Annotated in this window: 53 protein-coding genes (1 of these 53 only partly in view); 52 read left to right on the forward strand and 1 reads right to left on the reverse strand. The window is 31.8% G+C overall.

Annotated elements, in window-relative coordinates; translation table 11 throughout:
• The 31 genes from AC4FRF_RS07970 to AC4FRF_RS08120 form a co-directional block, all read left to right on the forward strand.
• Positions 1 to 182, forward strand: partial view of a glycosyltransferase family 2 protein gene (locus AC4FRF_RS07970; RefSeq protein ID WP_491158953.1) — the 3' end only. 736 nt of this gene lie to the left of the window's left edge; the window shows 182 of its 918 coding nt (coding positions 737-918); its start codon lies beyond the left edge, outside the window; its stop codon occupies positions 180 to 182.
• Positions 183 to 254: 72 nt separating this feature from the next.
• Positions 255 to 1,172, forward strand: coding sequence for a polysaccharide pyruvyl transferase family protein (locus AC4FRF_RS07975; RefSeq protein WP_491158954.1), 918 nt, complete (start codon positions 255 to 257; stop codon positions 1,170 to 1,172).
• A complete protein-coding gene (locus AC4FRF_RS07980) occupies positions 1,169 to 2,080 on the forward strand; it encodes a GT-D fold domain-containing glycosyltransferase (protein ID WP_491158955.1) in 912 nt (303 codons plus the stop codon). The genes AC4FRF_RS07975 and AC4FRF_RS07980 overlap by 4 nt, the downstream gene beginning before the upstream one ends.
• Complete coding sequence (locus AC4FRF_RS07985) at positions 2,077 to 3,078, forward strand: glycosyltransferase family 2 protein (protein ID WP_491158956.1); 1,002 nt, start codon at positions 2,077 to 2,079, stop codon at positions 3,076 to 3,078. Before AC4FRF_RS07980 ends, AC4FRF_RS07985 begins: the two co-directional genes overlap by 4 nt.
• A complete protein-coding gene (locus AC4FRF_RS07990; protein ID WP_491158957.1) occupies positions 3,075 to 4,085 on the forward strand; it encodes a glycosyltransferase family 2 protein in 1,011 nt (336 codons plus the stop codon). The genes AC4FRF_RS07985 and AC4FRF_RS07990 overlap by 4 nt, the downstream gene beginning before the upstream one ends.
• On the forward strand, positions 4,082 to 4,954 hold the full coding sequence (locus AC4FRF_RS07995) for a glycosyltransferase family 2 protein (protein WP_491158958.1): 873 nt from the start codon (positions 4,082 to 4,084) through the stop codon (positions 4,952 to 4,954). Before AC4FRF_RS07990 ends, AC4FRF_RS07995 begins: the two co-directional genes overlap by 4 nt.
• Positions 4,951 to 6,105 (forward strand): polysaccharide pyruvyl transferase family protein, encoded by a 1,155-nt coding sequence (locus AC4FRF_RS08000; protein ID WP_491158959.1) that lies wholly within the window; start codon positions 4,951 to 4,953, stop codon positions 6,103 to 6,105. Before AC4FRF_RS07995 ends, AC4FRF_RS08000 begins: the two co-directional genes overlap by 4 nt.
• Positions 6,106 to 6,111: 6 nt before the next feature.
• Positions 6,112 to 7,308: a glycosyltransferase gene (locus AC4FRF_RS08005; protein ID WP_491158960.1), complete on the forward strand. Its 1,197-nt coding sequence runs from the start codon at positions 6,112 to 6,114 to the stop codon at positions 7,306 to 7,308.
• Between the two features lie 18 nt (positions 7,309 to 7,326).
• Entirely contained in the window at positions 7,327 to 8,478 is a 1,152-nt protein-coding gene (locus AC4FRF_RS08010; protein ID WP_491158961.1) for a glycosyltransferase, read from the forward strand.
• A 44-nt stretch (positions 8,479 to 8,522) separates the two neighbouring features.
• On the forward strand, positions 8,523 to 9,485 hold the full coding sequence (locus AC4FRF_RS08015) for a glycosyltransferase family 2 protein (protein WP_491158962.1): 963 nt from the start codon (positions 8,523 to 8,525) through the stop codon (positions 9,483 to 9,485).
• A complete protein-coding gene (locus tag AC4FRF_RS08020; protein ID WP_491158963.1) occupies positions 9,486 to 10,379 on the forward strand; it encodes a glycosyltransferase family 2 protein in 894 nt (297 codons plus the stop codon).
• Between the two features lies 1 nt (position 10,380).
• Positions 10,381 to 10,941, forward strand: coding sequence for an acyltransferase (locus tag AC4FRF_RS08025; protein WP_491158964.1), 561 nt, complete (start codon positions 10,381 to 10,383; stop codon positions 10,939 to 10,941).
• A complete protein-coding gene (locus AC4FRF_RS08030; protein ID WP_491158965.1) occupies positions 10,931 to 12,103 on the forward strand; it encodes a glycoside hydrolase family 88 protein in 1,173 nt (390 codons plus the stop codon). The genes AC4FRF_RS08025 and AC4FRF_RS08030 overlap by 11 nt, the downstream gene beginning before the upstream one ends.
• 61 nt (positions 12,104 to 12,164) lie before the next feature.
• A complete protein-coding gene (locus AC4FRF_RS08035; protein ID WP_491158966.1) occupies positions 12,165 to 12,656 on the forward strand; it encodes an acyltransferase in 492 nt (163 codons plus the stop codon).
• Positions 12,657 to 13,751, forward strand: coding sequence for a glycosyltransferase family 4 protein (locus AC4FRF_RS08040; RefSeq protein ID WP_491158967.1), 1,095 nt, complete (start codon positions 12,657 to 12,659; stop codon positions 13,749 to 13,751).
• A complete protein-coding gene (locus AC4FRF_RS08045) occupies positions 13,751 to 14,869 on the forward strand; it encodes a glycosyltransferase family 4 protein (RefSeq protein WP_491158968.1) in 1,119 nt (372 codons plus the stop codon). The genes AC4FRF_RS08040 and AC4FRF_RS08045 overlap by 1 nt, the downstream gene beginning before the upstream one ends.
• Positions 14,866 to 15,957 carry an EpsG family protein gene (locus tag AC4FRF_RS08050; RefSeq protein ID WP_491158969.1) on the forward strand — a complete coding sequence of 364 codons (1,092 nt, stop codon included), beginning with the start codon at positions 14,866 to 14,868 and terminating at the stop codon, positions 15,955 to 15,957. The genes AC4FRF_RS08045 and AC4FRF_RS08050 overlap by 4 nt, the downstream gene beginning before the upstream one ends.
• A 5-nt stretch (positions 15,958 to 15,962) precedes the next feature.
• Positions 15,963 to 17,015, forward strand: a complete 1,053-nt coding sequence (locus AC4FRF_RS08055) for a glycosyltransferase family 2 protein (protein WP_491158970.1) — start codon at positions 15,963 to 15,965, stop codon at positions 17,013 to 17,015.
• A 3-nt stretch (positions 17,016 to 17,018) separates the two neighbouring features.
• Positions 17,019 to 18,131: a glycosyltransferase family 1 protein gene (locus tag AC4FRF_RS08060; RefSeq protein WP_491158971.1), complete on the forward strand. Its 1,113-nt coding sequence runs from the start codon at positions 17,019 to 17,021 to the stop codon at positions 18,129 to 18,131.
• A complete protein-coding gene (locus AC4FRF_RS08065; RefSeq protein WP_491158972.1) occupies positions 18,131 to 19,006 on the forward strand; it encodes a glycosyltransferase family 2 protein in 876 nt (291 codons plus the stop codon). Before AC4FRF_RS08060 ends, AC4FRF_RS08065 begins: the two co-directional genes overlap by 1 nt.
• Positions 19,007 to 19,041: 35 nt before the next feature.
• A complete protein-coding gene (locus AC4FRF_RS08070; RefSeq protein ID WP_491159141.1) occupies positions 19,042 to 20,259 on the forward strand; it encodes a glycosyltransferase family 4 protein in 1,218 nt (405 codons plus the stop codon).
• Positions 20,260 to 20,387: 128 nt separating this feature from the next.
• Positions 20,388 to 20,990, forward strand: coding sequence for a sugar transferase (locus tag AC4FRF_RS08075; protein ID WP_491158973.1), 603 nt, complete (start codon positions 20,388 to 20,390; stop codon positions 20,988 to 20,990).
• The gene (locus tag AC4FRF_RS08080; protein ID WP_491158974.1) at positions 20,980 to 21,597 is read left to right on the forward strand and encodes an acetyltransferase; all 618 of its coding nucleotides are present in this window, start codon (positions 20,980 to 20,982) and stop codon (positions 21,595 to 21,597) included. Before AC4FRF_RS08075 ends, AC4FRF_RS08080 begins: the two co-directional genes overlap by 11 nt.
• Positions 21,598 to 21,885: 288 nt before the next feature.
• Entirely contained in the window at positions 21,886 to 23,025 is a 1,140-nt protein-coding gene (locus AC4FRF_RS08085; RefSeq protein ID WP_491158975.1) for a DegT/DnrJ/EryC1/StrS family aminotransferase, read from the forward strand.
• 542 nt (positions 23,026 to 23,567) lie between these two features.
• Entirely contained in the window at positions 23,568 to 24,347 is a 780-nt protein-coding gene (locus AC4FRF_RS08090) for a polysaccharide biosynthesis/export family protein (protein ID WP_491158976.1), read from the forward strand.
• Positions 24,348 to 24,350: 3 nt separating this feature from the next.
• Complete coding sequence (locus AC4FRF_RS08095) at positions 24,351 to 26,696, forward strand: GumC family protein (RefSeq protein ID WP_491158977.1); 2,346 nt, start codon at positions 24,351 to 24,353, stop codon at positions 26,694 to 26,696.
• Between the two features lie 91 nt (positions 26,697 to 26,787).
• Positions 26,788 to 27,336 (forward strand): dTDP-4-dehydrorhamnose 3,5-epimerase, encoded by a 549-nt coding sequence (rfbC, locus tag AC4FRF_RS08100; protein WP_491158978.1) that lies wholly within the window; start codon positions 26,788 to 26,790, stop codon positions 27,334 to 27,336.
• Positions 27,337 to 27,736: 400 nt separating this feature from the next.
• Positions 27,737 to 28,600 (forward strand): dTDP-4-dehydrorhamnose reductase, encoded by an 864-nt coding sequence (gene rfbD, locus AC4FRF_RS08105; protein ID WP_491158979.1) that lies wholly within the window; start codon positions 27,737 to 27,739, stop codon positions 28,598 to 28,600.
• 139 nt (positions 28,601 to 28,739) lie between these two features.
• Positions 28,740 to 29,786 carry a dTDP-glucose 4,6-dehydratase gene (gene rfbB / locus AC4FRF_RS08110; RefSeq protein ID WP_491158980.1) on the forward strand — a complete coding sequence of 349 codons (1,047 nt, stop codon included), beginning with the start codon at positions 28,740 to 28,742 and terminating at the stop codon, positions 29,784 to 29,786.
• Between the two features lie 69 nt (positions 29,787 to 29,855).
• A complete protein-coding gene (gene rfbA, locus AC4FRF_RS08115) occupies positions 29,856 to 30,725 on the forward strand; it encodes a glucose-1-phosphate thymidylyltransferase RfbA (protein WP_491158981.1) in 870 nt (289 codons plus the stop codon).
• 144 nt (positions 30,726 to 30,869) lie between these two features.
• On the forward strand, positions 30,870 to 32,825 hold the full coding sequence (locus tag AC4FRF_RS08120; protein WP_491159142.1) for a polysaccharide biosynthesis protein: 1,956 nt from the start codon (positions 30,870 to 30,872) through the stop codon (positions 32,823 to 32,825).
• 524 nt (positions 32,826 to 33,349) lie between these two features.
• On the opposite strand, the gene AC4FRF_RS08125 is transcribed toward AC4FRF_RS08120, so the two are convergent.
• Complete coding sequence (locus AC4FRF_RS08125) at positions 33,350 to 34,090, reverse strand: tyrosine-protein phosphatase (RefSeq protein ID WP_491158982.1); 741 nt, start codon at positions 34,088 to 34,090, stop codon at positions 33,350 to 33,352.
• A 1,359-nt stretch (positions 34,091 to 35,449) separates the two neighbouring features.
• Here AC4FRF_RS08125 and AC4FRF_RS08130 point away from each other — a divergent pair.
• From AC4FRF_RS08130 to AC4FRF_RS08230, 21 genes are all read left to right on the forward strand, one after another.
• Entirely contained in the window at positions 35,450 to 36,286 is an 837-nt protein-coding gene (locus AC4FRF_RS08130) for an ABC transporter permease (RefSeq protein WP_491158983.1), read from the forward strand.
• Positions 36,286 to 37,497, forward strand: coding sequence for an ABC transporter ATP-binding protein (locus AC4FRF_RS08135; RefSeq protein WP_491158984.1), 1,212 nt, complete (start codon positions 36,286 to 36,288; stop codon positions 37,495 to 37,497). Before AC4FRF_RS08130 ends, AC4FRF_RS08135 begins: the two co-directional genes overlap by 1 nt.
• Before the next feature lie 2 nt (positions 37,498 to 37,499).
• On the forward strand, positions 37,500 to 38,228 hold the full coding sequence (locus AC4FRF_RS08140) for a class I SAM-dependent methyltransferase (RefSeq protein WP_491158985.1): 729 nt from the start codon (positions 37,500 to 37,502) through the stop codon (positions 38,226 to 38,228).
• Positions 38,229 to 38,234: 6 nt separating this feature from the next.
• Positions 38,235 to 38,828 (forward strand): sulfotransferase family 2 domain-containing protein, encoded by a 594-nt coding sequence (locus tag AC4FRF_RS08145; protein WP_491158986.1) that lies wholly within the window; start codon positions 38,235 to 38,237, stop codon positions 38,826 to 38,828.
• The gene (locus tag AC4FRF_RS08150; protein WP_491158987.1) at positions 38,829 to 39,662 is read left to right on the forward strand and encodes a glycosyltransferase family 2 protein; all 834 of its coding nucleotides are present in this window, start codon (positions 38,829 to 38,831) and stop codon (positions 39,660 to 39,662) included. It abuts the gene before it with no gap.
• On the forward strand, positions 39,659 to 40,798 hold the full coding sequence (locus tag AC4FRF_RS08155; RefSeq protein ID WP_491158988.1) for a glycosyltransferase family 4 protein: 1,140 nt from the start codon (positions 39,659 to 39,661) through the stop codon (positions 40,796 to 40,798). The genes AC4FRF_RS08150 and AC4FRF_RS08155 overlap by 4 nt, the downstream gene beginning before the upstream one ends.
• Before the next feature lie 2 nt (positions 40,799 to 40,800).
• A complete protein-coding gene (locus AC4FRF_RS08160) occupies positions 40,801 to 41,787 on the forward strand; it encodes a glycosyltransferase (RefSeq protein ID WP_491158989.1) in 987 nt (328 codons plus the stop codon).
• Positions 41,788 to 41,848: 61 nt separating this feature from the next.
• Positions 41,849 to 42,742, forward strand: coding sequence for a glycosyltransferase (locus AC4FRF_RS08165; protein WP_491158990.1), 894 nt, complete (start codon positions 41,849 to 41,851; stop codon positions 42,740 to 42,742).
• A complete protein-coding gene (locus tag AC4FRF_RS08170; protein WP_491158991.1) occupies positions 42,739 to 43,653 on the forward strand; it encodes a glycosyltransferase family 2 protein in 915 nt (304 codons plus the stop codon). Before AC4FRF_RS08165 ends, AC4FRF_RS08170 begins: the two co-directional genes overlap by 4 nt.
• Positions 43,654 to 43,709: 56 nt before the next feature.
• Positions 43,710 to 44,873, forward strand: a complete 1,164-nt coding sequence (locus AC4FRF_RS08175; protein WP_491158992.1) for a glycosyltransferase — start codon at positions 43,710 to 43,712, stop codon at positions 44,871 to 44,873.
• Positions 44,874 to 44,882: 9 nt separating this feature from the next.
• The gene (locus tag AC4FRF_RS08180; protein ID WP_491158993.1) at positions 44,883 to 45,293 is read left to right on the forward strand and encodes a hypothetical protein; all 411 of its coding nucleotides are present in this window, start codon (positions 44,883 to 44,885) and stop codon (positions 45,291 to 45,293) included.
• A complete protein-coding gene (locus AC4FRF_RS08185; RefSeq protein WP_491158994.1) occupies positions 45,280 to 46,308 on the forward strand; it encodes a glycosyltransferase in 1,029 nt (342 codons plus the stop codon). Before AC4FRF_RS08180 ends, AC4FRF_RS08185 begins: the two co-directional genes overlap by 14 nt.
• Positions 46,305 to 47,396 carry a glycosyltransferase family 2 protein gene (locus AC4FRF_RS08190; RefSeq protein ID WP_491158995.1) on the forward strand — a complete coding sequence of 364 codons (1,092 nt, stop codon included), beginning with the start codon at positions 46,305 to 46,307 and terminating at the stop codon, positions 47,394 to 47,396. The genes AC4FRF_RS08185 and AC4FRF_RS08190 overlap by 4 nt, the downstream gene beginning before the upstream one ends.
• A gap of 260 nt (positions 47,397 to 47,656) precedes the next feature.
• Entirely contained in the window at positions 47,657 to 48,793 is a 1,137-nt protein-coding gene (locus AC4FRF_RS08195) for a glycosyltransferase (RefSeq protein ID WP_491158996.1), read from the forward strand.
• A complete protein-coding gene (locus AC4FRF_RS08200; RefSeq protein WP_491158997.1) occupies positions 48,783 to 50,240 on the forward strand; it encodes a hypothetical protein in 1,458 nt (485 codons plus the stop codon). Before AC4FRF_RS08195 ends, AC4FRF_RS08200 begins: the two co-directional genes overlap by 11 nt.
• Before the next feature lie 13 nt (positions 50,241 to 50,253).
• Positions 50,254 to 51,294, forward strand: a complete 1,041-nt coding sequence (locus AC4FRF_RS08205; RefSeq protein ID WP_491158998.1) for an acyltransferase — start codon at positions 50,254 to 50,256, stop codon at positions 51,292 to 51,294.
• A 121-nt stretch (positions 51,295 to 51,415) separates the two neighbouring features.
• On the forward strand, positions 51,416 to 52,237 hold the full coding sequence (locus tag AC4FRF_RS08210; RefSeq protein WP_491158999.1) for a polysaccharide pyruvyl transferase family protein: 822 nt from the start codon (positions 51,416 to 51,418) through the stop codon (positions 52,235 to 52,237).
• 264 nt (positions 52,238 to 52,501) lie between these two features.
• On the forward strand, positions 52,502 to 53,659 hold the full coding sequence (locus AC4FRF_RS08215) for a cytidylyltransferase domain-containing protein (protein WP_491159000.1): 1,158 nt from the start codon (positions 52,502 to 52,504) through the stop codon (positions 53,657 to 53,659).
• Between the two features lie 456 nt (positions 53,660 to 54,115).
• Positions 54,116 to 54,991, forward strand: a complete 876-nt coding sequence (locus AC4FRF_RS08220; RefSeq protein WP_491159001.1) for an N-acetylneuraminate synthase family protein — start codon at positions 54,116 to 54,118, stop codon at positions 54,989 to 54,991.
• A gap of 682 nt (positions 54,992 to 55,673) precedes the next feature.
• The gene (locus AC4FRF_RS08225) at positions 55,674 to 55,877 is read left to right on the forward strand and encodes a hypothetical protein (RefSeq protein WP_491159002.1); all 204 of its coding nucleotides are present in this window, start codon (positions 55,674 to 55,676) and stop codon (positions 55,875 to 55,877) included.
• 305 nt (positions 55,878 to 56,182) lie between these two features.
• Positions 56,183 to 57,577, forward strand: coding sequence for a UDP-glycosyltransferase (locus AC4FRF_RS08230; RefSeq protein WP_491159004.1), 1,395 nt, complete (start codon positions 56,183 to 56,185; stop codon positions 57,575 to 57,577).
• Positions 57,578 to 57,671: the final 94 nt, after the last annotated feature.

Here is a 57,671-nt window from a genome sequence, read left to right on the forward strand (position 1 = left end):
TGACTGAGCAGCAGATAAAGATTTTTATTGGTCTTTATGAAAATTTAATTTATCGGTCGGATAAGTTAAAATTAGTGCATAGTTCTTATTTAATGAATTTATCAATAAAATATTTTGGAATTCTTTATTCAATTCGACAATTAAAATCGATATTTTATAGGATTTTATTTAAAGAGTCATAATCTATTAATAGTTTGGTACGAAGCATAATTAATTTTATAAAATTATAATTGTGTATTATAAAATTGCATATCATGAAAAATATAAGGCTATTTTGGCATAAAAGAGAAGGTGCAGGTAATTTTGGTGATGAATTAAGCCCATGGATTATTGAAAAATTATCAAATCAAAAAGTGAAATATGTTCCGTTGCTAGAATTAGGTAATAGTAAAACATATGCAACAAAAGTCATTGTTAAGAAAGTATTTTCATTTAAATATAATTTTAAAGAAATTAGTGATTTCCCAGAATGGTTAGATATTTTTAATTTCGAAGTACTAATTTCAATTGGAAGTATTATCGCCTGGCACAGGTATTCCAATGTAATAGTATGGGGGGCTGGTATTTTATCTGAAAATGATACCCCACAAATTTTAAATAATTTTCGTGCAGTAAGAGGGTATAAAACCTCAAATAGATTGAATGAATTGGGTGCAAGTGCTCCAAAAGTAGTTGGAGACCCAGCTTTGTTATTAAGTTTGATTTATCAACCCAAAAGTTTGCATAAATATAAAATTGGTATTATCCCACATCTTTTTCACTATCAATCATTAACAAACATTTCGCTTTCTGAAGAAGTTGTGGTAATAGACTTAACACAAGATCTTGAAACTGTTATAGACTTAATCAATAGTTGTGAGAAAATTATTTCCACTTCATTACATGGAGTTATCGTTGCACATTCATATGGAATTCCAGCATTGTGGGTGAAATTTTCTTTTATAGATAAAAAATTAAATGGTGATGGTGTGAAGTTTCAGGATTATTTTTCTTCAGTTAATATCTCATTATATAAAGAGATATTTATTAACAAGTATGATGTTAATTTCATAGAACAGCTTTTTTTAGATTATCAAGATTATTCTATTCCTAAAAAAGAAATTGTTGAGAACATTCAACAAAATTTATTGAAAAGTGCACCTTTTCCTTTGAAGTATAATTTTGAAAAATGATTTTAAGAAAAAATATAAGTGATATTCGAAATATATTTATATTTCAATATTGGAAATTTAGAACTAGGAATTTAAGAAAAGATTTTCCTAGTATAGAAGTTTTGAGTATACTAGCAACTATTGATGTTATTATTAAACAAAAAAAATCAGTTTCACGATTTGGTGACGGTGAATTGATACTTTTGATGAATAAAAGGGATATTGTTTTTCAGGCATCTTCGATTGAACTTGCTAAGAGATTAAATGAAGTTATTAATTCTGATTTTGAATCACATATGGTTTGTCTTACTTCTGCTCTCGTCTCTCAAAAAGGGTTTAAATTAGAATCAAAATATCATTGGATAGATTTTCTTAATAAGTATAGTAATGATTTGTCAAAAAATCTTTTAAGAAAGAATTTAATATTTGGTAATGCGTTGATTTCTAGGTTTTATCATCATAAGGTTGATAAATCAGAAGTGCCAACTATAGTAAAAAAGTTGCAAGAAATATGGAGGAATCAAGATGTTTTATTTATTGAGGGTGAATATTCTCGTTTAGGGGTAGGTAATGATTTATTTGCGAATGCAAAAAGTATTCAACGTATTATATGTCCTTCTGAAAACGCATATGATTGTTATGATGTAATACTAAATGAAGTTTGTAAGCATTCTAAGAGTTTTTTGATTATTTGTGCTTTGGGTCCTGCAGCTACAATTTTAACATATGATTTAGCAAAAAGAGGGTATTGGGCATTAGACTTAGGACATATAGACATTGAGTATAGTTGGTATAAAAATAATGCTCTTACTAGAGAAATTGTTCAAGGGAAAAAAGGAGGAGAGCAAAAAAATGAAAATAATTTAGATATACCAGAGCAATATAAGAAAGTGTATTATGATTCAATTATCGGAACAATATCATTATGAAACTTAGCATAATTATTCCGGTTTATAATACTGAATCGTATTTAAAACGATGTTTGGATAGTGTTTTTGCTCAGGATTTATCTGTAAATGATTATGAAGTAATTGTGATTAATGATGGTTCTACAGATAATTCATTAGAAATACTAAAAGATTATGAACAAAAATATAAGAATTTAGTTTTAGTATTGCAGGATAATCAAGGGGTATCTGTGGCTAGAAATAAAGGTTTAGATATTGTCAAAGGAATTTATATCACTTTTATAGATTCTGACGATTGTATTTCTGAAAATACATTAAGAGCCATTGTTGAGAAGGCGGACAAAGAAAATTTAGACATTCTTTATCTTGGAATGCGTGCTGTTTCTGAAAATGGAGATGTTTTAGCAGGGAATTTTTATGCAGGTAGAGATAATATTATTGAAGGTGGATTTCAACATCCACGGAGGACATTTCCTCCCACGTTTTACAAAAAACAATTAATTGAAGAGATTCGTTTTTCGTCTAATATCATCATAGGAGAAGACACTGTTTTTAATGCTATGGTTCAAGCTAAAGCAAAACGCTGTAGCTATTTTTCTTTACCTTATTATAATTATACTTTGCGCTCAGATTCGGCTACCAAGCAAGGGGCTACTGAAAAAGCTTATCAGGGATTTTTAAATGCAATTTCTATCTTGATAAATTACAAAAATGAAAATTTTTCAAACAGTAATGATGAAGAAAACAACTATTTTGAGACAGTAATTTCAATTTTTATTACAAGAATACTAGAATTAAACATTCTACCTGTTCATAATAAAAAGCGCTTCAAAGAACTTAAAAGCCTTTTAACGGAACTTGAATCAAATTATTTGTTTCAAAAATTATCTGATAAATTTCCTTTTTTGAATTCTAATAGTTTTGTTTTTTTTGGATTTCAGAATGTTATGAAAATGAAGCAGTTTTGTTATTTAATTGCTTATCACATCAAGAAAAAGGTACTCAATTATAATTCATGAATAAACTTTCTATAATTATCCCTGTTTACAATGCAGCTCCTTATTTAAATGAATGTCTTAATTCGGTATTAAATAATTCAGCTGTAGATATTGAAGTTATATGTGTCAATGATGGGAGTATAGATGGTTCTTTACAAATATTAAATGTCTTTGCACAGCAAAATGAATGTGTTAAAGTAATAAATCAATCTAATCAAGGTGTTTCTGCTGCTCGTAATGCTGGTGTAGCTATTGCTCAGGGTGAATATGTCCTCTTTCTGGATGCTGATGATGAATTTCATTGGAACAATAATATCGGAATTCTTTTGGGTATGAGTAATTATGATTTTATTTATTATGACCATCAATATTATAATATTGAAAAAAATTCAAATGCTGTTTTTTCATCATATTTAAATTCTTTTAAAAGTAATGAAGAATTATTGAGACATTTTTTTGATTATAAGCGGTTTAAAATACGAATAGGTTCTTTTCTTGTAAAGAAAAGTATACTGTCAGATAGTAATATAAAATTTGATAAAAATTGTAAATACGGAGAAGATGTCGTTTTTATATATTATATTCTGCTATCAATTAAATCAATTTACCACATTCCATATCTAGGATTAACGGTTAGGATAAACCCTTCTTCAGCAATGTCAAAAAAACCAGATTTGCGAAGATTTGATGTTTTTAAGATTCGGAGGTTATTTCTATTTCAATTAGAGGATAGACTTAACGTGAGCCCTGGACTGATTTCTTATTTCAAAGATCATATTATGTTAGAAACTATTGTGGTGATTTTTGAATTGATGGCCAGACATAGGGTAAATCCTTTTAAGTTAAGAAAATACATGATAGAACATGGTATAATTACATATATAGATAATATCAATGATAGTACTTCGGAATACTACTTTAAAGTCAATGATATTAAAGAACATTTTTACTTAAGTTATGGAAAAGTAATATATGATAGTATTAAGTATAAAATAAAAGTATGGATGTTTAATAAAATTAAGAAATGATTTCCATTTTTACATCCACTTTTAATAGAGCGTACATCGTTCCAGTACTTTTTGATTCATTAAGAAGACAAAGTACTTTTAATTTTGAGTGGATAGTAGTGGATGATGGGTCTATTGATAATACAGAAAAACTTTTTAGTGAGTGGTTGCAAATTGATTTGCCTTTTCCATTAAAATATATAAAAGTATCTAATGGAGGAAAACACCGAGCTATAAATCTAGGTGTAGAAATGGCTAAAGGAGATTATTTTTTCATTGTAGATTCTGATGATTATTTAGCTTGTAATGCGGTAGAAACAATATGTCAAATGTTTGATTCTATAAAAAACGATTCTGATTTTTGCGGAGTCTCAGGTTTACATACAAGCCCGGAGGGGAATTTGTATGGAAGTACTTTTTCTGGTAAAGATTATGTTGATTGTTATTTTTATGATAGGAAAAAAAATAATATTTTGGGAGATATGGCAGAAGTTTATAAGACCAATATCCTGAAGAAATTTAAATTTCCAGAATTTCAAAATGAGAATTTTTTAATTGAAGGAGCTGTTTGGTACAAAATGGGATATCATTATAAAATACGATACTTTAATAAAGTAATTAAATTTGGGAATTATCTAGAAGATGGGCTAAGCAATACGCTGGGTAAAACCTATTTTAAATACCCTATTGGAGGGGCATACATCAATAAAATTCTTAAAAAATATGGAAATCTTACAATTTGGGAAAAGATTAAACTTGATTACGGTTATATATATGCATTCAAAGCATATTATTCTGTAAAAAATATCCGAAAATGGATGGGGATTTCAAAAATTAGATTTGAATTAATTCACTTTATTTATATTATTAAAAAAATATCATTTAAATGAAAATTTTAATGTTCTTTCACGGAGGTAGTGGAAACAAAGGCTGTGAAGCTATAGTAGTTACAGCAATACAAGTAATTAGACAGAAATATCCAAGTGCCTATTTGGCATTAGCCTCCTATAATCCGGATACTGATACTTCTATAATAGGATTGAACGAAATAATTTTTCATAACCAAAATAGAAAAGTTAAGGCTTTTTCTGCTTTGTTTTTTAAAAATTATTTCAATGTAAAACTCAATAAAAGTCAGTCAGTTTCCTATCAGTTAATGCATAAGGACATTATTGATCGCATTGATGATTTTGATGTTTTTCTATCTATAGGAGGTGATAATTATTGTTATGGTAACATTGCGGACTACTATGAATTGAATCGATTGATCAAATTGAAAGGGAAAAGATTGTTGTTGTGGGGAGCATCCATAGGGGAGGAGGATTTAAATCCTGAAAAAATACATGATTTGAAAAAATTTGATCAATTAGTTATCAGAGAATCTATTTCTGAATCGCAATTGAGAGCAGCAGGACTTACAAATACCAAATTAGTAGCAGATGGTGCTTTTTTATTAGATAAAGAAGTATTGCCATTTCCTCAGAACTGGCAGGAAGGAAATACCATTGGCTTTAATTACAGTCCGTTAGTAGAAAATAAAATACCGCAAAGCAGGGCTTCGGTTATAAAATTGTTACATCATATACTTTCGGAAACCAATTATACTATTGCTTTTACCCCTCATGTTATACAGCCAGGTAATGACGACCATGAATGTATGCAAAGACTCATTAATGATTTAGGTAGTATGGCAGACAATAGAGTTCTCTTGTTGCCAAACAATTTAACGGCATCCCAATATAAGGGTTATATTTCCCGTATGGAACTATTTATAGGTGCACGTACGCACGCCACCATTGCGGCTTATTCTACCGCTGTGCCTGTAATGGTTTTGGGCTATAGTATAAAATCTTTAGGCATAGCAACAGATTTATTTGGCTATCCCCGTTTGGTACTTGATAAATCAGAGTTGAGTAATGGTGATTTACTTATTCAAAAATTTGAAGAATTAAATAAAGATAAAGTAGCAATTAAAGAACATTTAGAAACAATAGTACCCAACATGAAATCATTAGCAATGTCTGCTAATCAATATTTGTAATTCCAAATGGGTTCAAAAAAAAAACTACTTTTTGTCATTCCGGGTTTAGGTGCTGGCGGAGCCGAAAAAAGTTTGGTGAATTTATTACATCAGATTGATTATGATAGGTTTGATGTGGATTTATTTTTATTTAAAAGCGAAGGCCTTTTTTTAAATTCCCTGCCTTTAGAAGTAAACCTTCTAAAACCTTCTAAAACCTTTGAAAAATTTGGTTTGGACTTATTCCATTCCTGTAATTACTTTCTAAGTAAGTTACAACTAAATTTGTTAGTTTCCCGAATAATGTTTTTTGTTACGAATCGTTTTATAAAAAATAAGGCAGTAGCCGAGCAAAAATCCTGGAAGTATTTTTCAAAAGCGATTGCTCCTTTGGAGAAAAAGTATAATGCAGCAATTGGCTTTTTGGAAAAATCTTCCATTTATTTTGTTGTTGATAAGGTAGATGCACAAAAAAAAATAGGATTTATACATAATGATTATAATCAATTGGGATTAGATAAAAGTTTTGATGATTTTTTTTTAACCCAATTAGATTCAATAGTTACTGTTTCTGAAAAATGTGCGGTTGTTTTAAAAGAAACTTTTGTTAAAAATCAGGATAAGGTTTCTGTTATATTCAATATTAGTTCTAAGCAATTTATAAAACAATTAGCAAATGATTTTAATCCAAAAGAAATTGCAACTAATTTTTTAAGCATTCTTTCAATTGGACGTTTAGACCATCAAAAAGGATTTGATATGGCTGTTGAAGCTAGTTTACTTTTAATAAGAAGGAATCCCAATATAAAATGGTACATCATAGGAGAAGGAGCAGAACGATTGGTTTTAGAGCAAAAAATAAAAGACTATGGTTTAGAAAATACGATTATACTTTTGGGACTAAAAGAAAATCCGTACCCTTATTTGAAAGCCTGTGACATTTATATACAACCTTCCCGTTATGAAGGAAAATCGATAGCGGTGGATGAAGCTAAGATTTTAGCCAAACCAATTGTGGTAACCAATTTCACCACTGCCAAAGATCAAATAGAATCCGGTGTTAATGGTTTGATTTGTGAAATGAACCCACAATCTTTGGCGAATGCTATTTTAACAGTTGTTGAAAATAAACAAATGGCAACAACTTTTTCTTCTAATTTAAGTCAGGAGCAATTAGGGACAGAAGAGGAAATTTATAAATTATATCAATTGATAAATAGTTAAGAACTACTTATATTTTATATGAAAATTAAGATTGCTTTTTACATTGAGTCGATGGTTGTGGGTGGGGCTGAAAAAGTGCTGATTGATTTGGTTAATAATTTGGACACCAGTTTATTTGATACAACAGTCATAGCCATTTTTAAAAAGAGTGTGTATAGTGATTATGAGTTTCAATTTGAACAAAGCTTTGCAAGTCATATTCACTATACTTGGTTGATTGATAATAGCAATTCTTTACAATATAAATTCTTTAACTTTTTATATAACAAACTACCAAAATCATGGATATATCATTTTTTTGCAAAAGAAAAATATGATATTGAAGTGGCTTTTTATGAAGGTATGCCAACAGACTTTGTTAGTTATTCCACTCAAAGAAGCAGAAAATTAGCTTGGTTACACACGCATCAGGAACGACTTTATAAAAACGTATCAGAGGAACAAAAACAAAAGCAATATAAAGCATATAAAAAGTTTGATACTGCTGTAGGAGTTTCTAAAGCTGTGAGCCAATCTTTTATCCATGTATTTAATGACTTAGTTCCCGTAACGATTTATAATCCCATTGATGAGAATAGTATCAAAACCAAAGCAAATTTGCCTGTAGATGTATCTCTCGCTCATTTCTTAAAAGATCATTATTGGGTTACAGTAGGGAGATTAATTCCAATAAAAGGATATGATCGATTGATTCGTGTATTGGGCAAACTGAAAGAGAAAGGTTGTGATTTTAAATTATTAATGATTGGTGCAGGATATAAAGAACAGGAATATTTAGATTTAATTAAAGCGAATAATTTAGAAACCAATATCACAATGTTGGGACATATAGATAATCCTTATCCGTTTATAAAAAATGCCAAAGCATTAGTGATGGCATCCATACAGGAGGGCTTGAGTACAGTAGTAATTGAATCTCTAATTCTTAAAACCCCCGTTTTAACAACAAACTGCAGTGGTATGGATGAGTTGCTAAAACATAATGAAACCGGTTGGATAACTGAAAATACGGAAGAAGGATTGTATGAAATGTTAAAATATATGATTCATAATCCTTGTTCTTTAAATAAATTTAAAAACAACTTAATTGAGGCAGTCAATGAGATGACACTATCCTCAAGAGTAAAAAAAATAGAAAGTTTTCTGATTGCTTTAAAACAGAAGAATTAAATAATTGTTCAAAACCGCTATACAAATAAATATATAAAAAGTTAATGAAAATTTCTGTAATTATACCATTATATAATGTTGAGCAATATCTTGTAAGATGTTTAGAATCAGTAATTAATCAAACATATAAGAATCTTGAAATATTGGTGATTGATGATGGATCAACAGATGATTCTCTTAAGCTAGCGCAATCATTTGAATTGAAGGATAATAGAATAAAAGTTATATCACAATTAAACGCTGGTGTTTCGGCTGCTCGAAATAAAGGTTTGGAATTAGCTACAGGGGATTATATTTCTTTTGTTGATTCAGATGATTATTTGCATTTAAAAATGTTTGAAGTGTTAATTAATAATATTGAAGATGCAGATTTAATTGTATGTGGTTATACAACTAAAGAGAATTCATCTACAAAGGATTGCTCTGTAATTAGCAAGAAAAACATTTTACTGGGAGAGCAATGTGTAGATTATCTGTTTCAGGTTCAGGATACTGATAGCTCTGTGAAAGCTTTAGTGATATGGAATAAACTGTATAAGAAAACTGTTTTTAATACTTTAAGGTATAACTTAGAATATAAAAGAGCACAAGATGAGGAAATTATTTTTAAAATATTACTAGAGTGTTCAAAAATGGTAGTAATTGAGGATAAACTATACCACTATTATCAACGCCCAGACAATCACATTAGATTATCTCAAACATTTGAAGAAAGAAATAATACTCATGTAAAAATTGTAGATATGTACAAAAATAGATTAGTATATGCTGCATCGAGAGGATATTACAGTCCAAATGTTCTAAAAACTATATTAGATTTACTTGTTGAGTATTATTTTTATTCTGCGAAAAGTTCTTGTAAGAAATTATTTTTAGAAAATTTTAATTTGTATTATTCATATTTATGGAGAAAAGAATTTAGTTGTAGAATACCATTCAAAGCAAAACTGCGATACACCTTGTTCCACATTTCACCAATTATTTATAAAAAAATACTTTTAAACTAGATGTTGGTCACCGTATTTACTCCTACATACAATCGGGCACATTTATTACAACGCCTTTATGAAAGTTTGTTAGAACAAAAGGATTCTGATTTTGAATGGCTGCTTGTAGATGACGGCAGTACCGACAATACAGGTGAAGTTGTCGAAAAGTTTCAGAAAGAAGGAAAACTTAAGATTCATTATTATTATAAAACAAACGGAGGCAAACATACTGCTATTAATTATGGAGTTCAAAAAGCTAAGGGCGATTTGTTTTTTATAATAGATTCGGATGATTTTTTAGCTGAAAATGCCATTGAATTAAAAAAAAAAGCATGGCAAAAAATTAAGGATAACAATAAGATAGCGGGTATTATAGGTTTGTCTCAGTTTACAAACGGAGACATTGTAGGAGATACATTTCTAAAAGACAATTGGCAAATTCAGTTTGTGGATTACTATTTAAAATATAAATTGCGAGGAGATAAATCGGTAGCTTTTAAAACCGAAATCATGAAACAATATCCTTTTCCTGAAAAAGAAGGGGTTAAGTTGGTTTTTGAAGCGGTGGTTTGGCATGAAATGGCAAAAAAACATGAGGTATTGTGTTTGAATGAAGTGATTCAAATGAAAGAATATCTTGAAAATGGATTAACGGACAGTTCGTATAAATTATGGTATGTTCAATCGATGGCATTTTCATTCTTTCAGCTAATTAAAAATAATACTTACTCGTTTTCAAAATATCCTTCAGCATTTGTCTGGAATTATATTCATTTGGCAATAAATTCCTTGCTGTCCGGAGAAAATTATTTTTGGGAACTTAAAGGATTAAACAAAAAAATAATGTATTTGTTGATGTATCCGAGGGCTTATTTTTCGTATTTAAAAATGAAAAAACTAATTATACCATAATATGCTGAAGAAAATATTTCGAAAAATTCATTATATCATAAAAGGAATCAGTTCGGAACAACTTAGCTTAGAAGCGAACTTAAATGCGGGTCTAAAAGTGGGTAAAAACTGTTCGGGATTAATAAATTGTACCATTGATTACGGACATTGCTGGTTGATAGAGATTGGAGATGATGTGATTTTTGCACCTCAGGTATATCTTTTGGCTCATGATACCAGTAGTAAAAGAAGTTTGGGATATACCAAGATCGCAAAAATTGAAATAGGAAATAAGTGTTTTATCGGGGCTAGGGTTTTAATTATGCCTGGGGTAACTATTGGTGATAATTCGATTATTGGTGCTGGCAGCGTAGTAGTAAAATCAATTCCGCCTAATGTTGTGGCAGCAGGTAATCCAGCCAAAGTAATTTGTTCGATTGAAGAATACGAAGCTAAATTAAAAAACAATTTTGAAAACGCTCCTCATTACGATTATAGTTACACCCTAGGTGGGGGAATAACAACAGCAATGAAGCAGCAAATGGCAAATGAATTAGAAAATCAGGAGGGATATGTATTATAGTGATTTCTTTGTTTGGATAATAGTAGGAATTGTTATCGTCGTTTTTTTAATCGATTGTATTCCGCAATTCAATACTTGGCAAAGCCGTATTCATATTGGTCGTTTCCTTTCTAAGGAAGCTTGGAAAGATAAACTGTTAGAAAAGTCTGGGAAATGGTTACATAAAACACCAACTATTAGAGTTACTGATAATAATCGATTGATTATTATTGATATTTTAAGAGGAAACTATAAAAGGAATGCTATCCAAAGTTGGCAGCAAGCAGCTCTTCTATTGGGTTTGAACGATTATGATTTACAAACAAAAGATGTAGAGCTAACAAAGCAAATAACGAATTTTGTTCATACAAAATTTGATGCCAATGGAAACTGGAAAACTAATCCTAAGGAAGTAGATGATGTCATATTGGCTTATGCTATTCTTAAAATAGAAAATTTAGATTTTAAAAAGTACAAACTGGCTTTTGACTTCAGTTACGATTTGATTGTAAAATTAAAAGGAGCTGACGGAACAATTGCCTACCGCAAACACAATCCAGATTATAGATATGTGGACACCATTGGTTTTATTTCTCCTTTTTTAGTTCGTTATGGTTTGCTTTTTAATAATGAAGATGCAGTGCAATTAGGCATTAATCAAATCAAGCAATTCAATCAATTTGGGATGTTGGAAGATCAGTTTATTCCATGCCATACTTATAATTTGAAAAACAAATTAGGGGTAGGTTTGTTTGGCTGGGGACGTGGTTTGGGTTGGTATGCCATTGGTTTGATTGACACTTGGCTTGAATTACCAGATAGTCATTATGAAAAAGAAAAATTAACTCAAAGTGTTATTAGCTTTGCTAATATGGCTATCCGTTTTCAAAATGAAAATGGCTGTTGGAATTGGTTAGTAACATCTAAGGAAGCTCGTGCCGATTCTTCTACAACAGCAACATTAGCCTGGTTTTTTGCCAATGTCTCCCAAATAGAATCAATAAGAGAAATTGGTTTAGAAGCAAAATCAAAGGCCTTAAAATATTTAATGTCGGTAACAAGACGGGATGGCGCAGTCGATTTTTCACAAGGAGATACTAAGGGGATTGGGGTACATTCACAGGAATTTGATATTTTGCCTTTTACGCAGGGTTTTGTATTAAGAACGCTGAATTTACAATAATCAATTTAGATATAAAATGACTTATATTTTATTTCTTTATAATCTTATAAGAGTTTCTTTTTTGAAATTATTATATAAAGGTTTTAATGCTTCATTATTACAACGGATTAGTCCTTCAGTGGAAATAAAAATACTGCAAACAGGAAAAATTTCGTTAGGGAAAAATGTATGTATTTCCAGAAACTCCAGTTTAGTGGCTACCAATTCCGGAAGTATAATCATAGGAGACAAAGTGTTTATGAATCAAAATTGTATGCTGAGTGCCAAATCCAAAATTACAATAGGAGATAATTGTAATTTTGGACCTAATGTGTGTGTGTTTGATAACGACCATCGCTATGATGTAATTAATGGAGTGAGTGCATCTGAATATGCCATTGGAGAAATAAGTATAGGTTCAGGAACTTGGATAGCCAGTAATGTGGTGATTTTACGAAATACTATTATTGGAAAAAATTGTGTGATAGGTGCAGGTTGTGTAATAAAAGGCAATGTACCTGATAATACTTTGGTGTTTATGGAAAGAAACCAAATTCAAAAGAGTATTCTGTAAATGCGTATTTTATACATTACCAATCAAATTTCGGGTGCCGGAGGATTAGAAAGAGTGCTGTCGGTCAAAGCTAGTTATTTGGCGGATATATTGAATTATGAAGTACATATTGTTACTTTGAATCAGGGGCATGATACTTTGTTTTTTGATTTTAGTAATAAAATAATACATCATGACATTGTGGTACAGGGAAATGTTTTACAATATATAAAACAGTATTCATTTGGTTTAAAAAAACTAATAAGAAGTATAAAACCCGAAATTATCTGTGTATGTGATGACGGATTAAAGGCTTTTTTTCTACCATTGCTATTAAGCAAACCCTGTCCGATGGTTTATGAACGTCATGTTTCTAAACAAATTGAAATTAAAAGTGATTCTGAAACTTTTTTGCAAAAAATAAAGACCAAAGTAACTTTTGGTATAATGGGGGTTTTAGCAAAATCATATGATAGGTTTGTTGTTTTAACTCAGGGGAATACCTTAGAATGGAACTTGAAGAATTTAGTTGTTATTCCAAATCCTCTTTCTTTTTATCCAGGCAGCATTTTAGAATCGAAGAATAAAACCGTCATTGCAGTTGGGAAACATACTTTTCAGAAAGGATATGATCGATTATTACAAAGTTGGAAAATAGTTTATCAAAAAAATCCTGATTGGGAATTAGCCATTTTTGGAACGATAGATGACAAACAAGGATTGACAACTTTAGCCAAACGATTGGGGATTGACAAAAGGGTTGCTTTTTTTTCTCCGGATAAAAATATAATAGAACAATACCAGCAGGCTTCAATTTTTGTGTTACCCTCTCGTTTTGAGGGGTTTGGAATGGTACTTATTGAAGCGATGGCCTGTGGGGTTCCCTGTGTTTCTTTTGATTGTCCTCATGGCCCCAAAGATATTATTAGTGACAATCAGGATGGTTTTTTGGTAAAAAATAATGATATACATAAATTTGCTTCTGCCATCAATCAATTGATTGAAGATGATTTCTTGCGCAAAGAAATGGGTATTAAAGCAAGAGAAAATGTAAAACGGTTTTTGCCTGAAACAGTAATGAAGCAATGGGAGGCATTATTTAAAGAATTGGTGTAATGAAAATTTTATATTGTACGAATCAACTTGCTACTCATGGAGGAATTGAACGAATGCTGTCGCAAAAAATTAATTTCTTATTGCAACAGCATAAAGATGAGGTTTTTTTAGCCACCTTTGAACAGTTGGGGATGCCTGACGTTTATCCTTTGGATAAAAAATTAACCCGATTTGATTTAGCGGTCAATTACCATAAAAATCGCAGTTATTTTCATCCGAAGAATTTATTTAAAATTCTAAAACACTATTTTAGATTACGCAGATTGATTAAAAAAATTCAACCGGATATTATTGTTTCCATAAGTTATACGCCGGAACAGTTTTTTTTACCTTATATACAAAAACAGATTCCTAAAATTAAAGAATTACATTCCTCAGGGGTAGTGGTTGGAATTTCCGAAAGAAAAGAGGAAAAATCCATAAAAGATAATTTAACAAATGTTTTTAAACGTTACGATGCCTTAGTGGTATTAAATAAAGATGAAGTTTCCTATTTTGAGGGGTGTAAAACGGTTGTTATTCCAAATTTTACTGATTTTAAAGTTGATTACACTCAGAACATCAAAAGAGATAAAACAGTAATTGCAGCAGGAAGAATAGCTCCTGTAAAACAATTTCAGGAATTAGTTCACATTTGGAAACTAGTTCATGAAAAATTTCCAGATTGGAAATTCAAATTATTTGGTGACGGAGACCCCAAATTACTGGGAGAACTTCAGCAATTGATTCAAAGTTTTAATTTAGAATCCAGTTTTTTAATACTACCAGCTACTACTGATTTACAACAGGAATTAGAAAAAGCATCCATTTACGCCATGACTTCAGCAACCGAATGTTTTCCAATGGTTTTATTGGAAGCGCAGGCTTCTGGTTTGCCAATTGTTTCTTATGATTGTCCTTTTGGTCCGCGAAATATTATTACTAATGAGTTTGATGGTTACTTGACGCCTCAAAATAGCAGGGAAGATTTTGCTAAAAGTCTTTCTAAACTCATGCTTGATGAAAGTAAAAGAAATTATTTAGGGGAAAATGCCAGACAAAGTGTTATCCGTTTTTCAAAAGAATATATGATGGCACAATGGAATAATTTGTTTACTCAGTTAAAAATAGAAAATTGAATACTCTAGTTCCAATAGAAATTTATACAGTTGCCTATTATTATATTTTATTGATAATAGTACTAATTACTTTTTTCAGATCGAATAGTGTCGCTATAAATGCTACTAAAAATTTAGGTTCTATTAAAACACAGGCAGGACTATTATTATTGTTTGTTGTTTTGCACATGGGATTACGGCCAATCAATTGGAGATTTGGTGACATGGTCGTGTATAATTATTCATACGAAAAATATCAGGGAGGAATGCCTTTTATACCGTCAAACGATATTGTTTTTGAGTATTTTATGTACAATTGTGCTCAAATAATGAGCGCTTCCTCATTTTTTTTAGTTTGTACTTTATTGTATGTTTTGCCTCTTTGGGCAGCCTGTAAGAAATGGTTTCAATCATATAATTATTATGCTTTTCTGGCACTGGTGGCTTCTTTTTCTTTTTGGGCGTTTGGTACCAATGGAATTCGAAATGGTATTGCGACCTCTATTTTCTTGTATGCTTTATCGAGGGATAAAATCGTATTTAAAGTGCTGTTTGTACTCATTGCTGTAGGTTTTCATAAGTCGTTGGTTGTCCCTACAGCCGCTTTAATTTTGACTTATTTTTATGCTGATCCAAAGAAATATTTCTATGGCTGGCTGGCTTGTATTCCTTTATCCTTAATAGCCGGAGGCTTTTGGGAAGGGCTTTTTGCTGGTTTGATGGAGGATAATAGGGCGAGTTATTTAACAGGAACCAATGAACAGGGTGAGTTTTCCAGTACGGGTTTTCGTTGGGATTTTTTGCTGTATTCGGCTTCAGCAGTCTACGCAGCCTATTTCTTTATTTTTAAAAAGAAATTTCAAGATCCTGTTTACAATCGTTTGGTGTGTGTGTATCTGGCCGCCAATGGATTCTGGGTTTTAGTCATTCGGGCTAATTTTTCCAATCGTTTTGCTTATTTATCCTGGTTTATGATGGGAGTTGTGATTGTATATCCTTTTTTGACAAAGATTCAGCTTAAAAATCAGCATAGAGTATTGGCTACTGTTTTGTTGGCTTATTTCGCTTTTACTTATCTGATGAATGTAATTTTAATGCCTACTGCCTAGTTTACATGTTTAGCAATTCCTTAATTAGTGTTATTATTCCGGTTTATAATGTATCAGCTTATTTGCGGCAATGTTTAGATTCTGTGGTGAATCAAAGCTATTCTCATTTAGAAATTATTGTAGTAAATGATGGATCTACTGATAATAGTCTGATGATTTGCGAAGAATACCAATTAAAAGATTCCAGAATTCAATTAATTAATCAGCAAAATAAAGGACTTTCTGGAGCAAGGAACACTGGGATTGATGCTGCAACCGGCAATTATATTCTTTTTATAGATAGTGATGACTGGATTGATTTAGATACATGTCAACTGTTAATTGATAATGTGGAACAGACGAATGCAGATGTGGTTTTGTTTTCTTATGTTAAAGAATTTTCGAATCATAATGAAGAAAAATTTATTTTAGAAGGGGATTTAACTTTTAATGAAAATGAATCAAGAAAAGTTCACAGGAGAATTATCGGTTTGTATGAAGAAGAATTAGTGCATCCAGAAAATGCCGATACTATCGTAACGGCTTGGGGAAAGTTATATAAAACGGAAATCATAAAAAACAACAAAATATATTTTACTGATTGTAAATCGATTGGAACAGAAGATATGTTGTTTAATGCCTATTTTTTTAAATATGTACAGTCAATTTCTAATTTACACCGTTGTTTGTATCATTACAGAAAAAGCAATCAAAGTTCACTAACTTCTGTTCATAAACCCAATTTGTTTCACCAATGGCACACATTGTATGCGATGGTAGGTGCATTTTTAGAAAAAGAGCAATTGGGTTTTCAATTTCAGCGAGCTTTAAAAAATAGAATTTCATTGGGCATTATTGGGTTGGGACTAAATGAACTCTATGCTAATGAATCTTTATACACTAAGTACGTCCGTCTAAAAAGGATACTTACTGATAAACGATATACAGAAGCTGTAAAAGAGTTGCCGTTAAATTATTTTCCCATCCATTGGAAACTGTTTTTCTTTTTTGCAAAAAATAGCATGGCATTGCCATTACTGTTTATGTTAATGGTAATCAAAAGAATCATCAATAAATAATTCATGCAGCAACCCATACGCATTTTACAACTTTTTACCATCCTCAATCGAGGTGGTGCCGAAACCAATGTGATGAATTATTATCGAAAATTGGATAAATCGAAATTCCAATTTGATTTTGCAGTACATCGGGAAGAAAAAGGAGCTTATGAAGACGAAATACATTCTTTAGGAGGGAAAATATTTCGTTTTTCTAATGTTCATCCGTTGAAACTAGAAAATTACAAACAGCAGATTGTTCAGTTTTTTGACGAAAATCACTATTCCATTATTCACGGACAATGTTCAGAATTGGGTTATTTTTTTTATAAAGAAGCTTACAGACGTGGTGTTCCGGTAATCATTGCTCATGGACATAATTCAAAATCGAAGGTTGATTTAAAGTTTCCTTTTCGATGGTTTTGGAAAAAAAGAATGATGCGTTATGTCAATACTTATTTTAGTTGTGGGGATGAAGCGAGTTTATGGCTTTTTGGTAAAGAAAAGGCTAAAGAAGCCTTTACCATGACTAATGCTATTGATTCCGAATTGTTTGCTTATAAAGTTCAACCTGTCCAACAAATAAAAAAGGAATTAAATGCATTGGAGTCCATCAATTACATTCATGTTGGACGCTTTAATATTCAAAAAAATCACGAATTTCTAGTCGAAGTATTTGCTTTGCTTTTACAAAAAAATCAAAACCAAAAGTTGTTTTTAGTAGGAGAAGGCGAATTGAAATTCAAAATTCAGGAGCAGGTGAGTGCATTGGGAATCGAAGAAAAAGTGATTTTCTTAGGTTCCCGTAATGATGTCAATAAATTACTTCAAGCTATGGATGTATTTCTTTTTCCTTCTTTATTTGAAGGTTTACCGGTCTCTTTAGTAGAAGCTCAGGCAGCCGGAGTGCACTGCGTTATTTCGGATGGAATACCTCAAGAAGCCATTTTAATTCCTGAAAATGTAAGTGTGATATCATTGAAAGAATCGGCAATTCAATGGGCAGAAAAAATTAATAATTTGAAAGTTTCTCCTAAAAACGATGTTTCGCCAGCTATTAAAGCGAAAGGTTACGACATTGATGCCAATGTTAGGATTTTAGAAGCAAAATATACCGAATTGTTGCAAAGAAAATAATGAAAACCTTAACTGTTTTTACTCCGGCTTATAATAGAGCGCATTTATTACCAAGACTGTATCATAGTTTGTGTCAACAAACTTCAGATGATTTTGAATGGTTGATTGTAGATGATGGTTCCTCAGATAATACGAAAGAATTAGTTACCAACTGGATTCAGGAAAATAGAATTTCTATTTGTTATATTGAGCAGGAAAATCAGGGAATGCACGGAGCGCATAATACTGCTTATAGAAATATCAGTACCGAATTGAATACTTGTATCGATTCAGATGATTACATGCCTAATAATGCTATAGAACTGATTTTAAATAAATGGGATGAGGTTGATCAGCAAAAATATTCTGGAATTATTGGTTTAGATGCTGTTGAGTCGGGTGAGATACTCGGAACGATTTTTACTACAGAAACAACTACACTGGAAGAATTCTATTTAAATGGAGGGAGTGGAGATAAAAAACTGGTTTATAGAACAGATATTGTAAAAAATTATCCAGATTACCCTCTTTTTGAAGGAGAAAAATACGTGGGTTTAGGTACAAAATATTTAATGATTGATAAAGAATACCAATTGGTAACACTCAATGAAGTCTTAGTGATTGTTGAATATCAGCCAGATGGTTCTTCTAATACGATGTTCCAGCAATATCTAAAATACCCTAAGGGGTTTATTTACAACCGTATTGTTTCTATGCAATATTCGAAATCGCTAAAGCGAAAATTCATTGAAGCGATTCATTATATTTCAAGTTGTATTATTCTTAGAAAAAAAGATTTTTTAAAAGATACTCCCGAAAAAGGATTAACGTTATTAGCCATTCCTTTTGGGATGATGCTTTATTTATTGATTCAATATAAAGTAAGAGTTAAATAGTTTTGAAAAAACTCATTCGCACCTCTACCATAGCCATGTCTTTGGATTTTTTATTGAAAGGACAATTGGCTTTTTTGAATAAGCATTTTGAGGTAGTCGCTGTTTCAGGTGAGGATGAACATTTAAATACTGTTGCTGAACGTGAAGGAGTAAGGGCAGTTGCTATTGAAATGCAACGGAATATTAGTCCGCTAAAAGACTTGCTGTCTTTGTGGAAATTGTATCTTTTGTTCAAAAAAGAGAAGCCCCAAATCGTTCATTCAATTACCCCGAAAGCAGGTTTGCTGTCTATGCTGGCTGCTAAATTAGCTGGCGTTCCTGTTCGTATACATACTTTTACAGGTTTGATTTTTCCTTCTAAAACGGGTTTGTTGCAAAAAATATTAATTCTGATGGATAAGCTTCTGTGTAGTTGTGCTACACATATTTATCCGGAAGGACAGGGTGTGAAACAGGATTTGATAGAATATAAAATCACTTCTAAACCCTTGAAAGTAATTGCTAATGGTAATGTGAATGGAATCGATACTGCTTATTTTTCAAGAGAACAGCTGTCTTTTCAGGAACAACAAACTTTAAAAAAAGAGTTGGGAATTGGTGAAAATGATTTTGTTTTTATTTTCGTAGGTCGTTTGGTAGGTGATAAAGGTATTAATGAATTAATAGATGCTTTTAAGTGTTTGGCTGTCAGTTCGAGCGCTGTCGAGAACCAGAGCGCATTTGGGAGCAATCAACAACTCACAACTGACAACTCACAACCGACAACGCACTGTCACCCTGAGCCTGTCGAAGGGCTTAATTTAAAACTCCTATTAGTCGGTTCTCTGGAAACCGAATTAGATCCCTTGCAACCAGAAACTTTAGCAGCAATAGAGAACAATCCTAATATTATTGCAGTGGGTTTTCAATCTGATGTTCGTCCTTATTATTCAATAAGTAATGTACTGGTATTTCCATCTTACCGGGAAGGATTTCCAAATGTAGTAATACAAGCCGGAGCTATGGGATTACCAAGTATCGTAACGGATATCAATGGATGTAATGAGATAATAATTGACGGGAAAAATGGAATAATCATTCCGGCTAAAAATTCAAATCAGCTTTTGGAGGCTATGGATAAAATAATGAAGGATTTACAATTTTATTCGCAATTGCAAAACAATGCAAGACCAATGATCGTCTCCCGTTATGAACAAAAAGTAGTTTGGGAAGGGGTATTGGAAGAATATAGAAATCTGTTTAAATTTATTTAAAAAAGAAATTTTCTTTTTTTTTATCCCTAAGAAATAAAAAAGTTTTTGAAAATTCATCAAAATTACACCCTTTAGGGTTGGGGAATTAATTTTGATGAGTTTTAAACAAGCTACAAAAAATAGAAAAAGTGTATAAGATTTTTTTTAAAAGAATAATAGATTTCCTAGCTGCTTTGATTGGATTTGTAATGTTGAGTCCATTATTTTTAATCGTTACAGTTGGCTTGTTTTTTGCTAATCAGGGCAAGCCCTTTTTCTTTCAGTTGCGTCCGGGGATGGATGGTAAAATATTTAAGATTATTAAGTTCAAAACCATGAACGATAAAAAAGATACTCATGGGAATTTGTTGCCCGATGCGGAACGTTTAACAAAAATTGGAGCTTTTGTTCGTAAAACTTCTTTAGATGAGATTCCGCAGTTGCTTAATGTTATAAAAGGCGACATGAGTTTGATTGGCCCCCGTCCTTTATTGGTGCAATATTTACATTTATATTCTGATTTTCAAAATAGACGACATGAAGTCAAACCGGGAATTACAGGTTGGGCACAGGTCAATGGACGTAATGCGATTTCATGGGATACAAAATTTGAATTGGATGTTTGGTATGTAGACCATGTTTCATTTATTTTGGATTTAAAAATTCTATTCAAAACTATTTTGAAAGTAGTAAAGAGCGAAGGAATTAACGCAGCAGATGCTGCCACAATAGAACCGTTCAATGGAAACTAAAATCATTTTATTTGGCGCAAGCGGACATTGCAAAGTAGTGATTGATATTTTACAATCCTGTAATGAAAAAGTAACCTGTATTGTTGATGACCAACCTAAAATAGCATTTTTGTTAGGAGTAGAAGTTTTGTCATCTGGTAATTTTGTTACTGATAGGAACCAAAAAATGATCATTGCTATCGGCGATAATGCTATTAGAAAAAAAATTGTTGACAGATTAAACGGTACTTTCCATACAGCCATACATTCACAGGCTATAATTTCAAATTATTCCACCATTGGAAAAGGAGCGGTTATTGCTCCGGGAGTGATTATTAATGCAGATGCTGTTATTGGTCAACACTGTATTATTAACACAGCAGCCATAGTAGAACACGATTGTATTGTAGAAGACTATGTGCATTTATCACCCAATAGTGCTTTGGCCGGTGGTGTAAAAGTGGGAGAAGGAACCCATATCGGAATTGGCGCCAAAGTCATTCAGGGAATAACCATCGGCAAATGGGCAACTATTGGAGCCGGTGCTGTAATTATCAAAGATGTACCTGATTATGCTGTTGTAGTTGGTAATCCTGGTAGAATTATAAAGAGTAAAAAAAGTATATAAGTATAAACATTTCAAAGACTTTTGGTGTATTGAAAAACAGTGTTTAATTATAGCTCAATCGTATTCCCCTCTTGAGAGGGGGGAGGGGTGTGTAAAAATAAAAGTATTAATCGTTTTTGTTTTTCCGTATTTTGAATATAGAGAAAATAAAATCTTAAATGAACTTATATGCCTTTTATAGTTAAAAAATATAAAGTATAGTTGTGGTATTAATTCTTTTCCACCCTTTAGGGCAGGGGAAAGAAAAAGAATAGAGTGTATTTGAATCAAAAGAGAAAAAATATATAAATGAACAATTCTAAAATATGGCTGTCTTCTCCCCACATGGGAGGAAACGAACAAAAATTTGTAAACGAAGCTTTTGAAACCAATTGGGTAGCTCCGTTAGGGCCTAATGTAAATGGATTTGAAACGGATTTAGAAAATTATTTAGACAGTACGGTTCATGTTGGGGCTTTGAGCTCCGGTACGGCAGCCATTCATTTGGGATTAATATTATTAGGGGTTCAGTCTGGAGATGAGGTGATTTGTCAAAGTATGACTTTTTCGGCTTCAGCTAATCCAATATTATACTTAGGAGCAACTCCTGTTTTTGTGGATAGCGAATCGGAAACCTGGAATATTTGTCCTCTTGCTTTAGAAGAAGCAATTCAGGACAGAATGAGTAATGGAAAAAAACCAAAAGCCATTATTGCGGTGCATTTGTATGGCATGCCCTTTAAAGTGGATGAAATCAAAGCTGTTGCTGAAAAATACAATATTCCAATTTTAGAAGATAGTGCCGAAGCCTTGGGGAGTAGGTATAAAGGACAAAAGTGCGGAACTTTTGGAGATATCGGGGTGCTGTCTTTTAATGGGAACAAAATCATCACCACTTCGGGTGGAGGAGCTTTAGTTAGTACCAATAAAGAAATTAAAGATAAAGCCGTTTTTCTGGCTACTCAGGCCAGAGATAATGCCCCACATTATCAACATTCAGAAGTGGGATACAATTATCGTATGAGTAATATTTGTGCTGGTATTGGTCGTGGGCAAATGGAAGTATTGGATGCTCATGTCGCTTTGCGCCAAAAGATGAACGAATTTTACAAAGAAATGTTTCAGGGTGTTTCAGGAATTAGCGTTTTTGATAACCCTAATCCGGATTTTGAGTCTAATCATTGGTTGACGGCTATTGTAGTTGATTCAGCTAAAACAAACGGAATTACCGCTGAGCAAATTCGATTGGCTTTAGAAAAAGAAAACATCGAATCCCGACCTTTATGGAAACCGATGCATTTGCAGCCTGTTTTCGAAAATTATCCTTATTATGGCAAAAATGTAGCTCAAAATTTGTTTGAAAACGGTTTGTGTTTGCCATCGGGATCTAATTTAACAGAAGAAGATAGGGCAAGAATAAAAGCGGTAATTACACTTTTGTTGCACTAGAGCTAGTTTATTTAATTTAAAAGTTTTCTTGTGTCTGTCTGAGCTTGTCGAAGACCTCGTTTTGATAATACACTTTTGTTACATTAAGAACATACTCTTTTAGATATTTAACAAGTTAACGAGACTGTTAAATTGAAAGTTTTGTCGAAAACAAAACCTTTATTGTAGCACAACCGTATTCCCTTCTTTCAGAGGGGCTGGGGTGTGTAAATCAAGTGTTGAAAATATTTACATATTCATTTTGCAACCACAACTCATATCGATTTCCTTAAAAAAAGATGGGTCATAAATAGGGATACTCCATACATAGTCCATAACATATATGGACAAATAATTAGATTTTTTTATAAGATAAAATTTATTGTTTAAAACAGTTTCTATTAGTAGAGGACATTATAATCTGACAATAGATAGCTAACTAATAATTGAAACTGATTTTAAGATTTTTTGATGTTGTAGATATAATTCTACAAAATAATTCTTTCGACTATTGTAAAGCCTACGATGCTAATTTCTTATATTTGCACCAAAATTATAATTTTATGAAGTATTTCTGTTTATCAAAAAGTGTTGCTTTCTTCTTTTTGATGTTCTTGTTTTTTTCCTGTACTCCTAAAAAAAACCTCTTGTATTATCAAAATATTGATGATATGGCTTCGGCAAAATTAAATTCGTACGAAATAAGAATTCAACCTGATGATTTATTAACGATTAATGTGTCCGCAGAAGATCCTAAAATTACAGCCCCATTTAATTTGAATCCGGTAAATGTTATTGGTGAAGGAGGTCAGGGTCAGGCTGGTGGAAATAAATCAGTGATTAATGATTATTTGGTAGACGCAGAAGGCTATATTGATTTCCCTGAATTAGGAAGATTAAAATTAGGAGGATTGACACGTTCAGAAGTTTTAGCCCTTTTGCAGAAAAAAATTGGAGCTTACATAAAAGATCCGATAATAACAGTAAGGGTTAAAAATTTTAAAGTAGCGGTACATGGTGAAGTTAATGGAGCCGGAATTGTAACTAGTGCTACGGATAGACTTACTTTAATTGAGGCCTTAACGCAAGTTGGGGATTTAAAGCCTACGGCAAACAGAAAAAATATTTTAGTGATTAGAGAAATTGATGGGGTGAAGTCTTTTTTCAGAGTGGACGTAACCAAGTCCGATTTTATCAATTCGCCTTATTATTATCTGGCTCAGAATGACGTAGTATATGTAGAACCTAAAAACAGATCTTTAAGTCCGGATATGACTTTGTTTACGACAATTAGTTCTATGGCAATGACTTTGGTATCTTTAATTTTAGTCCTTACAAAATAGTTTATGGAGAATAATATGCAGACAGAAGATTTTGGACAGGAGTTTGATCTTAAAGCTGAAATAAATAAGTATTTAACCCATTGGAAATGGATTGTGCTAAGTGTAGTGCTGGTGTTATTTTTAGCGATACTGAAAGTAAGATACACATTACCAGTTTATAATGCGGCCACTAAAATTTTAATGAAAGATACTCGAAAAGGGGGGCGTCTTTCAGAAGCAGCTGCCTTTTCTGATTTGGGATTAAATTCTGGAGCTAGAAACGTGGATGATGAGATTGAAATTATGAAATCAAGAACATTATCGGAGGCTGTTATTAAAAAATTAAAATTTAATATTTCGGTTATTTCTCATGGGAAAGTCTTGGATTTGGAGTTGTATAAAGACAATCCAATAGAGGTACATTTTATTAATCAGACTCCGGATTTTGATGAGCAATCGATGTGGTTCGAGTTTGAAGAAACACCCGCAGGTACTTTTAAATTAAACAGTGAGAATAATCTAATAGTTAATGGAAGTCAATTTAGATTTGGTCAGGCTATTAAAACCCTTTATGGTGATTTAATTATAACCAAAGCCAATCATGTAAAAAGAGCTAAGATACATCCATTGACGATAAAGGTAAGTCCTCTAAAAAGTGTGGCTGCCAGTTACAGAGGAAGACTTTCGGTGGAGCCATTGACAAAAGGGAGTAATGTAGTGATACTTAGTATAACTAATGCCGTAGAGGAAAAAGCAGAATTGTTTTTGGATTGTTTGGTGAAAACTTATAATGAAAATGCAGTGGCTGATAAGGAATTTATTTCTAAAAACACCTCTGTTTTTGTTGCCAATCGTTTAGATTTGATTAGTAAGGAGTTGTCGGGAGTAGAAAAAGATGTAGAAAAATTCAAAGTAAACAATCAATTGATTGATTTAGAAGCTGAAGCGGGTTTGTATGTTGCGGGTTCAAATGAGTTTAATAAAAAAGCCATAGATGTACAGGTACAATTGACTGTTTTAAATTCCGTTTTGGAATACGTAAAAAAAAGTACTAGTGAGAATTTATTACCGGCAAATTTACTTTCTGATGTTGGTGGTGATGCCTCTACTTTGATTAGTTCTTATAATGAAATGGTTTTAGATAGAAGCAGATTGTTAAAATCAGCTACAGAAACCAATCCAACAGTAGTTAAAATAGATCAGGAACTAGCAAGTTTGAAGTCGACACTTTTATCCAGTTTAGGAAAAAGTAAGGCCATGTTGCAAATTCAAATGAAAAATATTGAAGCTAATGAAAATCTTTTTAACGGTAAAATTCAAAAAATACCTTCTAAGGAACGGCAGTTCAGAGAGATTGAACGTCAGCAAAAAGTAAAGGAAGAATTGTATTTGTATTTATTGCAAAAAAGAGAAGAAACCGCTTTGGCATTATCTTCAACAGAACCTAATGCCAAGGTAATTGATGCCGCCTTGTCTACAGGTCCGGTAACTGTAAAACGAAGTGTGATTCTATTAGGTGCCTTTGTTTTAGGCTTATTAATTCCAATAGGGATTATATTTCTAATTGATTTCTTAGATACCAAAATTAAAAGCCGATTGGATTTGGAAGGAAAAACAACCATACCTTTTATTGGAGATGTACCTACTTCTGAAGATGCTTCGGTAATTATGCAATCTGAAAGTCGATCCAGTTCAGCTGAAGCCTTACGTATTATTCGAACGAATCTGGAATTCATGTTAAGTAAAGTGCCTGAAGGAATAGCAAAAACTATTTTTCTGACCTCTACTTTTTCAAAAGAAGGGAAGACATTTGTGTCGGTAAATCTAGCAGCTACATTTGCGCTTTCGGGTAAAAAAGTATTGTTAGTGGGTATGGATATTAGAAACCCTAGACTAGATGATTATTTAACATTACCCGACAGAGGTTTTACTAATTATTTGTCGTCTAAAGATTTAAATTTAGAAGATTTAATTATTAAACAAGCAGCTTATGAAGATTTCCATGTGTTGCCAGCAGGAGTAATTCCTCCCAATCCGGCTGAGTTATTGATGAGTAAAAAAGTAGATTCTTTTTTTGAAACTATAAAAAAACAATACGATTATGTTATTGTGGATACAGCTCCTGTGAGTTTGGTAACAGATACCTTATTAATTGCCAAACATGCTGATACTTTTATTTATGTAGCACGTGCTAATTTCTTAGAAAAACGCATGTTGGATATCCCTAATAGTCTTTATCGAGATAATAAATTGCCTAATATGTGTATGTTACTTAATGATACCGATTCGTCTAAAGGCTATGGTTATGGTTATGGTTATGGCACTAAGGTAGAAAAAAAGACATGGTATAAAAAGATTTTTAATAAATAATAAAATACTTAGAATTAAAAAAAGCATCAAAAGTTTATAAAGTTATTTTATAATTTTTTGATGCTTTTGATTTATATAAATAGAGATAAAAATGACCATTGAGAAAACACCAATTAATGATTTAGTAATTGTAAATCCTGCTGTATTTCACGACGAAAGAGGCTATTTTTTTGAAGCCTATAACCAGTCGAAGTTTGAAGTAAATGGAATAAATTATAATTTTATTCAGGACAATCAATCTTTTTCTAAACGAGGGGTAATTCGCGGTTTGCACTTGCAAATCAATCCTTTTGCGCAAGCCAAATTAGTTCGTGTACTAGAAGGAGAAATCCTGGATGTAGCAGTTGATTTAAGAAAAAAATCGCCCACTTATGGTAAGCATTTTTCAGTAATTTTAAGTGCCGAAAATAAAAAGCAATTAATGGTACCGCATGGTTTTGCGCATGGATTTTCAGTATTGAGTGAAACGGCTTCGGTTTTGTATAAAGTAGATCAAGTCTATCATAAAGAGAGTGAAAGAGGCATCCGTTACGATGATCCAGTTTTAGATATTGACTGGAGAATAAGTCCTGATGAGGTGAATGTATCGGAGAAGGATATTATTTTATCCGGTTTTAATGAAATTGACTGGGAGTTTTAGATTAATTGTTAGAATAGAGTTGTAATTAATATAATCATTCTGATTTTTTTTTGCACCCTTTAGGGAGGGGAGACAAAAAAGAATGTTATTGTATCGGAGAAGGATATTATTTTACCCGCTTTTGATAAAATGGATTGGGGATTTTAGTTATCGGTTCTAAGTTTTCTGTACCATTTCCCGATATTTATCGGTAAGCTACAACTCAATTTAGAATTCATAATTAGAGTATACAATCGCTTTAATCCTTTTTTTTGCTCCCTTTAGGGTTGGGGCAATCAAAAAAAGGATAATTGAGTACAATCATTCTGATTCTTTTTTGCACCCTTTAGGGAGGGGGCAAAATAGAATGTAGATATTAAGTAATGATAATAATTCGCGAAATTCGTTAGATAAGAAATAAATGAAAAAAATACTGATAACAGGAGGAAACGGACAGCTCGGTTCTGAATTACAAGTTTTATCAAAAATACATACCCAATATGAATGGGTTTTTACCGATTATCAAGAATTGGATTTGTGTGATTTAGACAATTTAGCAATTGCAATAGAAGAAATAAATCCACAAATCATTATCAACTGTGCAGCACATACTGCTGTAGATAAAGCTGAATCAGAATATGAATTGTCGGATATTTTAAATCATAAAGCAGTAGCGATTATGGCCAAATGGAGTTTTGAAAATCATTGCCAATTCATCCATGTCTCTACCGATTATGTTTTTGATGGTAATTCGGCTGTAGCTTTAACGGAAGAGGCTCCTACGAATCCTATCAATGTGTATGGTGTCACTAAATTAGCAGGGGAAAAAGCCTGTATGCAAAATAATCCGGATGCTATTATTATCAGAACATCATGGGTGTATTCTAGTTTTGGAAATAATTTTGTAAAAACGATGTCCCGATTAATGCAGGAAAGAGACAGTTTGAATGTGGTCAACGACCAGATAGGAAGTCCTACTTATGCCGCCGATTTGGCTCAGGCAATTTTAACAATTCTTCAGTATGCAAAATGGCAATCAGGAATCTATAATTTCTCTAATGAAGGAGAAATAAGTTGGTTCGAATTTGCATTAGCGATAAAGGAAATTGGAGACTTCGATTGCCAAATTAGTGGAATTCCATCATCAGCATATCCTACACCGGCCAAACGTCCTGCTTATTCTTTATTGGATAAAACAAAAATCAAAACGACTTTTGAAGTTGTGGTTCCTGATTATAAAGAAAGTTTGAGGAATTGTATGGAGTTGTTGAAAGTTAGAAGTTAGAAGTGGACGGGATGATTAAATTTCTTTTTCCACCCTTTAGGGAGGGGCAAGAAAAAGAAATTTTTAGTGTATGGGAAAACAAAAAGAAATTAAATAAAGGACTAGGTACTAATTTCTAAGGACTAAAATTTAAAATTAAATGAAAAAAATACTAATTACCGGTGGAGCCGGTTTTATCGGGTCTCATGTGGTGAGACGCTTTGTAAATCAATATCCCGATTACCAAATTTTTAATCTGGATGCACTGACCTATGCAGGGAATCTTGAAAATATTGCCGACATTGAAAAACAACCCAATTATACTTTTATTAAAGGAGATATTGTTGATGCTGATTTTATTGATAAGTTGTTCCAAGAACATCAGTTTGATGGAGTATTGCATTTGGCAGCCGAATCACACGTAGATCGTTCAATTACGGATCCTATGGCATTTGTAAAAACGAATGTGATTGGAACGGTTAATTTATTAAATGCAGCCAAAACGATTTGGAAAGATAATTCAGAAGGAAAGCGTTTTTATCACATCAGTACCGATGAGGTCTACGGAAGTTTAGGAGCCGAGGGATTATTTACGGAGACTACGGCTTATGATCCCAATTCTCCTTATTCAGCTTCTAAAGCCAGTTCGGATCATTTTGTGCGTGCTTATGGAGAAACCTATGGTTTGCCTTATGTGTTGACCAATTGTTCCAATAATTATGGTCCCAATCATTTTCCTGAAAAACTAATTCCATTATTTATTAATAATATTATTAATAACAAGCCGTTACCAGTTTATGGCGATGGAAAATACACTCGCGATTGGCTTTTTGTAGAAGATCATGCGGTGGCTATTGATTTAGTCTTTCATAAAGGAAACAACCATGAAACCTATAATATTGGAGGATTCAACGAATGGCAAAATATTGATTTAGTAAAATTGCTGTGTAAAATAATGGACGATAAATTGGGCAGAAACTCTGGAACTTCAGAGCAATTGATTATTTATGTTAAAGATCGCCCGGGACATGATTTGCGTTATGCAATTGATGCTACAAAGATCAACAAAGAACTAGGATGGAAACCTTCGGTGACTTTTGAGCAAGGCTTAGAAAAAACCGTAAATTGGTATTTACAAAATCAAGTTTGGTTGGATAATGTAACTTCAGGAGCCTATGCTTCTTATTATGAGAAACAGTATTCATAAATTTATTTCTAATAATGTTGTCAGTTGTCGTTTTTTTAACTCACAACTCATAACTCATAACTCATAAAAATGAAAGGAATTATACTAGCTGGAGGATCCGGTACCCGTTTACATCCGTTAACATTGGCCATGAGCAAGCAAATGATGCCGGTATATGACAAGCCGATGATTTACTATCCTTTATCAACTTTAATGTCGGCAGGAATTAATGAAATTTTGATTATTTCAACTCCTCATGATTTGCCTAATTTTAAAAAACTATTGGGTGATGGATCTCATATAGGTTGTTCGTTTAGTTATGCTGAACAGCCTACTCCTGATGGATTAGCACAAGCATTTGTGATAGGGGAAGAATTTATTGGTTCTGATAGTGTGGCCTTGGTTTTAGGAGATAATATTTTCTTTGGGTCAAATATGGATGAATTGTTACAATCCAATACCAATCCTGAAGGAGGAGTGGTGTTTGCATATCATGTTTCTGATCCGGAGCGTTATGGAGTAGTTGATTTTGATGCTAATTTGAAGGCTATTTCTATTGAAGAAAAACCGTTGAAACCCAAATCAAATTTTGCCGTTCCAGGTTTGTACTTCTATGACAATTCAGTGGTGGAGATTGCTAAAAATATAAAACCAAGTGCTAGAGGGGAATATGAAATTACCGATGTCAATAAAGCCTACCTGGAAAAAGGAAAGTTAAAAGTAGGGATTTTGAGTCGTGGTACCGCATGGTTAGATACTGGGACTTTTAACAGTTTAATGCAAGCTGGACAATTTGTTCAGGTTATTGAAGAGCGTCAAGGCTTAAAAGTAGGTTGCATTGAGGAAATTGCATGGCAACAGGGATTCATATCAGATGAACAATTAAAAGCACTTGCCGAGCCTTTAAAAAAGTCAGGTTACGGAGAATATTTATTAGAATTATTGGAGCATAAATTATAGTATTGATTTTCTATATTAGATACATTGTTTTACAGAGCGGTTTTAAATGTTAATTTTTTTAAGAAAAATCGAACTCCATTTTTTATAACAACTTTATGTACTATTTTTGAAGTCTAAAATAAAAAGCATATTTTGAATAAAGGAATTGATAGAACAGCTGCTGATAGATTTGCAAATCTTTTTTCAAAACAAGGTTTGGTGCTTAATGTCCGAAATTTAAGTTACTTACCTAGATGGATTGTCGTTGGCATTGATTTAATGGTGCTTGTTTGTAGTTTTTTCTTCACCAAACTAATAATTAATGGTATTGGTTTGCATTTTATTGTTTTTAATAATAAAATCCTTTATATCTGCTTCTTGTTATCGATAAATGTTTTTTCATTTTGGATATTTAGAACTTATGCAGGTATTGTTAGGCATTCTTCCTATATGGATGCTATTAAGTTATTGTTTTCTCAAGTATCAGTATTAGTCTTTTTTGTTACAGTTAATTCTGTTTTTCAGTTTTTTTATGGCTATAAAATATACTTAAATACAGCACTTTTTATATATATGGTGCTATCATTCTGTGGTTTGTTTTTATACCGTGTGGTTGTGAAACAAATTTTCGAACATTTTTTTTCAGAAAGGAATGATGTTAAATTACCCAGAACCGTTATTTATGGAACAGATGCTAATGCACTTGCTGTAGCCAATGCCTTAAAATTAGAAATGCCTAGCCGTTTTAAAATTGTGGGTTTTGTAGATAAAAATAGCCAGAATTCTTCGAAGCGAATGATGGATTTGCCTATTTTAATTCAAAAGAAAAAATTACCTACATTAATGCGTTCAGTGGGTGCCGAAGGGGTTATTATTGCCGATAAAAGCTTGTCAAAAGAAGAGCGATTAGTCATAGTAGAACAATGCTTGGAATTTAACTATAAAGTATACGTAGTTCCTTTGATAACCGATTGGGAAAACCAAAAAGAAATTTCTAAAAAGGTAAAAAGCTTACAGATTGAAGATTTATTGGATAGAAAACCTATTGTTTTGGATGGGAAATCGATTTCTAAGCAGTTAAAAGATAAAACCGTTTTAATAACGGGAGCCGCAGGTTCTATTGGGAGCGAAATCGTTAGGCAAGTTTTACTTTTTAAACCCAAAAGAATTATTGCTGTAGATCAAGCCGAAACACCATTGCATAATTTATGTTTAGAATTATCAGGCTCAGATAGCCCCTCTAAAATTGTTACTCTTGTGGGTGATATTAGAAATAAAGATGCTATCAATACTATTTTTAATGATTATCATCCTGATGTAGTCTATCATGCTGCGGCATACAAACACGTTCCTTTGATGGAAGAAAATCCTTCTCAGGCTATTTTAACTAATGTAGAAGGGACTAAAAATATTGCCGATTTATCCTGTATGTATAAGGTAAAGAGTTTTGTAATGGTTTCTACAGACAAAGCCGTAAATCCAAGTAACGTAATGGGAGCCAGCAAGCGGATTGCCGAAAAATATGTGCAATCCTTGCAACTGAAATCGAATGCCAATAAAACCATTAAAAGCACTAAATTCATTACTACCCGATTCGGAAATGTCTTAGGGTCAAATGGTTCAGTAGTGCCTTTATTTACCAAACAAATTGCAGCTGGTGGCCCTATAACTATTACCCATCCAGATATTATCCGGTATTTTATGACCATTCCTGAAGCCTGTCAGCTAGTTCTAGAAGCAGCTGCTATGGGCAAAGGAGGCGAAATCTATATCTTCGATATGGGAAAACCCGTTAAGATTATCGATTTAGCTCGAAAAATGATCAAATTAGCAGGTTTTGTACCTGATGAAGATATCAAAATCAAGATTGTAGGACTGCGACCAGGGGAGAAATTGTATGAAGAATTGTTGAACGATACCTCAAAAACAATTCCAACACACCACCATAAAATCATGATTGCCGAAGAAATTCAAGAAGAATTTGAAATCCTTCACGATGAAATAGAAGAACTCATTACTATAGCCAACTTCCATAAAAAAGAGGCTATTGTATCTAAGATGAAAAAAATAGTTCCTGAGTTCAAGAGCATGAACTCTACTTATGAAGTGCTTGATAAATAAGTCTTTTAATTAATCTCAAAGATTATAAAAAATAATTGGTGTAATTTGTGGTGCAATTTTAACCACAAAGTTTACTAAGTTTTTCTCAAAATTGACAAAGATTTTAACCCAAAGATTATAAAAGATAATTGGTGCAATTTGTGGTGATAAATTTTAACCACAAAGGACACAAAGCTTTCCGCAAAGTTGACAAAGATTTTAACCCAAAGATTATAAAAATAATTGATGCAATTTGTGGTGCAATTTTAACCACAAAGTTTACTAAGTTTTTCGCAAAGTTCACAAAGATTTTACCCCAAAGATTATAAAAATAATTGGTGCAATTTGTGGTGCAATTTTAACCACAAAGTTCATAAAGTTTTTCTCAAAATTGACAAAGATTTTAACCCAAAGATTGTAAAAATAATTGGTGGGATTTGTGGTACAATTTTTAACCACAAAGTTTACTAAGTTTTTCTCAAAATTGACAAAGATTTTAACCCAAAGATTATAAAAAATAATTGATGCAATTTGTGGCTGACTTTTTAATCCAACTTAAAAAACTGATTATTCCCTATAATCTCCTTCAGCGGACTGATATCTTTAATTTTTACTTTTAAATCAAAAGCAGCAATATGATTGGCATGATGCACATCACTCCCTACAAAATCATACATACCTTTTTGCAGTAACTGTTCCGCAATTGTAGCAATATTGCCTCCATAATAACCAACAACAGCCAATAGGTTCAGTTGAAACAAGCAACCCGCTTTTTTAAGTTTTTCGTATTCACTAAAGTTTTTGTGGTAAAACAAATAACGTTCCGGATGCGCCAAAACAGGAGTATAACCCGCTACTTGCAAATCAAATAGTATCGAGTAGAGTTGGATAGGCGCATTGATATACGACATTTCTACCAATACATAATTATCCTTCAAAGTCAGTAAATCTTTTGACTGAAACAGGCGTACAAACTGATCGTCCATCAAATACTCCGCTGCCGCTCGAAATGGGCTCGCGATATTGTTTTGTTGAAGTTCGGCCAGAGTACTTTTATGATTGGCAAGTATAGATTCATGGCTGTTCTCCCAAACATGCTGAATGATATGAGGCGTAGTAATAAACTGAGTGATTCCAAAGCCTTGTAGTGCCTGAGTCAAACGCAAGCTTTCTTCAAAAGTTTTGGCACCATCATCAATACCCGGTAGCAGATGAGAGTGAATATCAATATGGTTATCGGGAATCAAATCCTTCAAAACCGACTTAGATTTAAATAGCGTAAACATGGTGCAAAGATAGGGAAAAAGTTGTGGGTTATGAGTTATGAGTAGAGGTTAGGGAAATAATTTTCGTTTTTCCCCAGCCTTAAAGGGAGCCGAAAATTCATAACGTTCTTTATGAATAACAACGTCCTATTTCTTTTTCTCCCTTTAGGGGTAGGGGTAGAAAAAGAAATAACAAAAACATTCAGTTTTTTTGCCCCTTTAGAGCGGGCAGGGCAAGAAAAGAAAATACTATTCGTTTTCAATTAGCCCACAACCCACAACCCACAACCCACAACCCACAACTTATAACCCATAACCCATAACTTCCACAAGGGGTAGGGCTGTGTAAAAATATAACATGAAGTCAATTCTGATAACCGCCAACTCACAACTTTCATGTGGATTATATTTAAGAAAAGAAATCAGTATAAAATTTTCGTTTTTCCCCAACCCTAAAAGGAGTCGAAAATTCAAAACGTTCTTTATTAATAACAACGTTCTAATTTCTTTTTCTCCCTTTAGGGGTAGGGGTAGAAAAAGAAATAACAAAAATACTCAGTTTTTTTCCACCCTTTAGGGCGGGGAAAGAAAAAAACTTTAAGGTAGGGGTAGAAAAAGAAATAATAAAAAACACTCAGTTTTTTCCACCCTTTAAGGCAGGGCAAGAAAAGAAAATACTATTCGTTTTCAATTAGCCCACAACCCACAACCCACAACCCATAACTCATAACTCATAACTTCCACAAGGGGTAGGGGTAGAAAAAGAAATAACAAAAAACATTCAGTTTTTTTGACCCTTTAGAGCGGGCGGGGCACGAAAAGAAAATACTATTCGTTTTCAATTAGCACTAAACGTATTCCCCTCTTAAGAGGGGTTAGGGGTGTGTTAAAAATGTAAAGGGATAAACCAATAGTTGTCAATTAGCCCACAACCCATAACTCATAACTCATAACTTCCACAAGGGGTAGGGGTAGAAAAAGAAATAACAAAAAACACTCAGTTTTTTCCACCCTTTAAGGCAGGGCAAGAAAAGAAAGGAGAAGTTCATTTACAACCCACAACCAATAACTCATAACTTCCACAAGGGTTTAGGGCTGTGTTAAAAATGTAAAGGGATAAACCAATTGTTGTCAATTAGCCCACAACCCATAACTCATAACTCATAACTTCCACAAGGGGTAGGGGTAGAAAAAGAAATAACAAAAACATTCAGTTTTTTTGACTCTTTAGAGCGGGCAGGGCAAGAAAAGAAAGGAGAAGTTCATTTACAACCCACAACCCATAACTCTTTTTTAGGTTGATAATCGTATTTATTTGGATATTGTAATAATCGATTAGTATATTTACCCATGACAGCAATAAACTAAATAAAAGTACCGTTGGAAACCCGTATTTATTCAAATAGCACAAAATACAGCATCAGAGAAATACTGCGCAAGAGCCTCAAAGGTTATCGCTCTTCCTTTCATCTGGCCAAACAACTGGCCAAGCGCGACATTACTTCCCAACACCGCCAATCCATTTTTGGCATTTTTTGGGTAATCATGCCCGTAGTCATGAATGCTATGGTGTGGATTTTTCTGCAAAGTTCAGGAACCATACAGCTAACCCCTACCAATATTCCCTATCCCTTATTTGCCTTAGTAGGCACCACCATCTGGTCTATATTTGGCGAATGCCTGAACATGCCTATGAGTGCTATTAACGGCAACCGGGGCATTATCACCAAAATCAATTTCGAAAAAGAAGCCCTTATAAGTCTGGGGTTTATCAAAGTAGGTTTTAACTTGTTGATAAAATTAAGTATGATTCTGTTTTTTATCCTCTATTTTCAGGTTGTACCTAGCCTATCCATGCTGCTTTTTATTCCGTTTTTAGGTCTGGTGATGGTATTTTTTGCCAGTATAGGAACCATCATTTCACCCATTGGTGTTTTGTACAATGATATTAGCAAAATAATTCCAATAGGCTTACAACTCCTGATGTACATTTCACCAGTTTTGTATGTTGTGCCTAAAAGTGGCTTGATGCAAACTGTGATGCAATACAATCCACTGAGTTATATCATTACTGATATTAGAAATACACTAACAGGAATGCCCATTGAAAACAGCTTTTTCTGGTTAGGATTTTTAGTGGTTACCCTGTTTTTAAGTCTAATGGCAATGGTAGTCTATCGCGTGTCGATGCCTATTATAACCGAAAGAATGAGTTAATGATGAACGGAGAAGTATTAATAAAAGCCGAAAATGTATCTAAGAAGTTCGCTAAGAGCCTCAAGAAAAGCCTGCTCTATGGAGTCAAAGATGTCATTAGTGGCATTACGGGCAGAGAGCAGGATAAAGCCCTGCGCAAAGACGAATTCTGGGCTGTAAAAGACATTAGTTTTGAAGTACGCCGCGGCGAATGCTTGGGCTTGATAGGCCACAATGGAGCGGGAAAAAGTACCCTGCTCAAAATGCTCAATGGTTTGATTTCGCCTGATGAAGGTACTATTACCATCAAAGGAAAAATAGGCGCTCTGATAGAACTTGGCGCGGGATTTAATCCTATTTTAACGGGTAGAGAAAACATCTACAACAATGCAGCCGTAATAGGTTTTACTAAAAAAGAAATAGACCAAAAGTTTGATGCAATTGTAGCCTTTGCCGAACTAGAAGAGTTTATTGACATGCCAGTACAAAACTACAGCTCGGGCATGAAAGTACGCCTGGGCTTTGCCGTAGCCGCCCAAATGGAACCCGATGTATTGCTAATTGATGAGGTCTTGGCTGTGGGGGATTTGGGGTTTGCTTTAAAATGTTTTAAAACTATAGATGCTCTTTTGCCGAATACCGCTATGATTTTTGTTTCGCATGCAATGCCTATGATTTCAAGAATTTGTAATCAAATTATTTTGATGGAAAATGGAGTCTCACGATTTCTAGGTCAAGATGTTGGAAAAGGTATTGATTTGTATTATAATCATTTTGCACAAAATGAAACTAATGTAGTTTTCTCTGATGGGAGTATAAATTTAGAATCAGTAGAAATATTAAATGTGCCAAAAAATAAAAAAGAAATTGCTCAATTAAATTGGGGGGATGATTTAAATCTTTATTTTAAATTTAGCCTAAATCGGCCAATTATAGATTTAATTTTTATAATAATTATATATGATAAAGAGCTTAGAGAAGTTGCTTATTTAAAATATAATGATGAACCTATTTTACCAAATCTTTTAGAGAATATAATAGAGTTTAAAGTTGAACATAATAAATTAGAATTGTCTAAGGGGATTTATTCTATAGATATTTCTGTTAATAAAGCTAAAAGTAAAGAACCATTTTTAAGAGTTAAAGGAGTTATTAACTTTCAAATTAATAATGATTACGATATTTATCCTCCTTTTTTACTTTCCACTAAGTTTATAAATATTCAAAGTTAAATATGGATAAAATCTTAAAAGAAAATTTAAAATTAAGTAATGATAGATTCCAGCTATGGAGCCATTTTATAAATCAAAATAAAATTTCTCATGTAACGGAGTTAGGTGTTTATAAAGGAGATTTTTCTAAATATATTTTAGATACTTGCGAAGTAGTTGAGAAATATTACATGATTGACCCTTGGCGGAATTTGGAAGACTGGAATAAACCGGCAAATACAAGTAATGATGAATTTGAAATTTTTTATAATAATACTATAGTTGAAACAAATTTTGCGTCAGAAAAAAGAATTGTTTTAAGAGGGAAAACTACTGAGGTAATAAATAAAATTGAAGATAAAACCTTAGATTTTATTTATATAGATGGTGATCATACGCTAAAAGGAATTACAATTGATTTACTTGCTACTTGGGATAAAATAAAAGATGATGGTTTTATTGCTGGTGATGATTTTTGTCCTTCAATATGGCAACATAGTAATGATTTTGAACCTACACTTATTTTTCCGTTTGTTCTGTATTTTGCGGAAGCTATGAATGTTAAAATATATGCATTACCCTTCAATCAATTTTTAATTTCAAAAAAAGATAAAGGTTATGAATTTATTAATTGGAGTGGTGAAAATTATGATGATATTAATTTGTTAACACACATTGAACAGGTAAAAAAAAATGTTTCAGAGAAAAAGGGAATAAAATTTTTTTTAAGATTTTTTAAAAATAATATTTAGTTATATATGAATAGGATAAATTTTATAGATAAAAGTATTTTTATACATATTCCTAAAAATGCAGGAACATCATTGATGAAAAGTTTTGGAAAAGAACAAACCACACACATTACTGCCAAACAAATAGAGGAGATAATCAATATTAAAGATTATTATGTTTTTTCAATTGTTAGGAATCCGTTTAATAGGTTTGTTTCATTATATAATTATGCAAGAATGGAAATAAGTTATTATCACAATAATATTTTTCCTGAAAGAGCATTATATGGGAAACATTTAGATTATGAATTATTAAAAAATGCCTCAATTTATGATTGTGCTGTTTTACTGCTTGAAGGAAAACTAAAACATGATGAATCATGGAATCATTGGAAACCACAATATACTTGGTTGTATGACAATGATAATCTTTTGGTAAATAAATTTTATCATTTAGAAAATTTAGAAGAATTAAGAGATGATTTTAATAAAAAAGGGTTTAAGTTAGAAATGCCCTCCTTAAATGTTTCAAACAATGATAATCTAATACTTGATGATGAAACAAAAAAAATAGTACTTGAATATTATAAAAAAGATTTTGAATTTTTTAATTATTCATAAATGGATTATTCTGTAATTATAAGAACAAAAAATAGTGAAAAAACAATTGAAAATTGTTTGGAAAGTATTTTTAAACAATCTATAAAACCATCAAAAATTATTATTGTTGATTCAGGTTCGAAAGATAATACACTTTCAATAATAGAAAAATTTGATGTATTAGTATTGTATTATCCTACCAATACAGAATTCAATTATTCAAAAGCTTTAAACATTGGAATTGAAAAATCTAAATCTGAATATATATTAATATTAAGTTCTCATATTGAATTGATTGATACAAATACAGTATTATGGATGTTTAATATAATTAACAGAGATATAAAATATAAAGCTGTATCAGTTTTGAGGACAGATTGTAAAGAAAATAAGCAACTTAAGAATGAAAATGAATTAATATTTAAAGAAAATACAATTCAAAATTTTAATGGTAGAGCAATGTATAATTTTTGTTCATTATTGAAAAAAGTTTCATGGCTGGAATATAAATTCAGTGAATTAATGCCACGATGCGAAGATCAGGATTGGGCATTACATTATTTAAAAAAAGGTTTTTACACTACTGAGATAAATAATCTTAAAGTTTTTTATTGTAATCCTTTTTATAATATTAAAAAAGACGCTTGGGATTATATAATTTTAGGTGAATATATTTATCCTTATTTTATTTCTTTGAAATATGTAAAATCTTTAATAAAGGATGCTGTTTTAAAATTTGAGAAAAGGGACTATAAGACTGTTAAGTATAATTTGTATATAGCCTTTTCAATTTTAATGCATAAATATGTAAGAAAAGCTAGAATTGTTTCTAAATATAATAATCATTTAAATTGAAAAAAATCCTTTTCATATCGCATGATGCATCTAGAACGGGTGCTCCATTAATACTTTTGGAATTACTCAAATGGTTAAATGCCCATCTAGACAATACAATTCTAATGGATGTGTTATTAATTAGAGGAGGAACATTAATACATCAATTTAAAAAAGAATGTCATACTGTTTATCAATATTCTGAACTAGATAATTTATTGAAATTTAGGGAAATAGTGCTGGATAAGCTGTGTTCGAAATTTAAAATTACAAACAAATCTAAAGAAACTTTGTTTTTTGAAACAATTGTAGCAAATAACTACGATTTAGTTTATGCCAATAGTATAGCATCTTTGCCATTTGCAGTTCAAATTAAAAATAGAATGCCTAGTGCAAAGTTATTATTGCATGTACATGAATTAGATACTATAATTCAACAGTCGGTTCCTGATTTTAATAGTTTTATTCCTTTTGTAGATAAATATATTGCCGTTTCTAGTTTGGTCAAAGAAAATTTGATGACTAAATACAAAGTAAATCAAGATTTGATTGCTTTAGTGTATGAGTTTGCTGTTATTAAAGACGACTTCAAGAAAAAAAACAATACAGTATTTACAGTTGGAGCGTCGGGATTAGTGCATTGGCGTAAGGGTTCAGATGTTTTTTTACAAGTGGCTAAATACATCGCTCAAAATTACTCACATGCCAAAATAAAATTTGTTTGGGTTGGTCATTTTGGAAATGATGAACTAATTATCAAAGCTGATATTGAAAAAATGGGATTAGGTGAAATAGTTCAATTTGTAGGGGAACAAACTAATCCAGGAGCTTTTTATTCAAATTTTGATGTTTTTTTATTAACTTCTAGAGAAGATCCTTTTCCTTTAGTTTGTATTGAAGTGGCTCAATTGAATAAGCCAATTATTTGCTTTGAAAAGGCATCGGGAACAACAGAGGTTATTGCAAAAGGTGGTGGTTTTGTAGTTCCCTATCTAGATAGTCCTGCCATGGCCGAAAAGATTATGTGGTATTATTCTAATCCAGAACAAGCAATTATAGAGGGTGCAAAGGCTAAAAGCCTATTTTTAGATTTTACAGCCGATAAAATGATACCATTACTTTATGAGCAAATTAATTTATTAATAAACGAAACATAAATTTGAATCCTTTAATTTCCATAATTGTCCCAAATTACAATCACGAACGTTTTTTAAAACAGCGGTTAGAAAGTGTGTTTAATCAGAGTTATGGTAACTTTGAAGTGATTTTATTGGACGATTGCAGTACCGACAATAGTCGTAATATTCTTTCGGATTATGCTAATCATCCTAAAGTGAGTCATTGTGTTTTTAACGAGATTAATACAGGAAATACTTTTATTCAATGGCAAAAGGGGATTCAATTAGCAAAAGGAGCATACATTTGGATTGCTGAAAGCGATGATTATTGTGAAGTAGATTTTCTAGAAAAAGTTTCTAAGCCATTGTTCACCAATGAAGATGTTGTACTTTCTTATTGCCAATCAAATCGCGTAAATGAATTTAATGAAAATAAAGGGACTTGGTTAGATCATACTAAAAAGTTTGAAAAAGGATTTTTATTTTTGAATGATTTTCTAATGGATAGTCCAGCATTTATAGAGGAATTTCTTATTTATAAAAATGTTATTCCTAATGCTAGTGCTGTACTTATGAGGAAGTCAGCTATTGATGTTACTAAATATTTTGATAATATTTCAGAATTTAAATATTGTGGTGATTGGATATTCTATTTTAAATTAATTACAAATAGAAGTGTAGCATTTGTTAGTGAGACCTTAAATAGTTTTAGATTTCATTCTTCTAGCGTTATTGCAAAAGCAAAACAAACTGAAAACAAACTTACAATTATAAAAATTGAATATGAAGTAAGAAGGCTGTTGATGGATTATTTAGCCAATGAAAAGATTCTAAATTATGATAAAATAAAGATTAAGGATAAGTATATAAAAAGAAATTGTTTGACCTATGAAAAAGCTTTATTCTTGGTTAGAACTGGACATTATCTTAGTGGATATTTGCTATTGATAACCGTAATAGATGTTTTTTTTAAAAAATATAAATTAAGAAAAAATCTAGTAATAAAGATTAATAGATTGTTATCTTGATTGATGGCATTATTTTAACGTTTTTGTTGATGATTTTAGATAAATAATTAGGTAAAGTTTAATGAGAAGTATTAGTGATTATCCTTTAGTTTCTATTTGTATTCCTACTTATAATGGAGAAAAATTCATTGTGGAAGCTTTACAGTCTGCCATAAATCAGACCTATAAGAATATCGAGATAATTATTTCCGATGATAATTCTGTTGACAATACATTAGCCATTGTAAAAGAAACGCTTATTAATTCTTCAATTCCATTTTATATTTTTAACAATGAACCTAAAGGTATAGGGGCTAATTGGAACAATTGTATCAAGAAATCCAATGGTGATTATATTAAGTTTCTTTTTCAAGATGATGTATTAGAAGATAATTGTATTACAGAGATGCTTACTGTTTTTCAAGACAATCGAAATATTGGTTTAGTAGCGAGTAAACGTTCTTTTATTGTTGAAGAAAATGCTAAAGGTGAAATAACGAGTAATTGGGTTGTTAAATATGCCAATTTACAACAAACAATTGAGGAAGCCAATGAAGAGTTTCTGGTTTTAAATAAATTATTGTTTAAAAATGAAGAGTTTAGGAAATCCCCATTAAATAAGATAGGAGAACCCAGTGTAGTAATGTTTAAAAAAGAGATTGTAAATAAAATTGGTTTTTTTAGAACTGATTTGAAACAATTGTTAGATTACGAATATTGGTACAGAATTTTAAAAAGGAAAGATATTGTTGTTATTAATAAGGCTTTAGTGAAATTTAGAATTCATAGCGATCAAGCAACAAATGTGAATAGGAATAATGATATTAATGATTACTCAATTTATAATCAAATTTTATACAAAAACTACTATTCACTTTTAAATAAAAATGAGCAAACAAAACTTTATAAAAAATATTCATGGATTTTTAAAGTTTTACGTAAATTAAAAAAAATAACAACAATAGATTTTATATGAAGGTTTTTGCAATTGTTGTAACATATAACCCTATGAAATGGATTGGAAAATGTCTAGGTGGTTTGAAACAAAGTACTTCTTTAGTACAAACTATTGTAGTGGATAACAATTCAACAGATGGAGCTCTTGCATACATAAAACAAAATTTTCCAGATGTACTTGTGTTTGAGAATAATATAAATTTGGGTTTTGGAGCAGCTAATAATATAGGAATAAAAAAAGCTTATGAAGATGGAGCTGATTACGTTTTTCTATTAAATCAAGATGCTTGGATTGAGCCAGACACCATTGAGAAATTAATTTTAGCACAGCAAAAAGAGCCAAAATACGATGTTATCAGTCCTATTCATTTAAATGGGATGGGTGATGCGCTGGATTATAATTTTTCAAATTATGTAGCTCCTAGAAATTGTATTGGGTTTTATTCAGATATGACATTGAAAAAAAACAATCAAAACATCTATGAGCTTCCTTTTGTAAATGCGGCAGCTTGGCTAATGTCAAAGAAATGTATTGAAACTGTTGGTGGTTTTAATCCTTCTTTTTTTCATTATGGGGAAGATTATAATTATGTGCAAAGGATGAAATTCTTTAATCTTAAGATGGGAGTTATTATGAATGCAATAATATATCATGATAGGGGAACTAGAATGAAAAGTTTGTATGATGATGAATACCAGTTGTTTGAAAGAGAGTTCGTTTTGAAAATATCAAATCCTAATAAGTATTATAGTTTTTCAAGAGAATATCAAAAGCTAATCATAAGTCTTGTTAAATCAATTGTTTTATTACGGTTAAAAAGGATTGAAATTATTTTTAAAAAGATTAATATTTTGAAAAATTTAGATAAAAAAGCGATACTTGAAAATAGGGAAAAGAGCATAAAAGAAATAATAGTATTTCTTAAATAGAGTTATTTTTTTAATACAGTTCAGTAGCAAAATTTATGTTTTTAGTATAAAATATTTTGAAGAAAATTTTAATAATAGGGCCATTTAGTGATTTTGGAGGTAGAGAATTAATGTCCGGTTTTATATCATCTGTATTAAGTGCAGAATATGAAGTGACTGTTTGTACAACTGAATTTATAAATTCTCATTCCCAGATTTTTTCTTTTAATAAAGATTTAAATGTTTTTTCTTTAAAAGAATGTGTTTTTAGAAAGTCATTTCTAATAAGGTTTTTTACTTTTTTAAGTTATTTGAAAAATAAAAGGAAAAATAGAATCGAATTTTATACTAATAACTATTTTTCAAAAAAATATTTTAATTATGATACGAAAGTCGAATTGGTCATAGAAAAAATGATATTGAATTCGGATTTGATTTTTATAAATGCCCAAATTCATTCAAGTTATACTAGGCTTATTATAGAAAAAAGTAAAAATAATAATAAGAAAATAATTTTTAGAACAACAGGAACAATTCAACAAAATGAAGAATATTTACATTTAAATGATGTAGATCTATTTATTCATCATTCAGAAAAAAATGCTAGGCAATTAAAAATTGAAAAACATAATTATAAAATCATTGATCAATGTGCTTTTAATGAAAATGAGTTATTACAAATTCCTATAGTAGATAGAAAAATAAAAGTTTTTTTGACGATTGCACGTCTGGAGAAAGAAAAAAATATAGACATCGTTATTAGAGCTTTTTTAAATGTAAAATCTGATGGGGATATTTTATATGTCGTTGGAGATGGTTCAGAATTGAAGAAATTAATTAGAGTTACAGATAATGATAAATCAATTGTTTTTACAGGTTTTGTAAATAATTATGGATTAGATAAATTTTATTCAAAAGCTGATTGTCTTATAATTTCGCATTATGATTTTGAGGCAGGACCATTAACTGGCATAGAAGCAATGGCTAGTGGAAGATTAATAATATCAGCTAAAACTGGAGCTATGGAGCAACGTCTTAAAGGGATTGATGTAACATGGTTTGATAATTCTATAGAAAGTTTATCTAATGGAATACAAAAAAATAAGGATTTAGATATAAATGAAGTAGAGAACTTGTCAATTAAAATAAGAGATAGATATCGTTCTAATCATTTAGAAGAGAAAATTAGATTGAAATATTTAGAAAGTGTAAGAAGTCTAATGAATTCTAAAAAAGTTTAAAAAAAAGTGATGGTTTCAGTTGTAATACGTAATAAAAATGAAGCAACTGCTCTTGAAGTTTTTTTGAGAATTTTGCGTAAAATTTATTCCATAAATAGTGCAATTGTTTATGTACGTTTATCAGAATTAAGTGTTTCTGGAAGAACATTGGATAGAAAAGATAAAGAAAAGGCAAAATTTGATTTTTTGTATTATTTATTGAGTAAAAAATACCACTACTTTTCAGCGCTAGAATTAAAAGAGTTGTATTGCCGCTTCAATAAGTGTTATATCAATAATAAAAAACAGTATGCTATTTTCTTGAAAATATTTAAAATGTATTTTCAGAAAATGCTGTTTAAAGAATATATTTTGTTTATCAAACAAATCGTGTTTTTTACTAAAAAGAATAGAATTAAATTTAAAAATGAGAAAAGGTAAAAATCCATCTAAGGATACTCTATTGCAAAAGACTCCCTCCAACCATAGGATCATAATTCCTTTGTATATTCCTCATGAGGAAGACTATTTCAAAGATGCTTTTACCATTTTTAACTATTGTTTGAATTCCGTCCACAAAACAGCAATTTCAACTTTAAAAGTATCTGTTATTAGCAGTGGATCTTCAAACGAAGTAAATACAAAGTTGTTGGGATTACAAGAACAAGGATTAATAGATGAACTCATTATTGAAAAAGGAAATATTGGTAAAATAAACAGCATTCTAAAAGCATTACGAACTGCTCAAGAAAGACTTATTACCATTACAGATGCCGATGTTTTGTTTGATAACGATTGGGAGCAAGCAGTTGTGGAAGTTTTTGAAGCTTTTCCTAAAGCAGGTTCGGTAAGTCCCGTGCCAGTTTTTAGAACTCATTTAAGGTTGACAGCTAATATTTGGTTTCGTTATCTGTTTTCTAGAAAATTACAGTTCCGTTCTGTCAAGAATCCAGAAGCCATGACGATGTTTGCCAATAGTATTGGTTGGCCTTGGCTCGATATTAAATATAAGGACGTTATAGGGACATTGCAAGCGCCTAATGGAACAATTGCTGTTCTGGGATGTTCTCATTTTGTGGTTACCTACAAGCGAGAAGTATTTGATGCTTTACCCAAAGAGAATTCAAAATTTCAATTAGGGGGCGATAGTGAGTTTTTATATACCGATGAACCCGTAATTAAAATGGGAGGCTATCGATTAGCTACTTATGACAATTATGCCTATCATATGGGGAATGTATATGAAGATTGGATGAAAACCACCTACAATAGATTAGGAATAAGAGTTAAAAAGACAATGGCTTATGAGGATTTAGCGACACTAAAATCTAGTAGATTTAGTTATTTTATTTCGGATAAACTTTTTAAAAAATTATTTTTAATAAAAAGTTTTTATAGGTTTGTGTTAAAAAGCAAAGGATTGAATAAAGTGCAGTTTAAAAATTTTCTTAATTGATAACCCTAGTCCTAACCAACCGCAATCGCGATTTGCGAATCGTAAAAAACTGCCTGCAATCGTTGCAGCAGCAAACATATTCTGATTTTGAATGTGTTTTGGTAGATTATGGCTCAGATCAGGAGTATAAAACACAATTAGAACAATTATTAAAGCAATTTCCTAATCTCAAATATATCGATTGTCCCGTCCAAGGGCAGCTCTGGCACAAATGCAGGGCCATCAATATAGCATTACAACAAACAACTAATCCTTATTTTATTGTGGGGGATATCGATTTGATTTTTGCGCCTACTTTTATAGAAAAAGCTACCGCATTAGCAAAATCGAATGAAGTACATTATTTTCAATACGGTTTCTTATCTCAAGAAGAGTCTTTGTTAAAGAAGGATTTTAATTCATACCAAATTCAATTTAAAGGGTACGAAGAAGTGACAGGTACAACCTTGTTTTCTACTTCGGCATTAAAAGCGCTCCATGGCTACGACGAGTTTTACCATGGCTGGGGCGCAGAAGATACTGATATTCACATTCGAATGAAAAATGCTGGATATACAGTTCACTTTTATAATAAAGAAATCTTACTGAAACACCAATGGCATCCTAAGATATACAGGAGCAAAGCAAGTATACATCCTTTTCATTCACTTTTAGAACGTATTAATCATGCCTATATGTTGCAAACACAAGCAACACAAAGAACAGTAGTTAATCAAAATCTGGATTGGGGTAAAATACCGTTGCTAAGTGATTATGAAAAACTGTCTAAAATAGATACGGTATTACAATTAAAATCTAGTGTTCTTGAAATAAATGCAGTTTTAGCCCAAATGGCTAATTTTAGTGATGAAGTAATTGCAATAGAAATAACAGCGCTTTCGGGCACAGCGAAAATTAAAAATCAGCTAAAAAAGATAGCTGGAAAGAAATACCAGCCTCTATATAATTTGGAAACGGTCAATAATTTGTTGTTAGAAACCATTATTAAGCAGTACAGAAACAATCCTTATTCGTATAGTTTTGATCGCAAAAAAAGTATAATCCAATTCAAAATGTATTTTCAATCAGGAAAATATAGTGGATGTTAAATTAAAAAAGTGGTCTGGAGGTGATGTTGTAATCATAATAAAGAACCTAACATTGTGTATAGAACTAAACGAATTCCCCTCTTGAGAGGGGCTAGGGTTGTGTTCGCATCGTTTGTCTTAGTGGGATTTTCCCATTTTAAGTAAAACATAATAATTTGCACAATCTGATTCCCCTCTGGAGAGGGGCTAGGGGTGTGTAAAAATTAATTAAATTAGTCGTTATATTTTAAATTCATATAATAAACAGAAGCTAATAATTTATGAAAATCCTAATGGTTTCCATTCCTTCCCTCCATTTCTTTAGATGGACCAGTCAACTTCAGGACTCCGGTCATGAAGTCTATTGGTTTGATAGTACTGGAATGAGTCAAACTATAGAAAGGATACAATGGGTAAAACAAAAAACAGCTTGGAAATTGCATTGGGATTTCCCGGCTCGCATTCGACTAAAAAAGAAATGTCCTCGAATTTATTCTTGGATTCAAAAAGTAAATGAAAAGAATACAGCTAAAGTATTTGAAGATTACCTAAATGATATTAAGCCTGATGTAGTGCATAGTTTTGCTTTATACCTGTCATGCACACCTATTATTTCAGTAATGGAAAAATACCCGGATATTAAATGGATATATTCCTCTTGGGGTAGTGATTTGTTTTATTTTCAAAATGTACCAAAGTATTTAGCAGATATTAAACGGGTTTTGCCAAGAGTGAATTATTTGTTCACCGATTGCCAACGCGATTATAAGATTGCCCAACAACATGGTTTTAAGGGAGAGTTCTTAGGTGTTTTTCCCGGAGGCGGTGGTTTTGATTTAGAAAAATTGAAAACCTATAAAATTCCCTTTGAAGAACGAAAAATAATTTTAATTAAAGGATTTCAAGGGCGTTCGGGTCGAGCTATTCCAGTCTTACAAGCAATAGAACAATTAAACCACCTACTTTCTGATTTTGAAATTGTAGTTTTTGGAGCAGATTCAGAAGTGGTTGATTTTATAGATAAATCAAAATTACAACATTGGATAAATTTTGAAATAAAAGGGAAAATACCTCACGATAAAGTGTTAGAATTAATGGGGAAATCACTATTGTATATTGGGAACAGTAATTCAGATGGGATTCCTAATACTTTGCTAGAAGCAATAATTATGGATGTTTTGCCAATTCAATCCAATCCGGGAGGAGCAACAGCAGAAATTATAAATCATGAAATAAATGGTCTTCTGATTGAAGATTGCGAAGGTGTTCTAGAAATAAAAGAATATATTGAAAAAGGAGTTTTTATGGCGTTAAAATCAGATTATAATTTTAGAAAAATAGCTAAAAAATTAGAATACCATAGTTTAAAAAAAGAAGTTTTAAAACAATATAGTACAATAATTAAAAGTGCAGAATAACATTACAACACAAAAAGATATCAAGCAGTTAATTATTGATATAGAACGGAAATGGCCTGTAGACAAATGGATGATTAACGATATCCATATTTGGCCATATATCAGAATTAAGATTTATATTCATTTTTTGAATAAGTTATTTTTGTCTCCAACAGAAAACGACATTACAAATAAAGAAGTTGTAGTTGTAAAAGATTTAACTATTATAAAATACTTAAAGAAAGCTATTAGACTAATAACTGCTTTTTATAATCTGGTATTTTTCTTTCTTAAATTAGAAAATAAAAAAATCATTTTTTTTGGTGCACATTATCATCGCATTCTTTATAAGGGGAAATATTTTAATAGGTTTTATGATTCAATGGTTGAGTATCATAATTTAAAAGATGATGTTTATATGATTGAATATAAAAAAATCTATAATTTAAATTACAATAATAAAGCAATAATCAATTTAGATAAATATTTAGGTTCTTATAAGCTAATTATGAGTCTACTAAATAAAGCGAATTCTAAAAAAAGTAATATAGAAGGATATGATGAATTCTATGAAACTTTAAGTATAAAAACACTTAATATTGAAAAAGAAAGTTTATTCAAATGGAGTAAAAAAATAAATAGTTTAGAAGGCTTTTATACCCGTCTTTATAAAAAAGTGAAACCAGATAAGATAGTTTTTTTAGGTTATTATGGATTGGATGATTTAACTGCTGCAATAGTATTTGCTAATAAATGTGATGTAACTACGATTGATTTACAGCATGGAACTCAAATTAATAATATGGCTTTTAGTAATTGGACAAAAATTCCAGAAAATGGTTTTAATACAGTTGTGAAAGAGTTCTGGACTTGGGACGAAGAATCAAAAAATAATATTGATCAATGGGCTAATAAAAGTTCAATAGCTAAAACAAAAGTAATTGGACAACCCTATGTTTCTTATTGGACAAATATTCAAAGTAAAGATGTGAATAATGATAAAAAAATACTTTATACTTTACACCTTTCTAAAATTGATGAAATGTTGACTAAGGATATAATCTTGTTAATTAAAAAAATCAATTATAATTGGATTTTAAGATTACATCCACGAAATTTCATTAGTATTACAGAGATAGAAGAATATCTTTTTGTAAACGGAATTAAGAATAAAGTAGTAATACAGAATTCAATTCAGATGCCATTGCCAGAAATTTTAAGCCAGTCTATTTTACATGTAACAAATTATTCAGGTTCTCTTATCGAAGCAAGAATGATGAATACACCAACATTAATTATTAATAAATTAGGCTTAGAAATTTATAAACAATACGTTGATAATAAATTAGTTTTTTTTGCTGATTTTGAAAAGCAAAATTTCAGTTCAGATTTTGAGAATATAATTAAAAGTATTGAAGAAAATAATACAATTACAACTAATTTAGAAGTTTATAATCCGTTATCATAAACAGAAGTCAATTTTGAATATAAAAGAAAATTTTTTGTGGATTTCTAACTTGCGAGCTATAAGTGTTATTGCCGTTATCTTAATACATACAGCTTCTCCTTTGGTTATGAAATTTGGTTTGTTATCAAATAGGCAATGGAATTATGCTAATTTTTATGACGCTTTAGCCCGCTTTTGCGTTCCCGTATTTGTAATGATTTCTGGAGCTGTAATGCTCAATAAAGAATATGAGGTAGGTTCTTTTTTCAAAAAACGTTTTTTTAGAATTGGTTTACCATTCTTATTTTGGAGTATTTGTTATGTTTTATATGCTGTTTTTATAAAAACAAATGATTATCAAAAAATGCATTCTTTTGATATAATTAAAAAGCTAATTAGATCTATTTATTTTGGAAGCGCATATCATTTGTGGTATGTCTATATGCTTTTCGGATTAATATTAATTATCCCAATTCTGAATGCATGGATTATTAGAGCAAAGAAAAATGAAATACATTTTTTTTTGTTGTTATGGTTTATAACACTATTATTTAAAAACCTTGGTTTTGAAAATTATAAACCTATTATTGAATTGTCTTATTTTTCTGGTTATGTTGGCTATTTGGTATTGGGCTATTATTTGTCAGTAATTGAAATTAAGAAAGAAAAAAAGTGGGCGATAATAGCATTGTTGTTGTTTATTTTAGCTTCATTTATTACTTTTTTTTGGACCTATTGGTTTTCAATATCAAATAGTAAAATAGATACTTCTAGCTACGATTTTTTTCGTTTTAATGTACTTTTAGCATCAATAGGAATTTTTATGTTTTTTAGGTTGTCAAATTTTTTCAATAAGGAAAGTAATGTTTTTTTTTCTGAAATTAGTTGTTTTAGTTATGGCATCTATTTGATTCATGTTTTTGTTCTATGGGGTCTAGATAGTTTTGGTATAAATGCTTCATTGATATGTCCATCAATAGGTATTCCAATAACTGTTTTTTTATGTGTGATTATTTCAGTAGTTATTGTCAAAATGATCAATAAAAATTCAATCGGGTTTTATATTTCAGGTTAATTAATTTTCTTTAAACATTAAATGAAGTTAATTTTGAAGAGGATTCAAGAAATTTTCCACCCTTTAGGGACGGGGCAAATGAAAATTTCGATTTTAGTAAATGTAAACAAGCTCTTAAATAATGATATTTTCAAACAAAATCCGACTGTTTTGGTGGAACGAAAAAATAATACAGGGAAAATCCAAAGAAAATTACGGGGATTTACTGGGGAAGTATCTGGTGGAAAAAATTTCAGGGAAAGCCGTCTGTTTTGCTTGGCCAAAAAAGCGGGCTGTTTTAGATTATTTTCAACCAATTTACGTTACTGTCGGAAGTATTTTGACTAACGTCAATCACAAATGTATTGTTTGGGGTAGTGGGATTATCAGTCAAAAATACCCCGTAAAAAAAGCCGTTTTTTTAGCGGTGAGAGGGCCACAAACAAGAAAGTTTCTGTTGAATACAGGTTATGAAGTCCCTGAAGTTTATGGAGATCCCGCATTGTTGTTACCTCGTTATTTTGCTCCAAAAGTAGAAAAGAAATACAAATACGGTATCGTTCCTCATTATGATGATTATAAGTTTATTTCAAATTGGTTTCAAGATCATTCGGATATACATCTAATTGATATGATGACAACCGATGTCGAAGCTAAAACCATAGAATTCTTGCAATGCGAGAAGATAATTTCTTCTTCTTTACATGGAATTATTGTGGCGCATGCTTATGGGATTCCGGCAGTATGGCAAAAGTTTTCAGACAAAGTTTTTGGGGATGATATCAAATACCAGGATTATCTAGAATCAGTAGACTTAAGTTTTTATAAACCAGACATACAAGAAAGCTGTTATTCTCAGTCACAATTAGAAGAATTATTTAAAACATACCCATGTTTGCCCAAACCAGAAGTAATCGAGTCCTTAAGAAACGGTTTGATGGCGGTTTGTCCTTTTGAAAAATAATTTCGTTTAGTATTCTGTCAGTCTGAGCCTGTCGAAGACCTCGTATAGTGAATAAATAAGCACTTCGATAAGCTCAGTGTGACAGAAAATAAAATAAGAATAAATATAGTATTTAATATAGTTAGAGGAGTGTAAATCTTAAAAGTTGTCACGAATTACAATTTTCCTTTTCAAAAAACATCAGTGTAATCAGTGGCAAAAAAATAAATTAGCTACTTCAAAATACTATATTTGTGTTGAGTTCGATACATAAAAAGTGAGAAAATGAAAAAAACAGCTATAATCCCCTTAAGAAAAGAATCCAAAGGAATTCCTGGAAAAAATAAGAAAAAAATGCTGGGACGTCCCTTGTTTTCTTGGGTGTTAGCAGAAGCTGTTTTTTCAAATTTGGATGAAGTTTATGTATTTACCGACGATCGGGAAATTATAGAGTACATTGATAAAGAATACCATTGGACAACTAAAGTAAAAGCAATTTTACGTTCCAGTGAAAATGCCACCGATACCGCTTCCACCGAAAGCGTCCTGCTGGAATTTGCCGAACAAATCAAATATGATTTTGATATCCTTTGTTTGCTTCAAGCCACTTCACCGATGACAAAAGCGGCAGATATTAATACGGTTTTAGATAAAATAGAAAACGAAAAATTTGATTCGGCCCTTACGGTGGTCAATACCCATCGTTTTACCTGGAATGCTGATGGGACACCACAAAATTACGATATATTCAATCGGCCAAGACGACAAGACTTTAAAGGATTATTGGTCGAAAATGGAGCCGTATACGCCACCACCAAAGCTGCTTTTTTGGATTCCAAAAATAGGCTCAGTGGCAAGATTGCTATAGTAGAAATGGAGGAATCCAGTTATGTAGAAATCGATAGCAGTACCGATTGGGAAATAGTGGAAAAGTTGTTAGCGAATCGTTTGCAAAAAGCTAAAAAACACAATAGAATTGATTATTTAGTATTAGATGTAGACGGGGTTTTTACGGACGGCAGTGTTTATTTTGGAGCAGAAGGAGAGTTGATGAAAAAATTTGATATGCGTGATGGCATGGGACTCGAAATACTTAGGCAAAACAAAGTCGAAGTAGTTGTAATGACCTCTGAAAATTCTGCTTTAGTAGAAGCACGCATGAAAAAATTACAAATAAAACATACGTATTTAGGAGTTAAAGATAAATATGCTCTTTTAACTCAATTTCTTAAGGATAGGAATGTAGGTTTTGATCAAGTAGCTTATGTGGGTGATGATGTGAATGATTTGGCTAACATCTGTAGCGTTGGTTGGTCTTTTTGTCCAGCCAATGGAACTGAAATCGTAAAACAGCATGCCGATTATATTTTAACCCATAATTCAGCTGATGGAGCCATTAGAGAAGTGAGTGAGATTTTAATGAAGTACAATAAACGATATTGATTTAATTGTTTATTTTGGTGCTGAACTTATTACTCGAATGCTATATTAGTTTTTTCATTAAGGGCTTATTTTTAAAATAATATTTTACAATTTATAAGTTGAGCTTAGTTTGTCCTTAGCTTTCGCAGTCGAGTGTCAAATGTTTGAAGAATACGTAAAAAGAAAATCTGTTTGAGCGAAGCGAGTTATTTTCTTTTAGTATTCGAAAACTAATTTGACCGACGAGGAAGTGTAAGACTTGATTTTTTTTGTTTCTTTTTTGATCAAGCAAAAAAGAAAATTAATAAGCCTAAATATTTTTATTTTCAATAAAAAATATTGGTAACCTTCTATTGCATTTTTTGCAAAGAATAGGATTAATCGTCTCCTACACATCCAAATAAATTTAGAATAATTATCAGAGTATAGTAATAATTAAAGAAATTTAATTTTATTTGTTTCACCAAAAGAAAAAAAATGAACCACTATAAAAAACCCTATGTCATTGCCGAAATAGGCTGCAATCACAAAGGAGAAATGGAAATAGCCAAAGAACTTATCAAAATTGCCAAAATATTTTGCAATGCCGATGCAGTGAAATTCCAAAAAAGAAACAACAAAGAGTTGTTAACGGATGCCCAATACAATGCACCACACCCCAATAGTTCGAATGCTTATGGGGCGACTTATGGAGAACACCGCGAATATTTAGAATTTGACGTCAACCAGCACGCCGAATTAAAAAGATATTGCGAGTCCATTGGCATAACCTATTCCACTTCGGTTTGGGATACCACTTCTGCCAAAGAAATTGCCTCTTTAAAACCAGATTTTATCAAAATTCCTTCGGCTTGTAATAACAATTATACCATGCTGTCATGGTTGTGCAACAACTATCAGGGCGAAATTCATATTTCAACCGGAATGACTACCAAAGATGAAACCGATGCATTGGTAAATTTCTTTATTAAAAAAGGACGCAATCAGGATTTGGTGTTATACAACTGTACTTCGGGTTATCCAGTCCCTTTTGAAGACGTCTGTTTGTTAGATATCAATTTGCTTAAACAAAAGTATGCGGATAAGGTCAAACACATTGGATTCTCAGGACACCATTTAGGAATTGCAGTAGACATTGCCGCATACACCTTAGGAGCCAATATCATCGAAAGACATTACACCCTAGACCGTACCTGGAAAGGAACCGATCATGCGGCCTCTTTAGAACCAATGGGCTTACGTAAATTAAGCCGAGATTTGAATGCCGTTTATGCAGCCTTAAATTATAAAAGCACCGACATATTACCTATTGAGCAAGTGCAACGCGATAAGTTGAAGAATCAGAAAGGATAGTCTTGGACATTGTTTGCTTGAAAAAAAACTTATTATTTATCATGAACGTGATAGATTTTCGTCTCTCTTTAGGGCAGGGGAAAAACAAAAATCGATATTTTTAATTTTGTCTTCCGCAAGCCTAAAAGAATCAAAAAAGAAAGATAGTACCTCGATATTTAATAAACGTTTTAGATTTTCGCCTCCCTTTAGGGCAGGGGTAAGCGAAAATCAGGACTCTTTAGCCTATCTTTTTTTGCAGGAGTAAAGCGAAAATCAAATCCTTTCTGCCGATATTTTACCTATTGAGCAAGTGCAACGCGATAAGTTGAAGAATCAGAAAGGATAGTCTTGGACATTGTTTGCTTGAAAAAAAACTTATTATTTATCATGAACGTGATAGATTTTCGTCTCTCTTTAGGGCAGGGGAAAAACAAAAATCGATATTTTTAATTTTGTCTTCCGCAAGCCTAAAAGAATCAAAAAAGAAAGATAGTACCTCGATATTTAATAAACGTTTTAGATTTTCGCCTCCCTTTAGGGCAGGGGTAAGCGAAAATCAGGACTCTTTAGCCTATCTTTTTTTGCAGGAGTAAAGCGAAAACCAAATCCTTTCTGCCGATATTTTACCCATAGAACAAGTACAAAGAGAAAAGTTGAAGAATAAAAAGGGATATTTTTGAGTATAGTTTGTTTTAAACTAATGAACGTGATAGATTTTCGTCTCTCTTTAGGGCAGGGGAAAACAAAAATCGATATTTTTAATTTTGTCTTCCGCAAGCCTAAAAGAATGAAAAAGGAAGATAGTACCTCGATATTTAATGAACGTGATAGATTTTCGCCTCCCTTTAGGGTAGGGGTAAGCGAAAATCAGGATTCTTTAGCCTATCTTTTTTTGCAGGAGTAAAGCGAAAACCAAATCCTTTCTGCCGATATTTTACCCATAGAACAAGTACAAAGAGAAAAGTTGAAGAATAAAAAGGGATAGTTTGGTGTATAGTTTGTTTTAAACTAATGTACGGTTTAGATTTTCGCCTCCCTTTAGGGCAGGGGAAAAACGAAAATCTATTCTAAAGTTTAAAGCAACAAAAAGAGAATGATATTAATTTGTGAAAATTAGTGTAATTTGTGGTAAAATGAAAAAAAACACTAGGTTTGTACTCATTAAATAAAAAAGCTAGTAAGCTTTCTTTAGCATAAGAAATCAAACCGATGAACAAAAAAATCCTTATTTTTTTTCCGGATGGGGTAGGATTACGCAATTTTGCCTTTACGCAATTTAAAGAAATTGGGGAGCAAAAAGGAAACCAAATCATCTATTGGAACAATACTGCTTTTCCATTACAGGAAGAGTTGGGCTATGATGAGATAAAAATAAAAAAACAAAAGATTCATCCGCTTACCCCATTGTATTGCCGAATCAGAAAGCACATTGAGCTGAATGTGGCCACAAAAAAGTTTTCGGATTCCGTGTACCAAACCTATAAATTCCCATTTAATTATAACGGATTAAAAAATACTTTGATGACCCTTTTCATCAGATTGCTTATCGGATTCAATTCTTCCGAAAAGGGAATCCTTCGCATCCGAAAACGCATCAATAAACTGGAACGTTCCACTGAAAAATACGCTTATTGCAAAACGCAATTGCAGGAAATCAAACCCGATTTGGTTTTTTGTACCACCCAACGCGCCACCCAATCCATTGGAGCTTTATTGGCCGCTCAGGATTTAGGAATCCCAACACTGACCTTTGTCTATTCTTGGGACAATGTGCCTAAGGCGATGCAGCTCGTAGAAACCGATTATTATTGTGTATGGAGTGATTTGATGAAAAAGGAAATGCGGCAATACTACCCTTTTATCAAAGAAAGCCAACTCTTTGTAACAGGTACTCCGCAGTTTGAACCGCATTACGATGTTTCTTTATTGCAAACCAGAGAAGCATTTTTTTTCCAATACAATTTAGATACCGCAAAAAAGTACATCTGTTTTTCAGGTGATGATCAAACGACCTCACCTTTAGATCAGTATTATCTGGAAGATTTGGCTAATGCGGTTAGATCATTGAATACTAAAGGATACCATCTCGGTATCATTTATAGAAAATGTCCTGTAGATACGACTTTAAGATACAATGCGGTGATTGAGGCTAATAAAGACATTATAGCGGTAATAGATCCTTTGTGGAAAGCCATGGGCAAACAATGGAACGAAGTATTTCCAACCAAAGCCGATTTGCAATTGTTGCATAATGTCTGCGCCCATTCTGAAATGGTAACTAATGTTTGTTCATCAACAGTCTTTGACTTTGTAGCACATCATAAACCTTGTATATATTACAATTATGAGCAGCCCCAATTAAAAAAAGGAATTCGGGATATTGGACAAAATTACAAATACGTCCACTTTAGAAGCATGCCAAGTCCCGAAGCAGCTATCTTTTGTACGGATAAAAAGCAATTAGAAAGCCAAATAGAAGCTGTATTAAAAGGCAATTTATCTAATGTCTCCGAAGGGGAAAAATGGTATAAAATTGTAGCAGGAAAAACCCCAACTCAGGCTTCTGAAAAAATTTGGAATACTATTGACAACATTATAAATTAATTTGAATTAATAGCAGTATCAAAAGCTCTCATGTAGCACATTCGTATTCCCCTCTTAGGGGCTAGGGCTGTGTTAAAAAGGCGAAGGTGTAAAT

It is taken from the genome of Flavobacterium sp. ST-158, assembly GCF_058309975.1.

Bases quoted from the DNA above. Each gene is read 5' to 3' on its own strand.
- AC4FRF_RS08090 (WP_491158976.1), top strand. From the start codon at position 23,568: ATGAAGTATTTCTGTTTATCAAAAAGTGTTGCTTTCTTCTTTTTGATG.
- AC4FRF_RS08095 (WP_491158977.1), top strand. From the start codon at position 24,351: ATGGAGAATAATATGCAGACAGAAGATTTTGGACAGGAGTTTGATCTT.
- AC4FRF_RS08215 (WP_491159000.1), top strand. From the start codon at position 52,502: ATGAAAAAAACAGCTATAATCCCCTTAAGAAAAGAATCCAAAGGAATT.
- AC4FRF_RS08125 (WP_491158982.1), bottom strand. From the start codon at position 34,090: ATGTTTACGCTATTTAAATCTAAGTCGGTTTTGAAGGATTTGATTCCC.
- AC4FRF_RS08195 (WP_491158996.1), top strand. From the start codon at position 47,657: ATGAAAATCCTAATGGTTTCCATTCCTTCCCTCCATTTCTTTAGATGG.
- AC4FRF_RS07975 (WP_491158954.1), top strand. From the start codon at position 255: ATGAAAAATATAAGGCTATTTTGGCATAAAAGAGAAGGTGCAGGTAAT.
- AC4FRF_RS08040 (WP_491158967.1), top strand. From the start codon at position 12,657: ATGCGTATTTTATACATTACCAATCAAATTTCGGGTGCCGGAGGATTA.
- AC4FRF_RS08005 (WP_491158960.1), top strand. From the start codon at position 6,112: ATGGGTTCAAAAAAAAAACTACTTTTTGTCATTCCGGGTTTAGGTGCT.
- AC4FRF_RS08015 (WP_491158962.1), top strand. From the start codon at position 8,523: ATGAAAATTTCTGTAATTATACCATTATATAATGTTGAGCAATATCTT.
- AC4FRF_RS08140 (WP_491158985.1), top strand. From the start codon at position 37,500: ATGGATAAAATCTTAAAAGAAAATTTAAAATTAAGTAATGATAGATTC.
- rfbB (WP_491158980.1), top strand. From the start codon at position 28,740: ATGAAAAAAATACTAATTACCGGTGGAGCCGGTTTTATCGGGTCTCAT.
- AC4FRF_RS08165 (WP_491158990.1), top strand. From the start codon at position 41,849: ATGAGAAGTATTAGTGATTATCCTTTAGTTTCTATTTGTATTCCTACT.
- AC4FRF_RS08000 (WP_491158959.1), top strand. From the start codon at position 4,951: ATGAAAATTTTAATGTTCTTTCACGGAGGTAGTGGAAACAAAGGCTGT.
- rfbD (WP_491158979.1), top strand. From the start codon at position 27,737: ATGAAAAAAATACTGATAACAGGAGGAAACGGACAGCTCGGTTCTGAA.
- AC4FRF_RS08065 (WP_491158972.1), top strand. From the start codon at position 18,131: ATGAAAACCTTAACTGTTTTTACTCCGGCTTATAATAGAGCGCATTTA.
- AC4FRF_RS08150 (WP_491158987.1), top strand. From the start codon at position 38,829: ATGGATTATTCTGTAATTATAAGAACAAAAAATAGTGAAAAAACAATT.
- AC4FRF_RS07985 (WP_491158956.1), top strand. From the start codon at position 2,077: ATGAAACTTAGCATAATTATTCCGGTTTATAATACTGAATCGTATTTA.
- AC4FRF_RS08010 (WP_491158961.1), top strand. From the start codon at position 7,327: ATGAAAATTAAGATTGCTTTTTACATTGAGTCGATGGTTGTGGGTGGG.
- AC4FRF_RS08070 (WP_491159141.1), top strand. From the start codon at position 19,042: ATGTCTTTGGATTTTTTATTGAAAGGACAATTGGCTTTTTTGAATAAG.
- AC4FRF_RS08180 (WP_491158993.1), top strand. From the start codon at position 44,883: ATGGTTTCAGTTGTAATACGTAATAAAAATGAAGCAACTGCTCTTGAA.
- AC4FRF_RS08080 (WP_491158974.1), top strand. From the start codon at position 20,980: ATGGAAACTAAAATCATTTTATTTGGCGCAAGCGGACATTGCAAAGTA.
- rfbC (WP_491158978.1), top strand. From the start codon at position 26,788: ATGACCATTGAGAAAACACCAATTAATGATTTAGTAATTGTAAATCCT.
- AC4FRF_RS08135 (WP_491158984.1), top strand. From the start codon at position 36,286: ATGATGAACGGAGAAGTATTAATAAAAGCCGAAAATGTATCTAAGAAG.
- AC4FRF_RS07995 (WP_491158958.1), top strand. From the start codon at position 4,082: ATGATTTCCATTTTTACATCCACTTTTAATAGAGCGTACATCGTTCCA.
- AC4FRF_RS08055 (WP_491158970.1), top strand. From the start codon at position 15,963: ATGTTTAGCAATTCCTTAATTAGTGTTATTATTCCGGTTTATAATGTA.
- AC4FRF_RS08145 (WP_491158986.1), top strand. From the start codon at position 38,235: ATGAATAGGATAAATTTTATAGATAAAAGTATTTTTATACATATTCCT.
- AC4FRF_RS08060 (WP_491158971.1), top strand. From the start codon at position 17,019: ATGCAGCAACCCATACGCATTTTACAACTTTTTACCATCCTCAATCGA.
- AC4FRF_RS08170 (WP_491158991.1), top strand. From the start codon at position 42,739: ATGAAGGTTTTTGCAATTGTTGTAACATATAACCCTATGAAATGGATT.
- AC4FRF_RS08230 (WP_491159004.1), top strand. From the start codon at position 56,183: ATGAACAAAAAAATCCTTATTTTTTTTCCGGATGGGGTAGGATTACGC.
- rfbA (WP_491158981.1), top strand. From the start codon at position 29,856: ATGAAAGGAATTATACTAGCTGGAGGATCCGGTACCCGTTTACATCCG.
- AC4FRF_RS08025 (WP_491158964.1), top strand. From the start codon at position 10,381: ATGCTGAAGAAAATATTTCGAAAAATTCATTATATCATAAAAGGAATC.
- AC4FRF_RS08210 (WP_491158999.1), top strand. From the start codon at position 51,416: ATGATATTTTCAAACAAAATCCGACTGTTTTGGTGGAACGAAAAAATA.
- AC4FRF_RS08085 (WP_491158975.1), top strand. From the start codon at position 21,886: ATGAACAATTCTAAAATATGGCTGTCTTCTCCCCACATGGGAGGAAAC.
- AC4FRF_RS08185 (WP_491158994.1), top strand. From the start codon at position 45,280: ATGAGAAAAGGTAAAAATCCATCTAAGGATACTCTATTGCAAAAGACT.
- AC4FRF_RS07980 (WP_491158955.1), top strand. From the start codon at position 1,169: ATGATTTTAAGAAAAAATATAAGTGATATTCGAAATATATTTATATTT.
- AC4FRF_RS08045 (WP_491158968.1), top strand. From the start codon at position 13,751: ATGAAAATTTTATATTGTACGAATCAACTTGCTACTCATGGAGGAATT.
- AC4FRF_RS07990 (WP_491158957.1), top strand. From the start codon at position 3,075: ATGAATAAACTTTCTATAATTATCCCTGTTTACAATGCAGCTCCTTAT.
- AC4FRF_RS08220 (WP_491159001.1), top strand. From the start codon at position 54,116: ATGAACCACTATAAAAAACCCTATGTCATTGCCGAAATAGGCTGCAAT.
- AC4FRF_RS08020 (WP_491158963.1), top strand. From the start codon at position 9,486: ATGTTGGTCACCGTATTTACTCCTACATACAATCGGGCACATTTATTA.
- AC4FRF_RS08030 (WP_491158965.1), top strand. From the start codon at position 10,931: ATGTATTATAGTGATTTCTTTGTTTGGATAATAGTAGGAATTGTTATC.
- AC4FRF_RS08225 (WP_491159002.1), top strand. From the start codon at position 55,674: ATGAACGTGATAGATTTTCGTCTCTCTTTAGGGCAGGGGAAAACAAAA.